General features: G+C 62.1%; 49 protein-coding genes and 4 pseudogenes (2 of these 53 cut by a window edge). 26 read left to right on the top strand and 27 right to left on the bottom strand.

The window, feature by feature from the left end; translation table 11 throughout:
* Together ACQ4MM_RS12000 and ACQ4MM_RS11995 are read left to right on the top strand one after the other, a co-directional pair.
* Positions 1-172, top strand: partial view of a response regulator gene (locus ACQ4MM_RS12000; protein WP_431477607.1) — the end only. It extends 512 nt beyond the left edge of the window; the window shows 172 of its 684 coding nt (coding positions 513-684); the start codon falls outside the window, past its left edge; the stop codon is at positions 170-172.
* 3 nt (positions 173-175) lie between these two features.
* On the top strand, positions 176-1795 hold the full coding sequence (locus tag ACQ4MM_RS11995; RefSeq protein WP_431477575.1) for an ATP-binding protein: 1620 nt from the start codon (positions 176-178) through the stop codon (positions 1793-1795).
* 3 nt (positions 1796-1798) lie between these two features.
* Here the strand turns inward: ACQ4MM_RS11995 and dcd are convergent, their stop codons facing one another.
* The 7 genes from dcd to ACQ4MM_RS11960 all read right to left on the bottom strand — a co-directional run bounded on the left by dcd (position 1799) and on the right by ACQ4MM_RS11960 (position 9784).
* A complete protein-coding gene (dcd, locus tag ACQ4MM_RS11990; protein WP_055926450.1) occupies positions 1799-2365 on the bottom strand; it encodes a dCTP deaminase in 567 nt (188 codons plus the stop codon).
* A 41-nt stretch (positions 2366-2406) separates the two neighbouring features.
* Complete coding sequence (locus ACQ4MM_RS11985; protein WP_431477574.1) at positions 2407-3246, bottom strand: alpha/beta fold hydrolase; 840 nt, start codon at positions 3244-3246, stop codon at positions 2407-2409.
* Between the two features lie 63 nt (positions 3247-3309).
* Positions 3310-5769: a DNA internalization-related competence protein ComEC/Rec2 gene (locus ACQ4MM_RS11980; protein ID WP_431477573.1), complete on the bottom strand. Its 2460-nt coding sequence runs from the start codon at positions 5767-5769 to the stop codon at positions 3310-3312.
* A 25-nt stretch (positions 5770-5794) separates the two neighbouring features.
* Positions 5795-6598, bottom strand: a complete 804-nt coding sequence (locus tag ACQ4MM_RS11975; RefSeq protein ID WP_431477572.1) for a TatD family hydrolase — start codon at positions 6596-6598, stop codon at positions 5795-5797.
* Positions 6599-6608: 10 nt separating this feature from the next.
* Entirely contained in the window at positions 6609-7286 is a 678-nt protein-coding gene (gene lolD / locus ACQ4MM_RS11970) for a lipoprotein-releasing ABC transporter ATP-binding protein LolD (RefSeq protein WP_431477571.1), read from the bottom strand.
* Entirely contained in the window at positions 7279-8541 is a 1263-nt protein-coding gene (locus ACQ4MM_RS11965) for a lipoprotein-releasing ABC transporter permease subunit (protein WP_431477570.1), read from the bottom strand. Before ACQ4MM_RS11965 ends, lolD begins: the two co-directional genes overlap by 8 nt.
* The gene (locus ACQ4MM_RS11960) at positions 8534-9784 is read right to left on the bottom strand and encodes a lipoprotein-releasing ABC transporter permease subunit (protein ID WP_431477569.1); all 1251 of its coding nucleotides are present in this window, start codon (positions 9782-9784) and stop codon (positions 8534-8536) included. The genes ACQ4MM_RS11965 and ACQ4MM_RS11960 overlap by 8 nt, the downstream gene beginning before the upstream one ends.
* Positions 9785-9849: 65 nt before the next feature.
* Here ACQ4MM_RS11960 and ACQ4MM_RS11955 point away from each other — a divergent pair, with 65 nt between their 5' ends.
* Together ACQ4MM_RS11955 and recJ are read left to right on the top strand one after the other, a co-directional pair.
* Positions 9850-10839, top strand: a complete 990-nt coding sequence (locus tag ACQ4MM_RS11955) for a hypothetical protein (protein ID WP_431477568.1) — start codon at positions 9850-9852, stop codon at positions 10837-10839.
* Entirely contained in the window at positions 10836-12530 is a 1695-nt protein-coding gene (recJ, locus tag ACQ4MM_RS11950; RefSeq protein WP_431477567.1) for a single-stranded-DNA-specific exonuclease RecJ, read from the top strand. The genes ACQ4MM_RS11955 and recJ overlap by 4 nt, the downstream gene beginning before the upstream one ends.
* Here recJ and ACQ4MM_RS11945 read toward each other — a convergent pair whose 3' ends face one another.
* From ACQ4MM_RS11945 to ACQ4MM_RS11930, 4 genes and pseudogenes are all read right to left on the bottom strand, one after another.
* Positions 12531-12983: a YybH family protein gene (locus ACQ4MM_RS11945; protein ID WP_431477566.1), complete on the bottom strand. Its 453-nt coding sequence runs from the start codon at positions 12981-12983 to the stop codon at positions 12531-12533. It abuts the gene before it with no gap.
* 32 nt (positions 12984-13015) lie between these two features.
* A complete protein-coding gene (locus ACQ4MM_RS11940; RefSeq protein WP_431477565.1) occupies positions 13016-13831 on the bottom strand; it encodes a type VI secretion system baseplate subunit TssG in 816 nt (271 codons plus the stop codon).
* The gene (locus ACQ4MM_RS11935) at positions 13795-14724 is read right to left on the bottom strand and encodes a type VI secretion system baseplate subunit TssF (protein ID WP_431477606.1); all 930 of its coding nucleotides are present in this window, start codon (positions 14722-14724) and stop codon (positions 13795-13797) included. Before ACQ4MM_RS11935 ends, ACQ4MM_RS11940 begins: the two co-directional genes overlap by 37 nt.
* Positions 14725-14954: 230 nt before the next feature.
* Positions 14955-15086: pseudogene (locus tag ACQ4MM_RS11930) on the bottom strand (type VI secretion system baseplate subunit TssF); the annotation flags it as partial.
* Between the two features lie 195 nt (positions 15087-15281).
* On the opposite strand from ACQ4MM_RS11930, the pseudogene ACQ4MM_RS11925 reads away from it, so the two are divergent.
* The 3 genes and pseudogenes from ACQ4MM_RS11925 to ACQ4MM_RS11915 all read left to right on the top strand — a co-directional run bounded on the left by ACQ4MM_RS11925 (position 15282) and on the right by ACQ4MM_RS11915 (position 16731).
* A pseudogene (locus tag ACQ4MM_RS11925) lies at positions 15282-15718 on the top strand (MbcA/ParS/Xre antitoxin family protein).
* Complete coding sequence (locus ACQ4MM_RS11920) at positions 15718-16401, top strand: RES family NAD+ phosphorylase (RefSeq protein WP_431477605.1); 684 nt, start codon at positions 15718-15720, stop codon at positions 16399-16401. Before ACQ4MM_RS11925 ends, ACQ4MM_RS11920 begins: the two are co-directional and overlap by 1 nt.
* A 9-nt stretch (positions 16402-16410) precedes the next feature.
* Positions 16411-16731, top strand: a complete 321-nt coding sequence (locus tag ACQ4MM_RS11915; protein WP_431477564.1) for a DUF2288 domain-containing protein — start codon at positions 16411-16413, stop codon at positions 16729-16731.
* On the opposite strand, the pseudogene ACQ4MM_RS11910 reads toward ACQ4MM_RS11915, so the two are convergent.
* Positions 16694-18726, bottom strand: a pseudogene (locus ACQ4MM_RS11910) (bifunctional 2',3'-cyclic-nucleotide 2'-phosphodiesterase/3'-nucleotidase). The gene ACQ4MM_RS11915 and the pseudogene ACQ4MM_RS11910 overlap by 38 nt on opposite strands.
* Before the next feature lie 230 nt (positions 18727-18956).
* Here ACQ4MM_RS11910 and ACQ4MM_RS11905 point away from each other — a divergent pair.
* From ACQ4MM_RS11905 to lysS, 9 genes are all read left to right on the top strand, one after another.
* The gene (locus tag ACQ4MM_RS11905) at positions 18957-19577 is read left to right on the top strand and encodes a PEP-CTERM sorting domain-containing protein (protein ID WP_431477563.1); all 621 of its coding nucleotides are present in this window, start codon (positions 18957-18959) and stop codon (positions 19575-19577) included.
* A 66-nt stretch (positions 19578-19643) separates the two neighbouring features.
* Positions 19644-20153 (top strand): phage tail protein, encoded by a 510-nt coding sequence (locus tag ACQ4MM_RS11900; protein WP_431477562.1) that lies wholly within the window; start codon positions 19644-19646, stop codon positions 20151-20153.
* A 20-nt stretch (positions 20154-20173) separates the two neighbouring features.
* Positions 20174-20716, top strand: a complete 543-nt coding sequence (locus tag ACQ4MM_RS11895; RefSeq protein ID WP_431477561.1) for a phage tail protein — start codon at positions 20174-20176, stop codon at positions 20714-20716.
* Positions 20717-20730: 14 nt separating this feature from the next.
* The gene (locus ACQ4MM_RS11890; protein WP_431477560.1) at positions 20731-21252 is read left to right on the top strand and encodes a phage tail protein; all 522 of its coding nucleotides are present in this window, start codon (positions 20731-20733) and stop codon (positions 21250-21252) included.
* A gap of 6 nt (positions 21253-21258) precedes the next feature.
* The gene (locus ACQ4MM_RS11885; RefSeq protein ID WP_431477559.1) at positions 21259-21735 is read left to right on the top strand and encodes a GNAT family N-acetyltransferase; all 477 of its coding nucleotides are present in this window, start codon (positions 21259-21261) and stop codon (positions 21733-21735) included.
* A gap of 3 nt (positions 21736-21738) precedes the next feature.
* Positions 21739-22125, top strand: coding sequence for a DUF6916 family protein (locus ACQ4MM_RS11880; RefSeq protein ID WP_431477558.1), 387 nt, complete (start codon positions 21739-21741; stop codon positions 22123-22125).
* Positions 22126-22195: 70 nt separating this feature from the next.
* A protein-coding gene (gene prfB / locus ACQ4MM_RS11875; protein WP_431477557.1) for a peptide chain release factor 2 occupies positions 22196-23300 on the top strand; the annotation gives its coding sequence in 2 pieces (ribosomal slippage) (positions 22196-22276 and positions 22278-23300; 1104 coding nt in all).
* A 3-nt stretch (positions 23301-23303) separates the two neighbouring features.
* Positions 23304-23966 (top strand): HAD family hydrolase, encoded by a 663-nt coding sequence (locus ACQ4MM_RS11870; RefSeq protein ID WP_431477556.1) that lies wholly within the window; start codon positions 23304-23306, stop codon positions 23964-23966.
* Positions 23967-23970: 4 nt separating this feature from the next.
* Positions 23971-25509 carry a lysine--tRNA ligase gene (lysS, locus tag ACQ4MM_RS11865; RefSeq protein WP_431477555.1) on the top strand — a complete coding sequence of 513 codons (1539 nt, stop codon included), beginning with the start codon at positions 23971-23973 and terminating at the stop codon, positions 25507-25509.
* A gap of 70 nt (positions 25510-25579) precedes the next feature.
* On the opposite strand, the pseudogene ppnN reads toward lysS, so the two are convergent.
* A pseudogene (gene ppnN, locus ACQ4MM_RS11860) lies at positions 25580-26952 on the bottom strand (nucleotide 5'-monophosphate nucleosidase PpnN).
* 181 nt (positions 26953-27133) lie between these two features.
* Between ppnN and ACQ4MM_RS11855 the strand changes: the two are divergent.
* Positions 27134-28639 (top strand): peptide MFS transporter, encoded by a 1506-nt coding sequence (locus tag ACQ4MM_RS11855; RefSeq protein ID WP_431477554.1) that lies wholly within the window; start codon positions 27134-27136, stop codon positions 28637-28639.
* A 62-nt stretch (positions 28640-28701) separates the two neighbouring features.
* On the opposite strand, the gene glpD is transcribed toward ACQ4MM_RS11855, so the two are convergent.
* Genes glpD through ACQ4MM_RS11840 form a run of 3 tightly spaced genes read right to left on the bottom strand, consistent with a single transcriptional unit; the run spans position 28702 to position 33748 of the window.
* On the bottom strand, positions 28702-30213 hold the full coding sequence (gene glpD / locus ACQ4MM_RS11850; RefSeq protein ID WP_431477553.1) for a glycerol-3-phosphate dehydrogenase: 1512 nt from the start codon (positions 30211-30213) through the stop codon (positions 28702-28704).
* Positions 30214-30224: 11 nt separating this feature from the next.
* Positions 30225-31502 carry an amidohydrolase family protein gene (locus ACQ4MM_RS11845; protein ID WP_431477552.1) on the bottom strand — a complete coding sequence of 426 codons (1278 nt, stop codon included), beginning with the start codon at positions 31500-31502 and terminating at the stop codon, positions 30225-30227.
* A 14-nt stretch (positions 31503-31516) separates the two neighbouring features.
* On the bottom strand, positions 31517-33748 hold the full coding sequence (locus ACQ4MM_RS11840; RefSeq protein WP_431477551.1) for an OPT family oligopeptide transporter: 2232 nt from the start codon (positions 33746-33748) through the stop codon (positions 31517-31519).
* Between the two features lie 108 nt (positions 33749-33856).
* On the opposite strand from ACQ4MM_RS11840, the gene ACQ4MM_RS11835 reads away from it, so the two are divergent.
* The 3 genes from ACQ4MM_RS11835 to ACQ4MM_RS11825 are packed head-to-tail and all read left to right on the top strand — an operon-like array spanning position 33857 to position 38027.
* On the top strand, positions 33857-36247 hold the full coding sequence (locus ACQ4MM_RS11835) for a penicillin-binding protein 1A (RefSeq protein ID WP_431477550.1): 2391 nt from the start codon (positions 33857-33859) through the stop codon (positions 36245-36247).
* Between the two features lie 2 nt (positions 36248-36249).
* Positions 36250-37260, top strand: coding sequence for an ABC transporter substrate-binding protein (locus ACQ4MM_RS11830; protein ID WP_431477549.1), 1011 nt, complete (start codon positions 36250-36252; stop codon positions 37258-37260).
* On the top strand, positions 37257-38027 hold the full coding sequence (locus ACQ4MM_RS11825) for a PP2C family protein-serine/threonine phosphatase (protein ID WP_431477548.1): 771 nt from the start codon (positions 37257-37259) through the stop codon (positions 38025-38027). The genes ACQ4MM_RS11830 and ACQ4MM_RS11825 overlap by 4 nt, the downstream gene beginning before the upstream one ends.
* Here the strand turns inward: ACQ4MM_RS11825 and ACQ4MM_RS11820 are convergent.
* Positions 38024-39799, bottom strand: coding sequence for a methyl-accepting chemotaxis protein (locus ACQ4MM_RS11820; RefSeq protein ID WP_431477547.1), 1776 nt, complete (start codon positions 39797-39799; stop codon positions 38024-38026). The two genes, ACQ4MM_RS11825 and ACQ4MM_RS11820, sit on opposite strands and share 4 nt — an antisense overlap.
* 247 nt (positions 39800-40046) lie before the next feature.
* Here ACQ4MM_RS11820 and ACQ4MM_RS11815 point away from each other — a divergent pair, with 247 nt between their 5' ends.
* The 4 genes from ACQ4MM_RS11815 (at position 40047) to serB (ending at position 46255) form a co-directional block, all read left to right on the top strand.
* The gene (locus ACQ4MM_RS11815; protein WP_431477546.1) at positions 40047-40955 is read left to right on the top strand and encodes an esterase/lipase family protein; all 909 of its coding nucleotides are present in this window, start codon (positions 40047-40049) and stop codon (positions 40953-40955) included.
* Positions 40952-41902 (top strand): lipase secretion chaperone, encoded by a 951-nt coding sequence (locus ACQ4MM_RS11810; RefSeq protein ID WP_431477545.1) that lies wholly within the window; start codon positions 40952-40954, stop codon positions 41900-41902. The genes ACQ4MM_RS11815 and ACQ4MM_RS11810 overlap by 4 nt, the downstream gene beginning before the upstream one ends.
* Positions 41903-41963: 61 nt before the next feature.
* Positions 41964-45395, top strand: a complete 3432-nt coding sequence (gene mfd, locus ACQ4MM_RS11805) for a transcription-repair coupling factor (protein ID WP_431477544.1) — start codon at positions 41964-41966, stop codon at positions 45393-45395.
* 14 nt (positions 45396-45409) lie between these two features.
* The gene (gene serB / locus ACQ4MM_RS11800; protein ID WP_431477604.1) at positions 45410-46255 is read left to right on the top strand and encodes a phosphoserine phosphatase SerB; all 846 of its coding nucleotides are present in this window, start codon (positions 45410-45412) and stop codon (positions 46253-46255) included.
* 35 nt (positions 46256-46290) lie between these two features.
* On the opposite strand, the gene ACQ4MM_RS11795 is transcribed toward serB, so the two are convergent.
* The 5 genes from ACQ4MM_RS11795 to ACQ4MM_RS11775 all read right to left on the bottom strand — a co-directional run bounded on the left by ACQ4MM_RS11795 (position 46291) and on the right by ACQ4MM_RS11775 (position 50495).
* Complete coding sequence (locus ACQ4MM_RS11795; protein WP_431477543.1) at positions 46291-47385, bottom strand: hypothetical protein; 1095 nt, start codon at positions 47383-47385, stop codon at positions 46291-46293.
* A gap of 14 nt (positions 47386-47399) precedes the next feature.
* Positions 47400-48197: an APH(3')-I family aminoglycoside O-phosphotransferase gene (locus ACQ4MM_RS11790; RefSeq protein ID WP_431477542.1), complete on the bottom strand. Its 798-nt coding sequence runs from the start codon at positions 48195-48197 to the stop codon at positions 47400-47402.
* A gap of 126 nt (positions 48198-48323) precedes the next feature.
* On the bottom strand, positions 48324-48776 hold the full coding sequence (locus ACQ4MM_RS11785) for a hypothetical protein (protein WP_431477541.1): 453 nt from the start codon (positions 48774-48776) through the stop codon (positions 48324-48326).
* 165 nt (positions 48777-48941) lie between these two features.
* Positions 48942-49274, bottom strand: a complete 333-nt coding sequence (locus ACQ4MM_RS11780) for a hypothetical protein (protein WP_431477540.1) — start codon at positions 49272-49274, stop codon at positions 48942-48944.
* 27 nt (positions 49275-49301) lie between these two features.
* Positions 49302-50495, bottom strand: coding sequence for a CaiB/BaiF CoA transferase family protein (locus ACQ4MM_RS11775; RefSeq protein WP_431477539.1), 1194 nt, complete (start codon positions 50493-50495; stop codon positions 49302-49304).
* 67 nt (positions 50496-50562) lie between these two features.
* On the opposite strand from ACQ4MM_RS11775, the gene ACQ4MM_RS11770 reads away from it, so the two are divergent.
* Positions 50563-50910 carry a GFA family protein gene (locus ACQ4MM_RS11770; RefSeq protein ID WP_431477538.1) on the top strand — a complete coding sequence of 116 codons (348 nt, stop codon included), beginning with the start codon at positions 50563-50565 and terminating at the stop codon, positions 50908-50910.
* A 9-nt stretch (positions 50911-50919) separates the two neighbouring features.
* Positions 50920-51285: a DUF4870 family protein gene (locus ACQ4MM_RS11765; RefSeq protein WP_431477537.1), complete on the top strand. Its 366-nt coding sequence runs from the start codon at positions 50920-50922 to the stop codon at positions 51283-51285.
* On the opposite strand, the gene ACQ4MM_RS11760 is transcribed toward ACQ4MM_RS11765, so the two are convergent.
* The 5 genes from ACQ4MM_RS11760 to phaC all read right to left on the bottom strand — a co-directional run.
* Entirely contained in the window at positions 51280-52653 is a 1374-nt protein-coding gene (locus ACQ4MM_RS11760) for a hypothetical protein (protein ID WP_431477536.1), read from the bottom strand. The genes ACQ4MM_RS11765 and ACQ4MM_RS11760 overlap by 6 nt on opposite strands.
* Before the next feature lie 103 nt (positions 52654-52756).
* Positions 52757-53920 (bottom strand): cystathionine beta-lyase, encoded by a 1164-nt coding sequence (locus ACQ4MM_RS11755; protein ID WP_431477535.1) that lies wholly within the window; start codon positions 53918-53920, stop codon positions 52757-52759.
* A gap of 148 nt (positions 53921-54068) precedes the next feature.
* The gene (gene rimO, locus ACQ4MM_RS11750) at positions 54069-55460 is read right to left on the bottom strand and encodes a 30S ribosomal protein S12 methylthiotransferase RimO (protein WP_431477534.1); all 1392 of its coding nucleotides are present in this window, start codon (positions 55458-55460) and stop codon (positions 54069-54071) included.
* 73 nt (positions 55461-55533) lie between these two features.
* Positions 55534-56088 carry a polyhydroxyalkanoate synthesis repressor PhaR gene (gene phaR / locus ACQ4MM_RS11745; protein ID WP_431477533.1) on the bottom strand — a complete coding sequence of 185 codons (555 nt, stop codon included), beginning with the start codon at positions 56086-56088 and terminating at the stop codon, positions 55534-55536.
* 97 nt (positions 56089-56185) lie between these two features.
* Positions 56186-57671: the 3' portion of a class I poly(R)-hydroxyalkanoic acid synthase gene (gene phaC / locus ACQ4MM_RS11740; RefSeq protein WP_431477532.1), read on the bottom strand. 236 nt of this gene lie beyond the right edge of the window; the window shows 1486 of its 1722 coding nt (coding positions 237-1722); the start codon falls outside the window, past its right edge — the gene reads right to left on this strand; it ends in the stop codon at positions 56186-56188.

Genomic DNA, 57671 nt, shown 5'->3' with positions numbered 1-57671 from the left:
GGTCAGCAAGAACGTGTTGTCCGAGCAGGGGTTGGGACGTCCAATGGCGCGCTTCGACCGCAATATCGATGTCCATATGAGCAGCTTGCGCCACAAGCTGGGCTCCATTTCCGACGGGCGCTCGTGCCTGCAAACCGTGTACCGCCTGGGTTACCAGCTGATCCGGGAGTAAGCCGTGGGGCGCCTGTTCTGGAAATTCTTCTTTTCGATCCTGCTCGCCCAGGTTGCTGCCACCGCTGCAATTGGCGGCGCCGTGTGGCTGAAGGCACGCGCTGCCGCCGAAGCGCGGCCCTCCGATATCGAGGCCGGGCCGCCGGCGGAAATGTCGATCGAATCCGCCGCCGCCACGCTGGCCTTTGGCGGTACCGATGGATTGCGCCAGCTATTGGAGAATATGCCGCGCCACCGTGTGTATGCGGTCGGCGATGACGGCAAGGAGCTGCTGGGTCGCATCACCACGCCGAGCATGCTATCGGAAGCGCAAAAGAAATTGGCCAGCCCGGACCCGCGCGGCGTGCGCCAGGTCACTGCGCCGAACGGCCAGCGTTACCTGCTGTTCCTGCCTTCGCGCCGCCACCAGGGCGCACTCGACGCGCCCGACCCGCGCAACCTGCTTGCAGGCTCGGGCATCCCGGGTCTCGACCCGCGCGCCTTCCGCCGCCCGGAAGGTCGCCCTCTTCCTGTACTACCGCCGGGCAGAGCGGGGAACGCGGGCGACGCCGGCGGTGAGCCCGGCGCCAGCGCGGCGGGATCGAATCCGCCCCCGCCACCGCCACGCGAAGCCGCACGCTCCGCCGCCGGCGCCGACCCAGGCCAAGCGCCCGGCCAGGGCGCCGGTCCCGGTCCTGAGCCCGGCCGTGGCGACGTAGGGGGCCCGCCGCCGCGCTTCCGCCCATTGACGCCCTTCATCCCGATTGGCGCCGCCGTGCTGGCAAGCCTGCTGTTCGCTGCCTTGCTGGCATGGTACTTCGCCCGCCCCATCCGGGCCCTGCGCCAGGCCTTTGACGCTGCGGCAAGCGGCGACCTCGCCCCACGCTTCACCGCCAAACCGCGCGCCGGCGGCGACGAACTCACCACGCTGGGACGCGATTTCGACCGCATGACTGGCCGTCTGCGCAACCTGCTGGACGGCCAGAAAAACCTGCTGCACGATGTATCGCACGAACTGCGTTCGCCGCTGGCGCGCCTGCAGGCCGCAATCGGCCTGGCCCACCAGCAGCCGGAAAAAGCAGCCGCGTCGATGGAACGCATCGAGCGCGAAAGTGTGCGCATGGACAAGCTGGTCGGCGAGTTGCTTACCCTGTCCCGCCTTGAAGCCGGCGCTTTCGACGCTCCCAAGCAGGAATTCAGCATCGGGGAACTGCTCGACGACATCGTGCAGGACGCAAAATTCGAAGCCGCCACCATCGGGCGCGAAGTTGCCTTCACCGGCATCGCGGACGCGCAGTTGAACGGACAGCCGGAACTGCTGGCGCGCGCCATCGAAAATGTGGTCCGCAACGCCATCAAACACAGCCCCGCCGGCGGCAAGGTCGAAGTGGAAACTGTGCTCGACGCGCGTTTCGTCCGCATTCGCGTCATGGATAACGGCCCTGGCGTAGCGCAGGAAGACTTGGGGAGGATTTTCGAGCCCTTCTACCGCGGCAGCAACACGGAAAAGGACGTGGACGGGCATGGACTGGGGCTTGCCATCGCCCAGCAGGTAGTGCAGCAGCACGGCGGCCGCATTGCCGCCGCCAATCGAACCGGCGGCGGACTTTGTGTGGAGCTCTCGCTCCCGCTGGTCAGAGCTTAGCGCTTAAGCCTTCGGCAGGGTCACGCCGTGCTGGCCCTGGTACTTGCCATTGCGGTCCTTGTACGAGGTTTCGCAGATTTCGTCGCTTTCGAAGAACAGCACCTGGGCGCAGCCTTCGCCAGCATAGATCTTGGCTGGCAGCGGGGTGGTGTTCGAGAATTCCAGGGTCACATAACCTTCCCACTCAGGCTCGAACGGGGTCACGTTGACGATGATGCCGCAGCGCGCATAGGTCGACTTGCCCAGGCAAACGGTCAGCACATTGCGCGGAATGCGGAAGTACTCGATGGTGCGGGCCAGTGCGAACGAATTCGGAGGAATGATGCAGACATCGCTCTTCACGTCGACGAAGGAATTCGAATCGAAGTTCTTCGGGTCGACAATGGTGCTGTTGATGTTGGTGAACACCTTGAATTCGTCGGCGCAGCGAATGTCGTAGCCGTACGACGAAGTGCCATAGGAAATCACCTTGCGGCCGTCCACGGCACGTACCTGGCCAGGCTCGTACGGCTCGATCATGCCGGTTTGTTCCGCCATGCGGCGTATCCATTTGTCGCTTTTAATCGTCATCGCAGGTGCTTTCTGGTTTAAATAATGGTGCGGATTTTACATCAGGCGCGCATGCGCTGGGGCGCTTCGCTGGCCTGGAGCTCGCTCCCCAGCATCTGGCGGATCACGTCGCGTGTCATTTCAGCCGCAACGCGCGGCATCTCCATCGGGAACAGGTGGGAGCCGCGCATCATGCGGAAATTGCGGCCCACCAGCTTGCGGGTGTGCTCGAGGCCCGCCTGGCGGTTTTCTACCGAGTTATCGCCTGCCACATAGGCGACTGGGACCGGGAACTCGCCTTTAACCAGGCTGCCGATATGGTGCGGCAGGCTGCGGTAAATCGCGGTTTCGGTTTCCCGGCTGAAGCGCAATTGCACGCCTTCCGGGTGATCCACCAGTCCGTGCTCCAGATAGTCCAGCAGGACGCCGGGCGCCCAGGCGCCGAACATTTCCTTGCTGGCGAAGTGGCGCAGCGCTTCCTTGTGGCTTGGCCAGACGTTGCGGCGCTTGACCGAGAAGCGCGCCGGAGAATAGCGGTCCGAGAAACGGGTGCCCTTGAACAGGCGCCACACGTTGGCGCGCCAGCCGGCCACCACAGGGGAATCGAGCATGACTACGCAGCGCACCAGGTCCGGGCGCTGGGCGGCGGCCATCAGGCCCAGGAGCCCGCCCAGGGAGTGGCCAACCATGATCACTGGTTCTTTCTGGTAGCGCGATTCCAGCTCGGCGATCAATTCCTCAACCAGCTTGGCCCAGCCATCTTCCACCGGGTAGCGCGGGTTATGGCCGTGCATGTCGAGCGCCTGCACTTCGAAATCCTGGCCGAGGTACTCGAAGAATTGGCGGTAGGTTCCCGCCGGATAACTGTTCGCGTGAGCGAAATGGACTTTCGGTTTCGTCATCAACTTATTCTAAAAGCAATGGCAACAAGTGTTTCGTACAAAGCTTCTAATTATCGCTCAGGATCAGCGGCCATGCCAGTACCGAGCACGCTGCTGGCGGTAGGCGCTGAGCTGTTGCTCGGCGCCGATGTCAATTGAAATCGCCCCGGATTGGTCGGTGCGCCAGATAGCCACGCCCCTTTCCACGTACCGTTGCAACACGTCGGCTCGCGGGTGGTGGTAGCGGTTGCGGTAGCCGAGCTGGAAAATGCCGTGTAGCGGCTGCACCGCGGCCAGGAACGCGGGGGTCGATGAGGTACCGCTGCCGTGATGTGGCACCAGCAGGACTCCGGCATGCAATTTTTCGGGCATGGCCGCTACCAGCGCCGCCTCCTGCGGGGCTTCGATATCGGCCGGCAGAAGCATGCTGCCGTATCTGGTCGCGATGCGGAGCGTGCAGCCGCGCGCATTGGGCTTCAGGCTTGGGTCGTCGTAGCTGGCGGCGGAGGGATGCAGCATTTCGAAGCGGATGCCGTCCCACTCCCATTTCTGGCCCGCGACGCAATGTGCGTGCTGGGGCGCTGCCTGCACGATCGGGTGGCCCGCTGGCAGCGAGGACAACACCCAGCCGGTGCGGATGTCGCGCAGGATCGCCAGTGCCCCGCCGGCATGATCGCTGTCACTATGGGTGACGATCATGCCGTCCAGCATATTGATGCCGCGCGCCCTCAGGTACGGCAGGATCACGCGGTTGCCGCCATTGGTTTCCGGCGTATAGGCGGGGCCAGTGTCGTACAGCAGGCGGTGCTGGTTGGTTTCGATCAGGATGGCCATGCCCTGCCCCACGTCGAAGGCTATGGCGCGCAAGACACCGGGCGGCGGGCTTTCCGTCCGCGCCGACAGCAGCGGCAACCAGCATGCGAGCCCGAGCCAGCGCAACGGCCAGCCGCGTGGGGCCAGCATCCAGGCGGTACCTGCCAGGGCAAAGGCGAATGTCGGCCAGCCGGGTGTGGGCGCGGACCAGACGGCCAGCGGCTGGGCCGATAGCCACTGCAACAGGTCGAGCAACGCCTCCAGCAGCCAGTGGGCGCATCGCAGCACCGGCGCGGCCAAGGGGTCTGGCAAGACGCTGCCTGCCAGCGCCAGCGGCGTCACAAGCAGGCTCACAACGGGGATGGCGATGGCATTCGCCAGCGGGCTGACGATCGATACTTGCGAAAAAAGCAGCATTGTCAGTGGTACAAGGCCGACCGTTACCGCAAGCTGCGTTACAGCGGCCAGGCGCAGGTTTTCGCGCATGCGGGTGAGCCACGGCGCGTCCCGCCAGGAGCCCAGCGAGGCATCGGCCGCTGCGACAGGAAGCGCTCCTGCGGAGGCCGCAGCGCCGGCCAGCGACATCCTGCCGACCGTTGCGTACAGGATCGCGGCGACTGCCCCGAACGACAACCAGAACCCTGGCCACATCACCGCCCAGGGATCGAGAATCACCACCACGCCTGCCGCCAGCGCCAGCACATGCGAAATCGCCGACAGCCGGTCCAGCCACACCGCCAGGGCCACAACCGCCAGCATGTACAGGGTACGCTGCGCCAGGACGCCGAACCCGGCCAACGCAACATAGCCCCAGGCGGCCAGGAAGCCGGCGCTTACCGCCAGCCGCGCTGCAGGCAACAGCAAGCGCAACTGCCATTCCGGCATGAAGAGCGACTTCCCCCACAACCAGCCCACCAGCCAGGCCACCAGGCCAGCGATCATGGTGATGTGCAGGCCCGAGATGGAAACAAGGTGGGAAATACCCGTTCGGCTGAAAACCTGCCAATCCTGCTGCGAGATGCCGCGCTGGTCGCCCATCGCCAGCGCGGCGATTACTCCGGCATAGCGCGCATCCGGCAACGCAGCGTTGATACGCTCACGGATCGCATGGCGCGCACGTTCGATGGCGTTGTGCGGGGTCGCCACAAAGCCGGACAGGCGCTCGTTGCGGCCCTCGGCGCGCACGTAGCCGGTGGCGCGGATACCCTGTTCCAGCAACCAAAGTTCGTAATCGAATCCGTAGGGATTGGCATTGCCATGCGGCCGCTGCAAGCGAACTTTCAGGCGCCAGCGCTCGCCCGGCAGCAAATCGGGGGGCGGCGCACCGCTGCCTGCCCGCGCTCCGGAATACCAGGACAGCACGATGCGCGGAGGCACATCCGACGGGGATTCGACCGCAAAATTGAAACGTATGCTGTTGTCCTGCCGGCTTGGCAGGCTATCGACCGTGCCGACGACGTCGAAGTCGCTGCCCTCTTCGGATTTCGCCAGTTCATTGGACAGGGCACCTTGCGCGATGAAGGCGGCCCAGGCGAAACCCGCCAAAGCACCCGCCGTGACGGCAAGCCCCGCGCGAAGGAAAGCCAGTGCCTGCCGTTCAACGCGTGCCCCTGCCAAAACTGCCGACGCAGCGCTCAGCGCGCAAGCTAATTGAACGCCCGCATCCGGCAAAACCGCCTGCGCCTGGAGCCAGGCTACGCCGCCGATCAGGCCGAGGATTGCGCACCGCATCTCCCCTCCCCGGCTGGCTGGCCGGTCAGGCGGCCATCAAGGCCCGCAAGCGCGGCATCACATCCAAAGCATTCCGGGTAGTCGCCACTGCGACCGCGCCCGGCTCTTCGCCGCGCAGTCCAGCCAGCGCCTCACCGATGCCTGCCACCTCGGCCGGAGTATTCACGCCCGGATGCACCCAGGAAGGGGCGATATCCGGCGCATCCGTCTCAACCACGATGGAAGACAAGGGCAATTCAGCCGCCAGGCGACGAATCTGCAGCGCCCGGGTAAATGTCAGGTTGCCGCCGAATCCGAGCTTGAAACCGGCGTCGATATAGGCCTGCGCCTGCTGGAAGCTGCCATTGAACGCATGTGCGATGCCGCCCGCTGGACCGACCTGCCGCACATGCTTCAGCACCTGGTCCTGCGACTTGCGCACATGGCATAACACCGGCAATTCGAAATCCCGTGCAATCTTGAGCTGCTCGCGCAGGAAGAACACCTGCTTTTCGCGCATCTCCGGCTCGCACAGCATGGGGATGAAGAAATCCAGCCCGATTTCTCCGATCGCCACAAAGCGCGGATCGTCCATCGCCTGCGCCACGGCCTCGCGCATGAAGGCCAGGTCGTCCTCTACCGCATGCGGCACATAGATCGGATGGATGCCCAGCCCGTAGCAGGCATTGGGAGCCCGGTGCGCCAACTCGCGCACCACGGCGAAATTGGCGCGGTCGACAGCCGGAATCACCACCATCCCCACGCCGCGTTCCTGTGCCCGCGCAGCCAGCGCCAGCGATTGCTCGCCGAATTCGTGGGCATCAAGGTGGCAATGGGTATCGATCCACATGGTGCGGGCCTCAGGCAGGTTTCAAGCCTTCGTCGGTCAGGCGCAGCATGCGGTCGCAACGCTCAGCCAAGCCGGCATCGTGGGTCACGATGATGAAGGCCGTGCCCAGGGTGCGCGACAGCTCAAGCATCAGGTCGAACACTTTTTCGGCGGTCGCGTGATCCAGGTTGCCGGTCGGTTCATCTGCCAGCACGCAAGCCGGCTGCGTCACCAGCGCCCGCGCCAGGGCTACGCGCTGGCGTTCGCCACCGGACAGTTCGCCCGGCACGTGGGTCACGCGCTGCTCAAGGCCAACGCGCGCCAGCATGTCGCGCGCCTGCTGCTCCGCTTCGGCGCGCTTGGTGCGGCGGATCAGCAGCGGCATCGCCACATTGTCCAGGGCCGAGAATTCCGGCAGCAGGTGGTGGAACTGGTAGACGAAGCCAAGTTCACGATTGCGCAGGTCTCCGCGCGCTGTCTCGCTCATCGAAGCGAAATCGCTGCCTTTCAGGACCACATTGCCATCGGACGGCGTATCCAGGCCGCCCAGCAGGTGCAGCAGCGTCGATTTGCCGGAGCCGGAGGCGCCGACGATCGCCACGCGCTCGCCGCGCGCCACCGACAGGTTGATCTTTTCCAGTACCTTGACCTTGTAATTGCCCTGGGTGAAGGTCTTGCCGAGGTCGCGGCAACTCAACACATTACTCATAGCGCAGTGCCTCCGCAGGTTTGACGTTGGCCGCCCAGCGGCTCGGGTACAAGGTCGCCGCAAACGCCAGCAGCACGGCCGCCACGCCGATCACGCCGACATCGGACCAATGCATGTCCGATGGCACGGAGCTGATTGTGTAAATATCTTTAGGCAAGAACTGCACTCCCAGGAGGTTTTCAATAAATGGAACGATGACGTCGATATTCAGCGACACGACCACGCCGCCGGCGACGCCGAGCGCCGCGCCAAGCAGGCCTACCAGCGCGCCCTGGATCACGAAGATTTTCTGGATCGAACGCGGCGAAGCGCCAATCGTGCGCAGGATCGCGATATCGGCCTGCTTGTCCGTTACGGTCATGACCAGGGTCGAAACGAGGTTGAAAGCCGCTACCGCCACGATCAGCGCCAGCACCACGAACATCATGCGTTTCTCAGTTTGCACCGCTGCGAACCAGGTCGCATTGAGTTTTGACCAATCGCGTACAGTCATTTCCTTCGGAACCAGCTTTTGCAGCTCTTCAGCCACTTGCGGGGCACGGTGCATGTCCTCCAGGCGCAAACGCAGGCCAGCAGGGCCTTCGAGCCGCAGCAGGCGCTGGGCATCCTCGATATGAATAAACGCCATGCCGCCATCGAACTCCTGGTGCCCGGCGACAAACACGCCCGCCACGGTGAAATTGCGCATGCGCGGCACGATACCGGCCGGAGTTACGGTCCCTTGCGGCAGCACCATGGTCACTTTGTCGCCCAGGTTGACTTGCAGCGCGCGTGCCAGGTCGATCCCCAGCACGATGCGGAATTCACCCGCCTGCAAATCATTGAAACTGCCGTAACGGGTAGTTTTCGCCAGGTCGGACACGTTCGGCTCCGCCTCTGGCAGGACGCCGCGCACCACGGCCGGCCGCAGTGCTTCTCCTCCGTGCGAGAGCATGGCCTGGGCCTGCACGAACGGTGCGGCGCCTTTCACTTCGGGATTGGTTTGCAGCTTCCTGGCCAAGTCTTGCCAGTTCGGCAAGCTGGTGCCGCGCTCGAACACTTCGACGTGCGCCAGCACCGACAGCATGCGGCCGGTAACGTCCTTGCGGAAGCCATTCATCACCGAGAGGATGATGATCATGGCGCCCACGCCCAGCGCAATGCCGCCGACTGAAATCAGCGAGATGAAGGAAATGAAGCTATTCCGGCTATTGCGCTTGCCCGCACGGGTATAACGCAAGCCGACAATCCATTCGAATGGCAGGTTTTTACTCATAACGCAGGGCCTCCGCAGGTTTTACGCGGGCGGCCCACCAGCTTGGATAAAGGGTTGAGACAAGTGCCAGCAGCAAGGAAGTGCCGCCGATGGAAGCAACGTCGCCCCAGCGCAGGTCGGACGGCACGGCGCTGATGAAATAGATTTGCTGGGACAGGAATTTCACGCCGAACAGGGTTTCGATGCCGCCCACGATCGTACCGACATTCAACGCCAGCAGCACTCCGCAGACAACACCGATGACCGTGCCGAACACGCCAACCAAGGCGCCCTGCACCACGAATATCTTCATGATCGAGAACGGCGAGGCACCCAATGTGCGCAGGATGGCGATATCGGCCTGCTTGTCGGTGACCGTCATCACCAGCGTGGCCACCAGGTTGAAGGCCGCCACCGCGATAATCAGGGTCAGGATAATGAACATCATGTTTTTCTGCGATTTAACCGCTGCAAACCAGGCCGAGTTGAGTTTGGTCCAGTCGCGGATCACCAGGCGGCCCGGCATGACTGTGCGCAGTTCATCCGCTACCGCCGGAGCCTTCTGCATATCGTGCAGGCGCAGGCGCAGTCCATACGGGCCGCTTACATTGATCAGTTCCTGGGCATCGCTCAGGTGCACCAGCGCCAGCCCGGCGTCGAATTCATTATGGCCTGCCTTGAAAGTGCCCGACACCGTGAAGGAACGCATGGTCGGCGCCATATTCGACATGGAATTCCCTTGCGCCAGCGCCAGCGCTACCTTGTCGCCCACTTTTACTTCGAGTTCGCGCGCCAGTTCGACACCCAGAATGATATTGAAGGCGCCGGGTTGCAGCACATCCAGCGTTCCCTCCTCCATCTGATTGCCGATATCGGAGACCTTAGGCTCCTCGCCCGGGAGCACCCCGCGGACAACGGAGGGACGCAGGAAGTCGCCGCCATGCACCAGCATGCCCTGCATCTCGACGAACGGTGCGGCGCCTTTCACCTGCGGGTTGCGGGAAGCGTCGGCAGCGACCGCGCGCCAATCGCCCAGGCCTGCCCCGCTAACTTCGTAGACCTCCACGTGGCCCAGCACCGACACCATGCGCTCGGTCACCACCGTCTGGAAGCCGTTATAAACGGACAGCACCACGATCAAGGCGGTAACGCCAAGAGCGATGCCTGCCATCGAAATCGCGGAGATAAAGGAGATGAAACTATTGCGCCCATTGCGCCTGCCTGCGCGCGTGTAGCGCAGGCCAACCAGCCATTCAAACGGCATTTTTATTAAATTGACACAGTAAAGCCCGCAGTTTGCCATATAAAGAGATTCCACTACAATGCCGCATGGCTTCCACGACCGTCGTTCTTCCCTTCGCATTGCCGCCCGCCGAACTGGCACCGGAACTTTCCCGCCACCTGCAGGCGCCCGCCCTTGCGACTTTACTCTCGCGCAATAACTTTCTAAAAAAGCACTTTATCGGCGACGAAAGCCGCATATTGCCGCATGAAGCGTGGCTGGCCAATGAGCGCGGAGCCCTCGCCGCGGCCGTCATGCACGGCTTTGGCCTGGCCCCGACGGAAGGTTTTTGGTTCGTCGTCCATCCAGTCCACATCCAGCTTGCCCGCAACCATCTGGTCCTGGCGGATTCGCGCCGACTGCGCCTGGACGAGGCTGACGCGCGCGTGCTGTTCGAGCTGGCCAAGCCATTTTTCGACGAACTGGTTTGGGGCGATGCCGAAACCTGGTTCATGCGCGCGGATGGCTGGCAGGGCCTCGATGCCGCCTCGCCGGACGCCGCCATGGGCAGCAACCTGGCCGACTGGATGCCCGTCGGGCCGACCGCCCTCGCCTTCAAGAAGCTGCAGAATGAGATCCAGATGCTGTGGCACGAGCATCCCGTCAACGAAGCCCGCCAGCAGCGCGGCCTGGCCCCCGTGAATTCGTTCTGGATGTGGGGTGGCGCCAGCGCCGGCTCGTCCGCCGCCTCCGGCGCACCGGCGCAAGCACTCGCGGTCGCCACTGGCGCGGCCCCTTCCTGGCTGGCCGCCATGGGAACACCGGGCCTCAAGGCGGCTCCTGGAGAGAACGGCACCTTCGTCCTGCCTCATTTGATCTCCAGCGGAGCCGGCAACGACTGGGGCGCCTGGATTGGCGCCATGCAGAAGCTGGAGCACGAGTGGTTCGGCCCTTTGCTGGCGTCCGTGCGCGATGGCCGCACGACCAAACTGACAATGATCCTGACCGGCCGCGATGGCTGGACCGAAATCCGCACCAGTAAATCCGCCCTGCGCAAATTCTGGCGCGCACAGAACCTGAAGAACCTCACGCAATGACCCGTATCGCCATCCGTCCCTGCCCGTCGCAGGAAGCCGAACTGCTGCGCCAGGGCGGCGTCCACCCCGTGCTGGCCCGCCTGTTTGCCGCGCGAGGCCTGAACAACCCGGCAGAACTGTCCAGCGAACTGGCCGCCCTGATGCAGCCTTCCGGCCTGCTGCATATCGACCGCGCCGCGGAATTCCTGGCCGATTCCATTGCCGCCGCCAAACGCATGGTCATCGTGGCCGACTACGACTGCGACGGCGCCACCGCCTGCGCCACCGCAATTCGCGGCCTGCGCGCGATGGGCGCCAACGTGGACTTCATCGTTCCCAACCGCTTCGAGTACGGCTACGGCCTGACGCCGGAGATCGTCGAGCTGACCGCACGTGAGAAGTCGCCCGACATCATCATCACCGTCGACAACGGCATCGCCAGCATCGAAGGCGTGGAAGAAGCCAAGCGCCGCGGCATCGACGTCGTGGTCACCGACCACCACCTGCCCGGCGACAGCCTGCCGGATGCCCGTGTCATCGTAAACCCCAACCAGCCTGCCTGTGGCTTCCCGTCCAAGCACCTGGCCGGCGTCGGCGTGGTGTTCTACGTGCTGCTGGCACTGCGCGCCGAAATGCGCCGCCGCGGCGTGTTCGACGCCCAGACCCAGCCCAAGCTGGACGCCCTGCTGGACCTGGTCGCTTTGGGCACAGTTGCCGACGTGGTGCGGCTGGACAGCAATAACCGCATCCTCGTCGCCCAAGGCCTGAAGCGCATGCGCGCCGGCCGCATGCACCCTGGCGTGGCTGCCCTGTTCCGCGTTTCCGGGCGTGCGGCACATACCGCCTCTCCCTTCGACCTCGGTTTCGCCCTCGGCCCGCGCCTGAACGCGGCCGGCCGGCTGGAAGACATGTCGCTCGGGATCGAATGCCTGCTGACGGACGATGAAACACGCGCCTGGGAACTCGCACAGCAGCTTAACGACATCAACCTGAAACGCCGCGAGATCGAGGCGGAGATGCAGGATGCCGCCCTGCTGCACCTGGACGATTTCCAGCCGGCGGACAGCACCACGATCTGCGTCTACGACGACAGCTGGCACCAGGGCGTGATCGGCATCGTGGCTTCGCGCCTGAAAGAGCGCTTCTACCGCCCGACCATCACCTTTGCCCCAGCCGGCGACGGCATGATCAAGGGCTCCGGCCGCTCGATCCCCGGCTTCCACCTGCGCGATGCGCTGGACCTGGTGTCCAAGCGCGCGCCCGGCGTGATCGACAAGTTCGGCGGTCACGCCATGGCGGCAGGCCTTAGCCTGCGCGCCGAAGCCTTTGAGCACTTCTGCGCCGCCTTCGAGGCAATCGGCCAGGCCTGGCTGACCGAATCGCAACTGGAACGCGTGGTGGAGACCGACGGCCCGTTGGAAGACGGCTGCTACACGACCCAGTTCATCGAACTGCTCGATGGCCAGGTGTGGGGACAAGGCTTCGCGCCGCCGGTGTTCTGCGATGAATTCCGCGTGCTAAGCCAGCGTATCCTGAAAGACCGCCACCTCAAGCTGATGCTGGAGAAGAAAGGCGTGCGTTACGACGCGATCTGGTTCGGCCATACCGATGCGCTGGGGGAGCGAGCCCGCGTGGCCTTCCGCCTGGATGCCAACGAATACAACGGCGTGACCCGCGTCCAACTGCTGGTGGAGCACGCCGAAACGGCCTGATTACTGCTTCTTGCAGTCGCAAACGCGTTCGCCCTTGTCGAACACTATGCGCCATTTGCCCGGAGCCTCGAGGCGCCAGACCGAATTGAAACGGGCGGTGATCTTCCCTTGCGGGTCGCGTACCGGGCCGGAAGAATGCGCCAGCGTGCCCGAATCAAGCACCTCGACCTGGTCGGGTTCCCAGCTGAACGGCGCTTCCGGCTTTTCATAAAAGGCCTTCCACTCCGCAGCAACCGTATCCTTGCCGCGCAAGGCTTTCGGTCCGCTATAGAAGATCGTCTCATCGGCCAGGAATGTCACGAAAGCCTGGTGGTCACGTTTGGCCATGGTGGCGGCAAAGGCGCGCTCTGTGTCGGCCACCTGCTGCTTCAATTCCGCATTACTCGGTGGTACAGGCAGGCTGGTGCACGCCGTCGTAGCAGCAATAGCCGCCAGCAGGATCATCTTTTTCATCTTGTCTCCGCGCTTTGTTTGGTCGCCAAATACTAGCAAAGGCGATAACACAAGTCATCCCTTTCGCCGGCCGGCCGCGCGCACAACAGCGCATCGTGCCCCAGTCGCTGCCCGCCGCCCAGCTTTGCGCCTGCGCTCGCGCCAGGGCCGAAATGCACGCGAGCTTCGGCCTGAATGCCGCTATCGCCAGCAGCCGAGCGCCATAACTGCGACAAGGCCTGTGCACCCCTCCCACCAGGCAGGAATGCCTGGGCCAATTGCCGGCCCAGCGGCCCGACATGGACCCGCACGGCGCTATCGGACCGCCACACGCGCTCACCCAGCAGCGCTCCCTCACCGCAGCGTGCATTTCCGCATCCGAGGATGGTGGTTTGCCCCTGCGGCAGCCTCTCCCAACGAGCGGCAAACTGCTCGATCCGTACCGGCACGCCCAGGGCATGCGAAAACTGCTCGCCAAGCGCCCTCGCTCTCAGAGTGCCGCGTTGGGCTGGAACTGAAGGTAACGCCGTGTATTCGGGTCGTCCTTCGCGCCACGCCGTGCAAAAGGCATCGATTGCCGGCGCCGACAACAGGTCGACAAATGCGCGCGCGGTGGCCCCGCCTGCGCGGGCGACGGCATCGGTGTAGCAGTAAGGCAGCGCACCGGCCATGCCAAGCAGTCCTATACAGCCAGGCGTCACGACGCTCCCATCGGCCGCCGCAACATCGCTCGCAGGGAACGCCAGCGACACGGCGTTACGCCATTCAGGCTCGCCAAGCAATCCTGCCAACTGAAAGATGTCGAATCCGTAGCCGTATGCGCCGGCTGCGCTCACTCCAGCAGCGTGCCGGCATTCCTCGCTTTGCATCGCATCAGCTCCTCGCCTGTGACGGCTGATGCCAGCACCAGCCGGGTAAAAGTGTTCATGTGTGCGCATTCGCCAAAGAATCGGTCCATGACCTGCCCAAACAACAGCAGGCCGCAGCCTGCGAATGCCGCTTCATCTACCTGCAGCCGGATTTCGGTACCAATCAGCGGCGCGGCGCGGCCTGGGCGCAAGGTCGCGGCTTGGGCCTTCAAGGCGTGCACTGAATTGATGATTGCGTGGCTCGCGGGAGAGTTATCGATGGCCTGGGTTGCCATCAACTCGCGCAGCGCGCACGCGTCAAGCGGCAGGTGGTCCAGTGCCAGCAGGGAGTTGAGCTGCCAGCGGCAACCGGCGCCACGTGCGGGGCGGGCCAGCACTTTATAGCGTTCGCAGCAAGTCACGTCTATCGAAGCAACCGCGCCAGGCGGCCGGGCCCGCGCGCCGTGGAATGCGATGCGCCATTCATGGCCGGGCGGGGAATGCTCGACTCGGCGCGCAACCCACCCCACGTCTTCCGCCCCGCCTATGTGAACCCGGTCGATGCTGAAGATTTCCAGTTCGGGCGGAACAGAGACCAGGTATTCGCTTTGGCGCCCGTCGATTCTGACCGGCGCCGCGGCGGCACGCTGCAGGCAAGCGCGTGCCGTCCAGCCGGCACGGAGGTGGCCGGCTTGCAGCGTTTCCAGAATGGGCAGTGCGGGCACTGGCAGCCTTAACGTGCCACGGCCGCCGCGCGCAAACGAGGAGAGCTCCAGGCGCAGGATATTGAAGCGCGCGGGAAAGCTGAAATACTCGCGCAGCAGCGCCAGCCCGGCATGCGCGCCCGGCGCACGTGGAAGCAGCGCTTCTGCCGGGTCCAGCCCAGTCGGCGCGAACGGCCAGCATGCAAGCAGGACATTGCGAAGCGCGGCACTGAACGCAGCGTCGCCGTCGATGAAGATGTCCAGGGTGTCGGCAGGCTCCGGGCCAAGATCGACCTCGAGCTCAATCGAAGCCGGCGGGCCGGGTCGATAACGGGCGGCGACGACCGCAGCCTGCCGCTCAGGGCCGATCCGGCACGCCGGAACGGGCGTAGCTGCTCGGGAAAATGCAGCTCAAGCAGATGCTCATCCTGCTGGCAGCGCGCGCGCTGCAGGGCCAATGCGGTGCGCGCGTGAAGGGTGGCGACGCCCTGCACCAAGCGGTCGACGTGGATGTCCGGCGGCCCATCCTGTGCGCCAAGCTGCATGGCGAGGCCCGGATGCCGCTCAGCCATCGCTGCGGCGTTCGCCCTGAAGCGCCGCAATTGCCCCTCCAGCGCCGGAAGAATTTTCTCCATCGCGCGACCCTGTTCGATGATTTAGTGCAATATTGGCAGCAGGCAGCTCTCCCCGTTTTGACTCCGCACAAACACATTCAACTTGAAATAGATGCGAAAATGGAGTATAAAGAATCCATAAACGGAGGATATATGAATCCCGCATTTGCCTACCCCAACAGCGAATACACCATCCCCAGCCGGTGGACCTGAGCCGCAAAGAGGAACGTGAACGCCTGTCGCACGCAGCCCTCAAGGGTTTTTTCAAACTGGTCGCCGCCTGGAAACTGCGCGACGACGACGCCCGCGAACTGTTGGGCGGACTGTCGAGCAGCGCCTTCTACGAATGGAAAAAGCACCCCGACCGCGTGCTTGAAGTCGACCGCATCACGCGCATCTCCTACCTGCTGGGCATCTACAAGTCCCTCCACATCATCTATGGCGACAAACTGGCCGACGAATGGATCAGCCTAGCCAACCGCAACAGTATTTTTGGTGGCCGCACCCCGCTCGACTACATGGAAGCGGGCGGCCTGCTCGCCATGCAAACCGTGCGCCAATTGCTCGACGCTCGTCGCGGAGGCCTGTAATTGCCGCCACTCCGCCTGCTGCGCAATTCGACACCGTGCGCCTGATCCCGTCGCGCTTTGTCTATAAAGAAGATTCCGTGCTGGCCGCCCTCGCCGATAACGACGCCGAGCTGCACCAGCTATTTGAACTCGATAACGCCACCAATGCCCGCCTGCGCGCCGAACATGGCGGCGCCATCGGCATCGGCATCGAAGAACTGGTCTATTACGTCCCCAACTACCGCAGCATCAATGCCGCGTTCACCTACGCCCGCCCGCAAGGCAGCCGTTTCAACGATGGCCAGCGCGGCGCCTGGTACTGCGCCTTCGAACATGAAACTGCCCTGGCGGAAGTCATCTTCCACAAGACCGTGGAATACGCCGAGATCGACCGCTTCGACGACAGCGTGAGCTACCAGGCCCTGCTTTCGGACTTCAGCGCCCAGTTCCACGACATCTGCGCCCAGCCGGAATACACCGACTGCGTGGACCCGGGCAGCTACGTCGCCTCGCAACGCCTGGCGCGCAGCCTGCTGGCCGAAGGCTCGACCGGCATCATTTATCCGAGCGTGCGCCGCGAAGGCGGCACCAACCTGGCCTGTTTCCGTCCCGCGCTGGTGGGCAATGTTCGCAAAGGCCCGGCGTATCGGTTAACATGGCGGGGTTCGCCGGCGGCTATCGTCGAGCAGATTCCCACGATTTAAGAGTTGAAAATGCAGCTGAAACCAGAAAAAGACGCGGAACTCCGCGCCAAAGTGAACCGCGAAACCGCACGCATCCCATGGAGCGAATTGCTCAAGCACTTCGCCCAGGGCAATGTGGTGTGGGTGGCTGATGAACTGGACCTGGTGGACGTCGCCGTGCGCATCGCCCACGACGACAAGTCCAGCATTTCAGTCTGGATGGAGGCCGGCCAGGTCGCCAAGGTCTCCGACCAGCAATGCCAGGAATGGATCGCCAGCGACGCCCACCTGTGGGCCAGCGTCGTCAGCCCGTTTATTCTCGTCCAGCAGGAGAAGCGGAAGCCTCACTGAGGCTAAGGTCGATCGCGTACAACGCGTAGCCTTTTCCGCTTCCATCATCTTCCTTCAGCACCGATACGCCGGCCAGTCCGGCTTCCCGCGCCAGCGCCAGCTTGCCCGGTGCTGAACGGAATACCACCGCCCCCTTCGTCTTTGCCGACGCAAAGCGCCAGCTACGCCCGATCCATTGGCTGCGCGGGTCAGGTTCCGCACCGACTTGATGTAGGCGATCAGCACCGCGCGGTTATTGTCCGGCGAAGCGAAAATGGTCTTGCTGCCGTCCAGCCCCGGGAAGCCGCCGCCACCGCTGGCGCGGAAGTTATTGGTTGCGACGATGAATTCCTGCTCCGCCCGTACCGGTTGGCCGCGCCATGAGAGGCCCTTGATACGCTGGCCGGGCGCTTGCGTTACGTCGATCCGGTAACGCACGTCCGGATCGGTCAGCATATCGAAATTGAAGCCGGCGAAGCCGGTATTCACCAGTTCCTGCGGTTCACTGCGCGTTGGATCGATCGTGTTGAAGCGGCCGGCAGCCTTCTCCAGCCAGGCTTTCAGCGTTGCGCCATCAACCTTCACGGCATGCAGGTCGTTCGGGTACAGGTAAAGATCGGCGGCGTTGTTCAGGGCCATTTTGCCGGGAGCGACGTCGGTGTAGTCAGCCACGCCGGCAGCGCCGGTCTTGAATGGCGCGGACATCGACAACACCGGCAACTGCGCGTATTGCGGCATATTGGCCTGGATATGGCGGCGCACGTAGTCAGCCTGGGCCTGGTTCACGACCTGGATCGCCGACACGTCGCCGACGTTGGCAAAGTAAGCCGACATGCGGAAGTCAGTGTCGCCAATCGGCGTCTTGACATAGGCGATGGTCGCCTCGTGTTCGGCCTTTACCAGCGCGGCCACTTCCGGGTCTGGTTCAACGAAGCTGCGGTCGGCGCGCTGGATACCGCGCGTTTCCACCTTCGCCGCGCCGGCATCGGCGATCCAGCGCTGGCCGTCGTGGCGCAATGCAAGCTGGATCACGCCCAGGTGCTTGCCCCACAGGCCCGGCATCACCGTCGGCACGCCATGTACGCGTCCCTGCACTTTGTCGACGCCTGGCAGGTTGAAGCCGGCCGCCTTGCTGGCAGCGTTCGGAAACACGTCGTGCGAATGCCCCAGCAGCAGCGCATCGATGCCCGGCACCTGGGCCAGGTACAGGCTGCCGTTCTCCATCGAAGGCGCGTACGCGGCGCCATCCAGCCCCGCGTGCGAGATCGCCACGATCACTTCCGCACCCTTGGCACGCATCTCCGGAATGTAACGCTGCGCGGTCTCGCGCCAGCCTTCGGTGCGCACGCGGCCCTCCAGCCAGCGCTTGTCCCAACCCATGATGGCGGGCGTAGTGAAACCGATGATGCCCACCTTGACGGTCGCCGCAAGCGGCTTGCCATCCGGCCCGGTTGCGCTCACCTGCTTCTCAATGATGCGATACGGATCAAACAGCGGGCGGCCGGTGCGCGCGTCGACGACATTCGCCAGCACCACCGGGAAAGCCGGGCCGGCACAGGGCTGGGCGCGAACGTTCGCGCCTTCCGTGCCAAAACGGCTGGCGCTGACCTGCCCCAGGAAATCCAGGCCCCAGTTGAATTCATGGTTGCCAACCGAGCCACCTTCAAAGCCCAACGCATTCATGGCCTTGTAGATAGCCAGAGCTTGGCCGCAACCAACGGGGGCCACCAGCGCCTGGTAGTCACCCAAGGCCGTGCCCTGAATGGTGTCGCCGTTATCGAGCAGCAGCGAATTCGGGAATTCCTTGCGCGCCTGGCGAATCAGGGTCGCCGTGCGCTCCAGCCCCAGCGAGGCATCCGGCGCCAGCTTGTAATAGTCGTAGCTACGGACATTGGCGTGCAAGTCCGTCGTCTCAAGGATCGCGAACGTGGCCTGCGAGCCTTGCGGCGGCATGGCGGGAATGCTGCTGCAGGCGGCCAGCAAGGCAGCAGCCGGCACGGTGAAAAGGATGCGCATTAACTATCTTTTGAATTGAAATTTACTGATGAATATTTGCCACGCGCCATTGATATCGCCCTTGCAATCCAAAGAATTGCACATTGCACTCTGGTGCGCTGGAAACCGACTTGCAAAATTATATGGAAACTTTGCAAAAGCGCCACGTTGACGCAAATAAATGTTTGAATGTCAATACCCGGACGTATGATCCATCTCAACCTTCAGCCATCCGCCAAAAGGAAAAGATCATGAAAATCCGCGCCGCGCTGACCTCGATCCTGCTCCTCACAGCATCACTTGCGCAAGCGGGTCCCAACCTGGTGTTAAACGGAGATTTCGAGAATCTCGACGTCAGCATGTGGACGCTTGCCAGCCCGGGTGGCGGCGGCCAGGCCTTCGACGTAGACGTAACGGGCTCCCCGCTGGCCGATGGCACCAACCGCGTGTTCGGCGATCTGAATACTACCGAACTCGGCTTCCTGCGCCAAACAATCAGCACGATTGCCGGCGCCACCTACCAGCTCAAGTTCGACCTGCAACGCTGGACCACCGACCCGCAATTCCCGCCGGATAACCAGGCCCAGGTCAAGTTCGGCGTCACCACCGTCTTCAACGAATCGGACCTCACCGGTGACTGGGGCACCCACACCCTGATCGTGACCGCGCTCTCGGCAAGCACGCTGCTTGAATTCGGCAACTTCAACAACGACCCCATCTATTGGAACCAGCTCGACAACATCAGCCTTGAGTTCCTGCGCGGCCCGAACGATCCGGGCGATCCGGACCTCCCTGAGCCCGCAACGCTGGCATTGCTGGCTGGCGGTCTGGTGGCCCTACGTTTCAGCCGCCGCCGCACCACCCGCTCCTGACCCTTTCCATCCACTGAAACGGCCGCAACGCCCCGGCCGGGGCGCTTGCACCTGCAAGGAGGCTGCATGTCCGAACCGTATCTCGCAGAAATCCGGATGACGGGATTTCAATTTGCACCCAAGGGCTGGGCCCTGTGCAACGGCCAGATCCTGCCCATCAACCAGAACCAGGCGCTGTTCTCCATCCTCGGCACCACCTACGGCGGCAATGGCCAGACCACCTTCGCCCTGCCCGACCTGCGCGGCCGGGTGCCGGTTCACATGGATGCCGCCTTCAACCTCGGACAACAGGCAGGCGAAGCCAGTCACACGTTGATCGCCAATGAGATGCCGGCACACAGCCACAGCCTGGGCATCTCCACGGCCATCAGCCACCAGGCCGACCCAAGCGGTCGTGTCCTGGGCAATGTGGAAGCCGGGGCGCTCAACTACTACGCGCCGCAGGACGGCACGGCCACGCTGGCGCCCAACACGGTGGGCAATGCCGGCGGCAGCCAGCCACACGAGAATATGCAGCCCTACCTGACCATCAACTTCATCATCGCGCTGCAGGGCATCTTCCCTTCGCAGAGCTGAACCAGACCGGAGCCGGCGCAATGAACAACTTCATCGGCGAGATTCGCCTGTTCGCGGGTAACTTCCCGCCACTCGGTTGGGCTTTTTGCGACGGCAGCCTGCTGTCGATCGCACAGAACACCGCCCTGTTTGCCCTGATCGGCACCACCTATGGCGGCGATGGACAAACCACCTTTGCCCTGCCCGACCTGCGCGGACGCGTGCCGCTGCACCAGGGCACCCAGCCCGGAACCAGCAACAGCTACGTCATGGGCCAGCAAGCGGGCGTCGAAACCGTGACGCTGACCAGCAACCAGATCCCGTCACACAATCACAGCGCAAGCGCCAGCACCGCGCTGCCGCCTGCCACCGGCACCGGCATCAACCTGACGGGGCCAGCGACTTATGTGCCGGCGGCGCCCTCCAAGCCCAAGTTCTATGCACCAGCCGGTTCCGCCACGGTGGCCATGTCGCCTCAGGCGATCCAGCCGGCAGGAGGCAACCAGCCTCACAACAATATGGCTCCCTTCCTGGCGCTCAGCTTCATCATCGCCATTGAAGGCATCTTCCCTTCGCAGAGCTAGTCGAGGAGTCCAGCATGGCAGAGCGTTATATTGGCGAAATCCGCATGTTCAGCGGCAATTTCGCACCCGTAGGATGGGCAATGTGCAATGGCCAGCTCCTTCCCATTGCGCAGAACACCGCACTGTTTTCCATTCTCGGCACCACCTACGGCGGCAACGGCAAAACCAATTTCGCCCTGCCGGACCTGCGCCAGCGCATTCCCATGCATGCCGGCACCGGCCCAGGGCTCAGTCCCCGCGACCTGGGCGAGCAAGGCGGCGAAGCGGCGACTACGCTGACCGCACTCCAGTTGCCGTCCCACAGCCATGGCATGACCGCCTCCAGCGCAACAGCTTCCGTGCAATCGCCGGCCAACGCACTGCTTGCCAAGCCTGTGACGATCAGCGCGCCCTATCACGAAGCGACGTCGTTGGCACCTTCGCCCCAGGGGCCGCTTGGCACGGCAGGCGGCAGCAGCGTGCATAACAATCTTCAGCCCTACCTGGTGGTCAACTTCATCATTGCCTTGAGCGGCATTTTCCCGCCCCGTAGCTGACTGACAATGAACAGCCAGGTCATTTTGCGGCCCGCTGGAACCGGCGACCAGGATTTCCTGCTGGCGCTGGTCGAGAGCACGCGCGAGGACCTGGCCATTCTCGACCACACTATCAAGGCCATGCTGGTTCGCATGCAGTACGAAGCCCAGATCAACGACTACCGTCGCCGCTTTCCCGGCATGAAGGAAAGCATCGTGCTGGTCGATGGCGCCGCAGCCGGCCGGATGTATGTTGCCCGCAGCCAGGACGAGCTTCGCCTGGTCGACATCAGCGTCCTGCGCCCATTCCGGCATCGAGGCATCGGCACCACCCTGCTGGCTCGGCTGCAGGAGGAAAGCCAGCACGCTGGTCTCCCCTTACGCTTGCATGTTTTGCAAGGCAACCCAGCCAGCGCGCTGTACCGCCGGCTTGGTTTCCAGCCGGGCGAAACGGACGGCATGTACCTGGCCATGGAATGGCACCCTATCTTATTAAAGGAATAAGTCATGGAACGTCGCAACTTCATCCTCGCCGCCGGAAGCCTGGTAGGCGCCCCGGCCGTAGCGCGCGCAGCATCGCTGGCAGCGCTGCCGCCAACGCCCACTACGCTGCGCATGGCTGGTTTCCGCAATCTGGTGGGCCAGCAATTCATCGCCTTCCAGGGCAAACGCGGCAGCTCGCTCGACCTGCTGGCGGTGCGCCCTGGCAAGGAAGTGCCGCACCAGGAGCAGTTCACCCTGCTCTTCAGCGGGTCGCCAGGCCTGGATGCCGGAATTTATGAAATCGACAACCCTCTATCAGGGCGCATGTCCATCTTCATGGAGCCGGCCGGGCGTGGCCCGGCAAGCGGCTTGGGCGCCCTCTACCGCGCCGAATTCAGCCTCCTCGTGTGAGCTGCCCGATGCGGCGGCCTCTGAGGTATAATTTCAGGTTCGATTTAACAACTATCAGACCTGAAAAACCATGGAAGCTGAACGCATCAATTCCCTCGCCAACCTGCTCGCGGACCTGACCAACCGCGAAGCCGAACTTCGGAGGTATCTTTGACTTCGATAAGAAGTCAGAGAAACTGGAACAACTGAACGCCGAACTTGAAGATCCGGCCGTTTGGAACGACCCGAAAAAAGCCCAGGACATGGGCCGCGAGAAAAAAGCCCTTGAAGGCGTGGTCCTGACCTTGCAGAAGGCAGAAAGCGACCTGCGCGACATGAACGAACTGTTCGCGATGGGTAAGGAAGAAGGCGACGACGACACGCTCGAAGCCGTGATTGCGGATACCGCCGACATCCAGAAGATCATCGAACAGATGGAATTCCGCCGGATGTTCAGCAATCCGATGGACCCGAACAACTGCTTCATCGACATCCAGGCCGGCGCCGGCGGTACCGAAGCCCAGGACTGGGCATCCATGCTGCTGCGCCAGTACCTGCGTTATTGCGACCGCAAGGGCTTCAAAGCCGAGGTGCTGGAAGAGTCCGAAGGCGAAGTTGCCGGCATCAAGACCGCCACCCTGAAAGTCGAAGGCGAATACGCTTACGGCCACCTGCGCACCGAAACCGGCGTGCACCGTCTAGTGCGCAAGTCGCCGTTCGACTCCTCGGGCGGCCGCCACACCTCCTTCGTGTCGCTGTTCGTGTACCCTGAAGTGGATGATTCGATCGAGATCGAGATCAACCCGGCGGACCTGCGCATCGATACCTACCGCGCATCGGGCGCCGGTGGCCAGCACATCAACAAGACCGACTCCGCAGTGCGTATTACCCACGGCCCGTCCGGTATTGTGGTGCAGTGCCAGAACGACCGCTCGCAGCACCGCAACAAGGCGGAAGCGATGGACATGCTGAAGGCCAAGCTGTACGAACTGGAACTGCGCAAGCGCATGAGCGAGCAGCAGTCGCTGGAAGACTCCAAGACCGACGTGGGCTGGGGCCACCAGATCCGTTCCTACGTGCTGGACCAGTCCCGTATCAAGGACTTGCGCACCGGCTTCGAGACCGGCAACACCGGCAAAGTGCTGGACGGCGACCTGGACGACTTCATCTCCGCGTCCCTGAAGCAAGGCATCTAAAGCATGACGCAGCAGCGCGCCTTCATCTTCGACATGGACGGCACCATCGTCGACAACATGGGTTTCCACACCCGCTCGTGGCTGGAGTTCTTCGGCCGCCGCGGCCAGGCTGTCGACGAAGCGGCGTTCTTTGCCGCCACCGCCGGCCGCACCGGCCACGAGATCATGCGCCAATACCTCGGCGAGGGCCTGGCGCATGACGACGTGACCGCCCTGATCGGCGAGAAGGAAGTGCTGTACCGCGAAATCTACGCTCCCCATTTGCGCGCCGTGGAAGGCTTCGGCGCCCTGGTGAGCGCAGCGCAGGCCGCCGGCATCCGCCTGGCGGTCGGCACCGCCGCCCCGCCCTGCAACGTGGACTTCACGCTGGACGGCCTGGGTGTGCGCGAACTGTTCGACACCGTCGTCGGCGCCGCCGACGTCAAACGCGGCAAGCCGGAACCCGACGTGTTCCTGCTGGCGGCCGAACGCTGCGGCGCCGATCCGGCGCACTGCATCGTGTTCGAGGACGCGCCTTTGGGCGTGGAAGCAGCGCGCCGAGCCGGCATGCGCTGCGTCGTCCTGACAACCACTTTGCCTGCTGAAGCGTTTAAGGCGTTCGACAATGTGATCTGCATTGCGCGCGACTTCAGCGAAATCGATATCAATACACTGACAAACCATTAAAACCATGACTACGGAAAACCAAGTGCAAGACCAGGCACCAGGCCAGGACGACAACAAGATCATCGCCGAGCGCCGCGCCAAGCTGGCTGCCATCCGCGAGAAACAGAGCGTCGCCTTCCCTAACGATTTCCGCCCTCAGCACAAGGCTGCCGACCTGCACGTGCAGTATGGTGAGAAGACCCGTGAAGAACTGGAAGCCGCACAGGTTCCCGTCGTCATCGCCGGGCGCATGATGCTGCGCCGCGAAGCAGGCAAGAAAGCCGCCTTCGCCACCCTGCAAGACTCCTCCGGCCAGAAGGCCGACGGCCGTATCCAGATCTACGTGACCCTGGACACTACCGGCGAAGAGGCGATGGAAGCCTTCCGCGGCTGGGACCTGGGCGACATCCTGGGCGTGACCGGCACCCTGTTCAAGACCAAGACCGACGAACTGACCGTCAAAGTCAGCGAGATCAAGCTGATCACCAAGGCCCTGCGTCCGCTGCCGGACAAGTTCCACGGCCTGGCCGACCAGGAAACCAAATATCGCCAGCGCTACGTCGACCTGATCACCAGCGAAGAAACCCGCCGCACCTTCAAGGCGCGCACCGCTGCGATCTCCTCGATCCGCCGTTTCATGGAAGCGAACGAGTTCATGGAAGTCGAAACCCCGATGCTGCACCCGATCCCGGGCGGCGCATCGGCCAAGCCTTTCATCACCCACCACAACGCGCTGGACATGCAGATGTTCATGCGTATCGCTCCTGAGCTGTACCTGAAGCGCCTGGTGGTGGGCGGCTTCGACCGCGTGTTCGAGATCAACCGCAACTTCCGTAACGAAGGCGTGTCGGTTCGTCACAACCCTGAATTCACCATGATGGAGTTCTACGCGGCGTACACCGACTACGAATGGATCATGGACTTCACCGAAAAGGTAATCCGCCAGGCAGCGGTCGACGCCAAGGGCACCGCTGTGCTGACCTACGGCGGCCGTGAACTGGACCTGTCCAAGCCGTTCCAGCGCCTGACGATCTGCGGCGCCATCAACAAGTACGCCCCTGGCTACACCGAAGCGCAGCTGAACGACATGGCCTTCCTGAAGGCCGAGCTGCTGAAATTCGGCGTCAAGCCATTCGCCACCTCGGGCCTGGGCGCGCTGCAGCTGGCGCTGTTCGAAGAAACCGCCGAAGCGCAACTGTGGGAACCGACCTTCATCATCGACTACCCGATCGAAGTGTCGCCGCTGGCCCGTGCTTCCGACACCCGCGAAGGCATCACCGAACGCTTCGAACTGTTCATGGTTGGCCGCGAAATCGCCAACGGCTTCTCCGAGCTGAACGACGCTGAAGACCAGTCGGCACGTTTCCTGGCCCAGATGAAGGCCAAGGAAGCCGGCGACGACGAAGCAATGTACTACGACGCCGACTTCATCCGCGCGCTGGAATACGGCATGCCGCCAGCCGGCGGCTGCGGTATCGGCATCGACCGCCTGATGATGTTGCTGACCGACTCGCCAAACATCCGCGACGTGCTGCTGTTCCCGCACCTGCGCAAGGAAGACTAAGGCAAGCCTTACGGACGAGCCCGTGTCACACCTTGGGGTCAGGCCCCAAGGTGTGACACGGGCTCAACTGTTACTGGATCACCCGGTAGCAAGGCGTATATGCCTTGCCCGCCAGCTTCATCCGGCTCTGCGCCACGAAGGATGCCAGCAACGCATCCATCGGCCCCATGATTTCCTTGTCGCCGTGGATCTCGAAGTGGCCGTACTTCTCGATAGTGCGGATGCCCTCTTCCTTCACATTGCCCGCCACCACCCCCGAAAACGCCCGGCGCAGGTTGGCCGCCAGCACGTGCACCGGCTGGTTCTTGTGCAAGCTCAGGTTGCGCATGTTCTCGTGCGTCGGCGAGAACGGACGCTGGAACTCGTCGTCGATCTTCAGCGCCCAGTTGAAGTAATAGGCATCCGAGCGCGATTTGCGGTATTCGCGTACTTGTTTCATCCCTTCCTGCATCTCCTGCGCCACCAGCTCCGGATCATCGACGATGATCTTGTAGCGCTGCTGCGCCTCCGTGCCCAGGGTCAAGCCGATGAACTCATTGATCTGCACGAAGTACTCGCGCGCCGTTTCGGGGCCGGTGAAGATCAGCGGGAATGGAATCTCCGCATTATCCGGATGCAGCAGGATTGCCGAGGATATACAGGATCTCTTCCGCCGTCCCTGCGCCGCCCGGGAACACGCAAATGCCATGGCCGACGCGCACGAAAGCCTCCAGGCGCTTCTCGATATCAGGCATGATCACCAGGTCGTTGACGATCGGGTTCGGCGATTCGGCGGCGATGATGCCAGGCTCCGTGATACCCAGGTAACGCCCGCCCCGTAAAGCGCTGCTTGGCGTGGCCGATGGTGGCGCCCTTCATCGGCCCCTTCATCGCGCCAGGGCCGCAGCCGGTGCAGATGTCCAGGCCGCGCAAGCCAAGCTGGTAGCCCACTTCCTTCGAATAGTTATATTCGGCGCGGTTGATCGAATGGCCGCCCCAGCACACCACCAGGTTCGGATTGAGCTGCGGCTTCAGCACATTCGCATTGCGCAGGATATGGAATACCGCATCGGTAATGCCCTCGCTGCGGGCCAGGTCGAATTTCGGATTCCCGGTCACTTCGTTACTGACGAAGACAATATCGCGCAGCACCGCAAACAAGTGTTCGTGGATACCCTTGATCATCTTGCCATCGACAAAAGCGATGGCCGGAGCCCCTTTGATTTCGAGCTTGATGCCGCGTTCACGCTGCAGGATGTTGATATCAAACGACTTGAAGCGATCCAGCAATTCCTTTCCATCGTCGATCGTGCTGCCGCAATTCAGCACCGCCAGGGCGCAGTTGCGGAACATGTTATAGAGACCGCCCTTGCCCGAGTCGAGCAGTTGGACCACCTCCGCCTTGGACAGGACTTCCAGCCTGCCCTCCGGAGCGATGAGAGTGTCGACAACGTTGCTGTCCATGATACATAAATCCTTTTATTTAACTTTTGGGGACTGCATCTCCAATATACGCTCTTGGTGTGCTGATTCACAGACACAAGCTTGGCAAACATACCACATTGCTGCTTTGCAGCACGCGAAATTGCCCTTCAACGGCGCGGGGTAGATTACAATTCGGCTTTTTTCGACCAGGAGAAACCGCATGAGCGGTCCTACCACGCAAACCACCGAGGTTAAAATTCCTGAATTCAGGCAGATCATGGGTCACCCTGCTCCGCTCTGGATGCTGTTTATGTCTGAATTCTGGGAACGCTTTGCGTTTTATGGGATTCGCTGGGCGCTGGTGCTGTACATCGTTTCGCAGTTCTACGGCGGCGATGCATCGGGCCAGGCGGCGGCCAACCTGACTTACGGTTCTTACCTGGCGCTGGTGTATGCCGGCGCACTGTTCGGCGGCTATGTCGCTGACCGCGTGCTGGGCTACCAGCGTTCCATCCTGCTCGGCGCAGGTTTCATGGCGGCCGGTCTGTTCATGATCGCCATTCCCGACCCGACGATCTTCAAGTTCGGGCTGGCGACCATCATCGTCGGTAACGGCATGTTCAAGCCGAACATCTCGACCATGGTCGGCAAGCTGTACTCGATGGGCGATACCCGCCGCGATTCCGGCTTCACCATCTTCTACATGGGCATTAACGTCGGCGGCTTCCTGGCCCCGATCTTCACCCAGTTGCTGGCACAGAAAGTGTTCGCAACCGGCGACACCCCAGCCTACAAGATCGTGTTCATCTCCGCTGGCGTTGGCATGATCATTTCGCTGTTCTGGTTCTACCTGGGCCGCCGCGGCCTGAAGGGCATCGGCGAACCGGCACCGGAAGCCAAGGATCCAAAGCGTATCGCTTACGTCGCACTGGGTGCACTGGCCGTGATCCCTGTCGTCTATGCCCTGCTGGCAGTCGGTGCAGCAGCCCTGCAAGGCGTGCTGTCCGTGCTGTTCCTGATCCTGGTGGCGATGCTGATCGTCGAAGGTGTGCGCAACGGCCCTGTGGCCCGCGACAAAACCATCGCCATGATGGTGATCTTCGCCTTCAACATCATGTTCTGGTGCTTCTTCGAACAGGCTGGCTCGTCCTTCACCTTCCTGGCCGACCAGATCGTGAACCGCGAGCTGGGCTTCATGACCTTCCCGGTCGCCTGGTTCCAGTCCGTCAACTCGCTGGCCATTATCTTCTTCGCGCCGGTTGTGGCAGCGATCTGGGTCTGGATGGGCAAGCGTGGCCAGAACCCATCGATCCCACGCAAATTCGCACTGGGCATTATCGGCAACGGCCTGGCCTTCGGCCTGCTGATGTACGCGCTGACCCACCTGGTCGACGACAAGAAAATGATCCCGTTCTGGACCCTGTTCATGGTCTACGTGATCCAGTCCATCGGTGAGCTGTGCCTGTCCCCGATCGGCCTGTCGATGGTCACCAAGCTGGCGCCGACCCGCCTGGTTGGCATGGGCATGGGCGGCTGGTTCCTGTCCACCGGCATCGGCAACAACCTGTCCGGTATCGTCGCTTCGATGATGTCCGGCGAACATGGCATGACCGTGGAATCGGCGCTGACCGGCTACACCCAGGGCTTCTGGATCCTGATCGGCGGCGGCGTGCTGCTGTTCATCCTGGCCCCGTTCATCCAGAAACTGATGCACGGCGTAAAGTAAAAAAATGGGGTACGTCCCCATTTTTCAGGCAATAGAAAAGGCAGCTTCGGCTGCCTTTTTTATTAGTTGGCGGTGAGCCAGGCGTCGAGCCTGGCTTCGGCTCCCGCCGGCAAATGCAGGCCAAGCTTGGAGCGGCGCCACAGGATGTCGGCCGCGCTCACAGCCCATTCCTTGCGGCGCAGGTAGTTCACTTCCGCTGCGTACACTCCCGGCAGGATCTCTTCTCCCATGTCGGCCAGCGATGCGCAGCCTTCCAGCAGGGTGTGCACCCGGGTGCCATATGCGCGTGCGTAGCGCTTCACCAGTTCCTGCGGCAGCCAGGCGTACTTCACCTGTAGCGCACCGGCCCAGCCGCAAAATTCCAGCACCGAACGGTTCTGCGGCACGGCCCCGAACAGGTCGCCGCCTGGCAGGCAGGCTTTCTCGGTCCAGCCTTTTTCGGGCCGGCCGAGCGCCTTGCAGAGGATGTCCACCGCGTCTTCGGCCAGCTTGCGGAAGGTCGTGATCTTGCCGCCGAAAATGTTCAGCAGCGGCGCGCCGTCCTTGTCGATTTCCAGGAAGTAGTCGCGCGTCACAGCTTTCGCATCGGTGGCGGCATCTTCCAGCAAAGGGCGCACGCCGGCGTAGGTCCATACCACGTCCGCCGGGCGCACCGGCTCGCGGAAGTAGTCGCTCGCCAGTTCGCACAGGTAGCGGATCTCGCTTTCTTCAATCGCTACGCGCTGCGGATCGCCCTTGTATTCAAGGTCGGTCGTGCCAATCAGGGTGAAGTCGCGTTCATACGGGATGGCAAACACGATGCGGCCATCCTTGTTCTGGAAAATATAGGCCTGGTCATGTTCAAAGATGCGGCGCACCACGATATGGCTGCCTTTGACCAGGCGCAGGTTGCGCGACTGCTGTTTGCCGCCGGCCGACTGGATGAAGGACTGCGCCCAGGGGCCGGCGGCGTTGACCACCGCGCGCGTGGTGATGCGTTTTTCGGTGCCGTCGGCCTTGCGCAGCGTGGCCACCCAATGGTCGGCGTGACGCTCAACGCCAACGCAACTGGTGCGGGTCAGGATGCAGGCGCCTTTGGCGCAGGCGTCCATGGCATTCAGCACTACCAGCCGGGCATCGTCGACCCAGCCATCGGAGTACTCGAAGCCGGCACTGAAGGACTCCTTCAACGGCCGCCCCGCCGGGTGGCGGCGAAGGTCGATGCCGCGCGAACCAGGCAGCAGCTCGCGCTTGGCCAGCATGTCGTAAAGGAAAAGGCCGGCGCGTATCAGCAGTGCCGGCCGCTGGCCCGCGTCATGCGGCATCACAAAACGCATTGGCCACATGATGTGCGGCGCACTGCGCAACAGCACTTCACGTTCGGCCAGCGCCTTGCGCACCAGCCGGAATTCATAGTATTCCAGGTAGCGCAAGCCACCATGAATCAACTTGGTGGAGGCGGACGAAGTGTGCGATGCCAAGTCGTCCTTCTCGCACAATACGACGCACAGACCACGGCCCGCCGCATCGCGCGCGATTCCCGCCCCATTAATCCCGCCGCCAACTACCAGTACATCGCAATCTACGTCCGCCATGCGCTCCCCGACTACTGTTTATAAACGACGCCTTCTTTCATCACGAATCCTACCTTCTGCAGCAGGGTGATGTCTTTCAATGGATCGCCCGCCACCGCCACGATGTCGGCCGCAAAACCCGGCTCCAGCGAACCAAGGCGGCTGGACTGGCCCAGCAGCGACGCGGCGCTGAGCGTGGCGGAGCGGATTGCCTCCAAGGCCGGCATGCCCGCCTCCACCATGTAGGCGAATTCCTTGGCATTCTCGCCATGCGGGAAAACGCCGGCATCGGTGCCGAAGGCGATCTTCACGCCCGCCTTGTAGGCTCGCGCAAAAGTGCCCTGGATCTGCGGTCCGATGGCAGCCGCCTTCGGACGCACCAACGGCGAATAGTAACTCGGTTCCTTGGCCTTGTCGGCGACATACCTCCCCGCGCTGATGGTCGGCACGTACCAGCCACCGGTCTTCTTGAACAGTGCAATCGTCTCGTCGTCCATGAAGGTGCCGTGCTCGATCGAGTCGACGCCGGCTTTCAGGGCGCGTTTCATGCCTTCCGCACCGTGCGCGTGCGCGGCAACCTTGAAGCCATAGTCCCTGGCGGCGGCGATCAAGGCCTTCAGTTCAGCGTCGTCGAACTGCGAGTTCATGCCGCTGCTGGCCTGGCTCAGGACGCCGCCGGTAGCCGTAATCTTGATCACGTCCGCTCCTTCCTGATAGCGCGCACGCACGGCCTGGCGGGCCTCGTCGGGGCTATTGACGACGCCTTCATCCGGGCCGGGAGTGCCGTGCAGGTGGCGCAATTCGCGCGACTGGCCGTTGCTTGGGTCGCCATGGCCGCCGGTGGTGGCGATGGCTTTGCCGGACGTGAACATGCGCGGGCCGACAATGGCGCCGGTGTTGATAGCGCGCTTCATGGCGATATTCAGGCCCTCGTTGGCGCCCAGGTCGCGCACCGTGGTGAAACCGGCCTTGAGCGTACGTTCGGCGAATGCGACCGAATCGTAGGCGCGGTCGATGGCGTCCAGGGTCATCTGGCCGCGCAGGGCTTCGACCTGGGGCTGGGTCTGGCCGGTCAGGTGCACGTGCATGTCGATAAAGCCTGGCATGCAGGACATGGCGCCAAGATCCACGTCACCCTTGCCCTTGGTCGGCTCGATCGCCTTCACGGCGCCATTCTCAATGTAGACCGTGACATTTTCGCGCCATACGCCGCCTTTTACGTCCAGCAGGCGGCCGCAGTTGACCGTTTGCGTGGCGGCATTCGCCACTCCAATTGTCAGCAGCAGGCCCGCCGCACCCAGTTTCCTCATCGCCCAGTCTCCTTTTAACGTGTGGATTTTTCTCGCGCCGCCCACAAGAGCAGCCCCATGATTACAGCATAAGGCAGCAAGGACAGCAAATCCGCCATCGGCCCGCTGAAGAATGGATTGCTGCTTTCGGCCCACGCGGTGACCGCTGCATCGAAGTTGGTCATCACGCCCGCAGTGATCGCAATCACGATGCCGGCCAAGGCGCCGCCGGCGATATAGCCGGACGCCAGCAGCACGCCCTCGCTGCGGTCGCCCGCCGCCTGCAGCTCTTCCTGGTTCATCCCGGCGTATTGCGGCAGCTTGTTGTTGCGGCGGTCGGCCAGCCAGCGCAGCACGCCGCCGACCGCAATCGGCAGCGTGGCCGACAGCGGCAGGTAAACCCCCACCGCAAACGACAGCGACTGCACGCCCGACATCTCAAGGACCACGGCGATCATCACGCCCAGCATCACCAGCGTCCACGGCAGTTGCTGGTCGAGGATGCCCTTGATGATGTAGGACACCAGCACCGCCTTCGGTGCATCGTATTTGCGCACCTCGGTGCCATCGGGGCGCTTGTGGTGCGTACCGTTGATGCCGGGATCGACGAACCAGACAGCCTTGCCATCCGGCGCGACCAGGTATTTGCCTTCCGGACCGCCCTGCGCATCCGGTTTCTGCCAGACCTTGTAGCTGGCGCTGTCGCTGGCGGCCTGCGGGCCATCGAGGCGTGCAGTGACGGTAAGCCTGGAAGCATCGGTCGCCAGGCCCGGCGCAACCTGGGCCGCGGGCACATAGACCGTGCTGGAACTATTCAGCTGCAGCAGGATCGGGCCAAGCAGCAGGGCCGACGCCAGCGAGCCAACCAGCATGGCGTACTGCTGCAGGCGCGGCGTGGAGCCGACCAGGAAGCCGGTCTTCAAGTCCTGCGATACGGTGCCCGCGTTGGCGGACGCGATGCAGACAATGGCGCCAACCGACAAGGCAGTCACGTAATACTGGCCGCCGGTCCAGCCGACCATCAGGAAGATCAGGCAGGTAAACAACAGCGTCGCCACCGCCATGCCCGAAGTCGGATTCGAGGACGAGCCGATTTCGCCGGTCAGGCGCGACGATACCGTGGAGAACAGGAAGCCGAACACCAGGATCAGCAAGGCGCCCAGCAAATTCATATGCAGCGGGGCGGAAGCGGTGATCACGGCGATCAGGGCCAGGCAACCGATCACCACCCACTTCATCGGGATATCCTGCTCGGTGCGGCGCGTAACGTCAGCCTTGCTGCCCTTGCCCACGCCGGACAAGCCGGCCGCCAGGCTGCGCCAGATCATCGGCATCGCACGCAGCAGCGCAATCAGGCCACCGGCGGCCACCGCACCGGCGCCGATATAGAGAATGTAGGCGCCGCGCACGTCGTCCGGTCCCATCTCCGAAATCAGCATGGTGGCCGGCGCCAGCACGGTGGCCAGCGGGTCGCCGAAGAACTTGATCATCGGGATCAGCAGCAGGTAGGACAAGACGCCGCCCGCAGTCATGGTCAGCGCAATGCGCGGGCCGATGATATAGCCCACGCCAAGTAGTTCGGGTGAGACTTCAGCGCCGATCGAGCCACCCTTCAGCGGCGCGCCGAGCACAACCTCGGGCGTGTCCTTCCATCCCTTGAACGAGACGTTGAGGGCCTTGTACAGCAACCCGATGCCAAAGCCGCCGAAAATCAGCCGTGCCCGGCGACGCGCATCGCGCGCCGCTTCCGATTCGCCCTGCAATGGCTCGCCGGCGGCCTGGCGCGAAGAATCGCTGGCCGCGGCCTTCAACACTTCGGCGCAGGCAGTCCCCTCCGGGAATTTCAGCTCGTGGTGCTGGTCCACGATCATGGTGCGGCGCATCGGGATCATCATCAGGATGCCCAGCAAGCCGCCCAGCACGCCCACCAGCATCACGCGCCAGATTTCCAGCTCAAAGCCCAGGATCAGGATCGCCGGCATGGTCACGCCCAGTCCGAAGGCAATCGATTCGCCGGCCGAACCGGCGGTCTGCGCGATGCTGTTCTCCAGGATGCTGGCATCCTTGCCGCCCATTTTCCTGGCCAGGCCGAAGAAAGTGATCGCAATGACCGCTACGGGAATCGATGCGCTGACAGTCAGGCCGACTTTCAGCACCAGGTACAGCGAGGAAGCGCCAAACACCATGCCCAGCAAGGTACCGAGGAACAAGGCACGGAACGTCATCTCCGGCAGCCGCGCCTCATCGGGTATATAGGGACGGAACACGTAAATCCTTTTAGACTAAAACACCTAGGACTATGGCATATCTAGCAATGAAGTAGCAACTATCGAGTAGTCTATAATGCCCTCGACTTAGCAACCGAAAGAGCTGATTTGATCAATCGTCCTTCCTGGCTGAACCGCCGTAACGTTATTCGCGCCGGTGTCGGCGCAGGCCTCACCGCCCTGGCCGGCGGCATTGCCTTGGCATGTTATGCGGCCTTTGTGATCCGCCCTAACCTGCCTACGCTGGAAGCGGTTACGGATTACCGCCCCAAGATCCCGCTGCGCATTTACACGGCGGACAAAGTGCTGATCGGCGAATTCGGCGAAGAGCACCGCGATTTCACCCCGATCGCCGAAGTGCCCGACCTGATGAAGAAGGCCGTACTGGCGATTGAAGACTCGCGTTTCTACGAGCACGGCGGCATCGACTGGGTGCGCGTGCTGGGCGCCATGCGCGCCAACCTGCGCGGCAGCTTCCGCCAGGGCGGTTCCACCATCACCATGCAGGTGGCGCGCGATTTCTACCTGAGCAAAGACAAATTCATCTCGCGCAAGCTGGCCGAGGCCATGCTCGCCTATCGCATCGAGGATGCGCTGGACAAGGACAAGATCCTTGAGCTGTACATGAACAATATCTACCTGGGCCAGCGTTCCTACGGCTTCTCCAGCGCCGCCCAGGCCTACTTCGGCAAGTCGCTGAAGGAGTTGTCGATTGCCGAAACGGCGATGCTGGCAGGCCTGCCGCAAAACCCTTCGCGCAACAACCCTGCGGTCAATCCGAAGAAAGCGCGCTCGCGCCAGCAAGTGGTGTTGCGCCGCATGTTCGAACTCGAATACATCACCGAGGCACAGTACGAAAAGGCCAAGAAGGAACAGCTTCACGTCAACCACCGCGGCCAGGAATTCGATGTCCACGCCGAATATGTGGCCGAACTGGCGCGCCAGGCCGTGTTCGCGCAGTTCAAGGAAGAGAGCTACACCAAAGGCATCAACGTCTACACCACCATCCAGTCGCGCGACCAGGACGCGGCCTACGATTCGGTGCGCCGCAACGTGGTGGCCTACGACCAGCGTCACGGCTACCGCGGTCCGGAAGCGCATATCGAACTGCCGGCCGACGAGGACGAGCGCGGCGATGCCATTGACGAAGTACTGGGCAAGCGCGTCGTCAGCGATGGCCTGATCCCGGCCGTGGTGCTGGAAGCCAGCCCAACCCTGGTCAAGGCCGAAACCTCGGACGGCGACGTGCTGTCGATCAGCGGCGACGGCCTGAAACTGGCCGCATCCGCCTTGTCCAGCAAGGCCAAGCCTGCCACTGCGATCCGTCCCGGCGCCGTGATCCGCGTCATGCAGACCGAAAAGAAAGGCTGGGCCATCACCCAGGTGCCGCAGGTCGCCGCCGCTTTCGTGGCGCTGGACGCCAACACCGGCGCCTACCAGGCCATGGTCGGCGGTTTCGACTACGGCCTGCAAAAGTTTAACCACGTGACCCAAGCCTGGCGCCAGCCGGGTTCTTCGATCAAGCCGTTCATCTACTCCGCCGCCGTCGCCAAAGGCTTCGGCCCCGGCACGGTGATCGCCGACGAACCGCTGGAACTGCCGGGCAGCTCGATCGGCCAGCCGTGGAAGCCGCAAAACGACGATGGCAAGTTCGACGGCCAGGTCACCATGCGCCGCTCGCTGGCGGCATCGAAGAACGTGCCTTCGGTGCGAATCCTGCGCGCGGCCGGCCTGGATGACACCCACGCCTACCTGGCCCGCTTCGGCTTCGACCTGCCGCGCCATCCGAAGAACTTCACCATGGCATTGGGCACCGGCGCCGTCACGCCGCTGCAACTGGCCGGCGCTTACGCGGTCTTCGCCAACGGCGGCTACAAGGCCACGCCATACCTGATTTCGCGCGTCACCGACTCCAAGGGCGTGCCGATCATGGACATCCAGCCGCCTGCCCCGGCCACTTCCGGCGAACGCGTGCTCGATGAACGCAACGTCTTCATCACGGACAGCATGATGCGCGATGTGGCGCGCAGCGGTACCGGCGCCGCAGCTGGCCGCCTTGGCCGCCCGGACCTGGCAGGCAAGACCGGCACCACCAGCGATTCCTTCGACGGCTGGTTCGCCGGCTATGGCGGCGGCGTGGTGGCCGTGGCCTGGATGGGTTACGACGATCCCAAGTCGCTTGGCGGCCGCGAGTTCGGCGCCACGCTGTCGCTGCCGATCTGGATGGACTATATGCGCTCGGCACTGCCGAAGCATCCGCCGATCGACCGTCCGGCGCCGGAAGGCGTGGTGCAGTTGAACGGAGACTGGATCCTGGAAGAATACGCCAACGACCCGACGGTGCTGGCAATCGACATGGGCGAAATACCGGTCGAAGGCGAAGAGCCGGTGCCTGCCGACGGCACCCAGCAGCCCCCGGCAACGCCGGCATCGCCAACCCAGCCGGCCCAGCCAGCGCTCCAGCAGGTCCCGCCACAGCAAGCCCCGGTGGGTGCCTGAACATGCCGGGCCAACGGGCTCCATCGTTCCGGCGCCGGCGCCTGCTCGGCGCCGCCGCGGTGTTCGCGCCGCTCGCGGCCATCGCGCCTGCCGCGGGCGCCCACAGCGCCAGCCCCCATATCCCGCGCGTCTACATGATCCTGTTTCGCGGCGAAACCGACGTCGAAGCCGGCTTCCATCAATGGTTCAAGGACAAGCGGCTGCACGCGGAATTCACGGTGCGCAGCGTGGATATGGACGCCCAGCGCGTGCCGGCCTTGCTGGAAGAGGCCCGTGCCTGGCGCGCGGACCTGATCTACACCTGGGGCACGCCGGTCACCATGGCCGTGGCGGCGCGGGAGTTTGACATCCCCATCGTGTTCACGATGGTGTCCGCGCCGATTGCGGCCGGGCTGGTACAAAGCCTGGCCTCGTCCCGTCGCAACCTGACGGGCGTCAGCCATGTAGTGCCGGCGCGCCAGCAAATGAGCGCCATTCTCAGCTACCGCCGCGTCAACCGCATCGGCGCGATCTTCAATCCGAACGAAGTCAACGCGAGAGTCGCCATGCGCGAAATGCGCGCGGAGGCTGGGCGCGTGGGCGCGGAATTCGCCGCCCATCCGGTCCCGCTCGACGCAGCGGGACAACCGCGCGCCGACGCCATCCCTGGCATGCTGACCGCGTTCGCCGAAAACAAGGCGCAGCTGATCTATATTGGCCCCGACAGTTTCATCGCCTCCCAGCGCATCCTGGTCACGGAAACCGCGCTGGCGCTTGGCCTGCCGGTGTTTTCCGCCGCCGAAGTCGCACTGCGCGACGGCAGCGCCCTGTTCGGCCTGGTGGCTGGCTATACGAATGTCGGTCGGCTGACGGCCCATAAAGCCGCCCAGATCCTGTACCATCGCGTCAAGCCCGCCGCGCTTCCCATTGAAACGCCGGGCACTTACTCTTACCTCGTCAACATGGACGTGGCACGCCAGCTCGGCATGATGCCGCCGGCCCGCGTGCTGCAGTTTGCGGAGCAAATCAAATGATCCCGTTGTCGCCGCCGGTATTGCAGCACATGACCATGGGCCTGGCCTATGGATTGACTGACGTCGGCACGGTACGCCCCAGCAACCAGGACAACTTGCTGCTGCTGCCGGAATTGAACCTGGTCGCGGTGGCCGACGGCATGGGCGGCCACGTCGGCGGCGATATCGCCAGTACCGAAGCCTTAACGCTGGTATGGAAGCACCTGCGCGTCCAGCATCTGCCGGGCAGCGATGCCGAGGCGCTGCGCCAGTTGCACGAAGCGGTCTTGTTCGCCAACAGCACCCTGTTCCGCAACAACGCGGCGGCGGGCCTGGCCGATGGCTATGGCATGGGCACGACGCTGACCGGCATGTGGCAGCCGCATGCCGACGGCCCGTGTTTCATCTTCCACGTCGGCGACAGCCGCATCTATCGCTACCGCGACGGGCTTCTGGCGCAGCTGACCCACGACCAGACGCTGTACCAGCAGGCGCTGGAAGCAGGCATGAAAGGCATCCTGCCACCGCGCAACCTGCTGCTGCAGGCCATCGGGCCGGCCGAGGAAGTGCGGCCGGACGTGTTCTCCCACCAGCCGGCGCCCGGCGATCTTTACCTGTTGTGCAGTGACGGTTTATACGGCGCTTCGACGCCGGAAGACTTGTCCGCGCTGCTGGCGGACGCCGCTCCGGATAACCTGCCCGAGACTTGTGCGGCACTGGTGGAGAAAGCCATGCAGGATGGTAGCCGCGATAACATCACGGCCATCCTGCTGCTCTGCTCCGCCTAAAACTCTTCCCAGTCGTCCGCCTTGCCTGCGACTGCATGGCGTGGTGCAGCGCCTGCCGCAGCCGGCTTTTCGCTGCGCCGCTCCGCGCGCTGTTCGCTGCCGCGCGCCGGCCTCACCACTGCCAGCGCCCTCGCCTGCGTTGACGGCCGACGCGCCGGCGACTCTGCCCCCAGCGCCGCCATCGCCGCCGGATCCAGCTTGAACACGCTCACCACCTCCAGCAGGCGCGCGGCCTGCTCTTCGAGCGCCGCCGACGCCGCAGCAGCCTCCTCTACCAGCGCCGCGTTCTGCTGCGTCACATGATCCATCTGGCTGATGGCGGTATTGATCTGGTCAATGCCCGCGCTTTGCTCCTGCGTCGCCAGGCTAATTTCGGAGATGATGTCAGTCACCCGCTGCACGCTGGTGACCACCTCACCGATGGTCGTCCCCGCCTCGCCAACCAGCCTGCTGCCGGCGCCGACCTTTTCCACCGAATCGCCAATGAGCTGCTTGATCTCCTTTGCAGCGGCAGCCGAACGTTGCGCCAGGTTGCGCACCTCGGATGCCACCACCGCAAAGCCACGTCCCTGCTCACCGGCCCGCGCCGCCTCCACCGCGGCATTCAGCGCCAGGATATTGGTCTGGAAGGCGATGCCATCGATCACGCTGATGATGTCCACGATCTTGCTGGACGACTCGTTGATCGAATCCATGGTTTCCACCACCCGCGCCACCACTTCGCCGCCCTTGGCTGCCACCGTCGACGCCGTCTTGGCTAGCTGGTTCGCCTGCAGCGCATTGTCGGAATTGTGCCGCACGGTGGAGGTCAGTTCCTCCATCGACGACGCGGTTTCCTCCAGCGAGCTGGCCTGCTCCTCGGTGCGGCTCGACAAATCCATATTGCCGGTCGCGATTTCCGAGGTGGAGCTGGCAATCGTGCCGGTCCCCTTGCGCACCTGGCCCACCACGCGGATCAGGCTGTCGTTCATGTCCTTCAGCGCCTGCAGCAACTGGCCAGTTTCTTCCTTCGTCTCGACCGAGATATCGCTGGTCAGGTCGCCCGCGGCGACCGTCTGCGCCACCTTCACGGCAGACTCGATCGGCCGCGTGATCGCCATGGCGATATACCAGGCAATCGCAACCGCCAGTGCCATCGACACCACGGCGGTGACTACCATCACGCGCTCCGCCGACACGACAGCCTCGCTGCCGTCCCGGATAGAATCTTTCGCAATATTGTCGTTCAGATTAATGATCTTGTTCAGGCTCTGCTCCGCTTTGCTGAACAAGGGTCCCGATGCCTGGTATTGCTGGTAGAACTGAGCAAACAGCTCCTTCTGTTTCGCTTCGTCCTTGTTACCGGCCAGGGCAGACACGGTCCCGCCAAGCTGTGCGTCGGCCGCCTTCCAGGCATCCCATTCGCCTACAAACTGCTTCCACATCACGGCTTCTTCAGCGGTTTGAGGCAGCGGCTCATACTTCTTCCAGCCCACAGTTGCTCTCGCCCAGGCCGCGTCGCGCGCCTTCGCTACATCGGCGAACTTGGCCTGCGCCTGGTAATCGTTCTCGTAAATGGCGGTCTGCAAGGTCGCCTTGTCGACTGCGGTCTGACCTTCACTCAGGACCAGCAAGCCGTGGATCGAAGGCAGCCGCACGACGCCAATCTCATTGACCGAATCGCCGACCGTGGCAATCCCGCGGTAGCCGGCGATGCCCAGGACCGCCAACGCCAGCATCATCACCGCCACCAGCACGGCCAATTTCCATTTGATCAGAAGGTTCTTGAACATGGCTTCGCCCTTTCTCATGAGGCAACATTATTAATTGAGTGATATTTGGTTAGATTGTGCCCCTTCCAAACGACTATCGGACTTTAATTCCCGTGCGTCAACGGAATCGCGCCCGGGCGCACCATCCGTGCAACAAAGTGATTCGGCACTGAAAGAACCCACCGTGCTTATTCAGCAATCTTGTTGCGTGCCGCATTGCCGGTGCTAGATTGGACTCTCCCCACAACCAATCAGCACAGGAGGCTTTATGAAGAAGTTCGTCTGGCAGCTGCTATCGGTCCTGTTCATCGCCATCACCTCACTCCCCGCTTCCGCAACCGGCTACACGCAAACCCGTTACCCCATCGTCCTGGTCCACGGCCTGTTCGGCTTTGACAGCCTTGGCCCGCTCGAATACTTCTACGGCGTTCCCGGCGCCCTGCGCAGCGGCGGGGCCAGGGTTTATGTAACCTCGGTTTCGGCGGCCAACAGCACGGAAGTGCGCGGGGAACAGCTGCTGTTCCAGATCCGCCAGATACTTGCCGCCACCGGCGCGGAAAAGGTCAACCTGATCGGCCATAGCCACGGCGGCCCGACTTCGCGCTACGTCGCCTCGGTGCGGCCGGACCTGGTGGCCTCGGTGACCAGTATTGGCGGGGTGAATAAAGGCTCCAAAGTGGCGGATGTGCTGGTCGGCGCCGCGCCGGACCTGGTCTACAGCATTGGCAACGCGCTGGGCGGCTTCCTCGGCCTGATTTCCGGCAGCCCTTCGCTGCCGCAGAACGCCTATGCGGCAGCGCAGTCGCTCAGCACCACCGGCACCGCCACCTTTAACGCCCGCCATCCCGCAGGCTTGCCCTCGACTGCCTGCGGCGAAGGTGCGCACCAGGCCAATGGCGTGTATTACTTCTCCTGGAGCGGCGCAACACCGTATACCAACATCTTCGACCCCGCCGATCCCTTCCTCGCCGTCACCTCGATCGCATTTGGCGGCGCCAAGAACGATGGCCTGGTAGCGAGTTGCTCGTCCCACCTTGGCCGCGTGATCCGCGACGACTACTGGATGAACCACCTCGATGAAGTCAACCAGATGGTCGGCATCACCCACCTGTTCGAAACCAGTCCGGTGACGCTGTTCCGCCAGCACGCCAACCGCCTGCAGGGTATCGGCCTGTGAGCGCCCGGGGACGGCAGGGATTGGCGGCATGCGTCCTGGCGGCAGCCGGCGCGTTCGCTCTCTGGATCTTTGGCGCCGGAGCGCCGCCTGAGCTGCCGCCCGGCGCAAGCGCCCAGCCGGCGCCACCCGCGAGCTCGCCGGCTCCGGTTCCCTTCGTCCCCTCCATGGCCGGCACCCGGCCCGACGGCCGGCTCGGTGCCGCATCCGGCGAGGTGCTGAAAGTCGATGCCGAACTACGCCACCTGTTCGACTACTACCTGTCCGCGCTGGGCGAAGCCGAGCTGCCCGCCATCCGTGCCGGCATCGAGCGGGAATTGGAACGGCGCCTGCAACCCGCCGCCGCAGCCGAAGCCAAGCGCCTTCTCGCTCAGTACCTGGCCTACAAACGGTCCTTGGCCGAGGCTGAGCAAAGTTTGGGCGCGCCAGCATCCGGCAGCACATTCGCCGCAGCCGCCCGCAAGCGATTGCTCGCCATGCAGGAACTGCGCAAACGTTATTTCAGCCCCGCCGAAGCCGCAGGACTGTTCGGCGACACCGACGCGCGCGACCAGGATGCCATCGCCCGGCTGGCGCTGGTGGACGACAAAACACTGACGCCCGCCCAGCGCTTGCAAAAGATGGCGGACCTTGACCGCAGCCTGCCCGCCGGGCTGCAGGAGGAGCGGGCCGCCCCGCAGCGCGTCCTGGCCGTCGAACAGCAGGTTGAAGCCGCCCGCAACGGCGGCGCCAGCGACGACGATGTTTTCCGCCTGCGCGCGGCGGCATTCGACCCGCAAGCCGCCAACCGGCTGGCCCAACTCGACCGCGAACAGGCCGAGTGGCTGCGCCGGGTTGCCGCCTACCGCTCTGCAAGTGCCGGTTTGCAGGGCAACCCGGCCGCAACCCAGCATCTGCGCGATAGTCTTTTTACATCGTGGGAACAAAAACGGCTGGGCGCCTACGAATAGATGCTTGCACTATAATGTGGGGCCAGCATATTAGTGCCTCCTCAGTTAGCGCCACGTTTGCATGCCTTTCGACTTCAAAAAAGCACTTCCCAAACCCGGCAATCGCTTTGCGTTGCCCAATCTGTTCGGCTCCGGTGACGCCTACGCGCTGGCGAAAACGGCCCTCGAATTGAAGGCACGCGGCCAGATGCTGGCCGTGGTCGTGGCCCACGCCAGCGACGGCCAGCGGCTGCTGGCCGAAATCCCATGGTTTGCCAGCGGCGGCCTGCGCTGCCACCTGCTGCCAGACTGGGAAACCCTGCCCTATGATGCATTCTCGCCGCACCAGGACCTGGTGTCCGAGCGACTGGCAACCCTGCACGAGATCCACACCGGCCAGTGCGACGTTGCCATCATCCCGGCCACGACCGCGCTGGTGCGCATGGCGCCGCCCTCCTTCCTGGCCGCCTACACCTTCTTCTTCAAGCAAGGCGAGTCACTGGACGAGTCCAGGCTCAAGTCGCAATTGACCCTGGCGGGCTACACCCACGTCACCCAGGTGATGTCGCCCGGCGAATATTCGGTGCGCGGAGGCCTGATCGACCTGTTCCCGATGGGTTCCGCCCTGCCGTACCGCCTGGACCTGTTTGGCGACACCATCGAAACCATCCGCACCTTCGACGCCGACACCCAGCGCTCGCTGTACCCGGTCAAGGAAGTGCGCTTGCTGCCGGGCCGTGAATTCCCGATGGACGAAGCTTCGCGCACCGCCTTCCGCAGCCGCTGGCGCGAAACTTTTGAAGGCGACCCATCGCGCTCGGTGGTATACAAGGACATCAGCAGCGGCATCGCCTCGGCCGGCATCGAGTACTACCTGCCGCTATTCTTCGAAGAAACCGCAACCTTCTTCAACTACCTGCCGCCGGAAGCCAGCGTGGCCATGGTCGGCGACATCGACGCCGCCATCAAGCGCTTCTGGGCCGACACCGAATCGCGCTACAAATTCCTGAAGGCCGACCGCGAGCGCCCGATCCTGCCGCCGCAGGACATCTTCCTTGGCGATGAACAGTTCTTCGTGCTGGCCAAACCGCACCCGCGCATCGCCATCTCGCGCGACATGTCGCTGCCATCGTCCGAGCTGTCGGCGCCGATCCCGAATATCGCGGTCAACCGCCACCTGGACGACCCGCTGACCAACCTGCGCGCCTACCTGATGCTGTCCGGCCGCCGCGTGATGATCTGCGCCGAATCCAACGGCCGCCGCGAGACCCTGCAGCAGTATTTCGCCGAGTTCGAGCTGTCGCCGGCCCTGATCGAAGGCTTCGAAGGCTTCCTCGCCAGCGACGCCAAGGTGGTACTGGGTGTCTCGCCGCTGCACGCCGGCTTCGAGCTCGATGACGGCCTGGCCTTCATCACCGAGACCGAACTGTATGCCGGCACCGGCCGCCGCGCCAGCCGCAAGAAACAGGAAGCGGTCACGCAAGTCGAATCGATGGTACGCGACCTGTCCGAACTCAAGATCGGCGACCCGGTGGTGCACATCAACCATGGCATCGGCCGCTATATGGGCCTGGTCAGCATGGACCTGGGCGAAGGCGAGACCGAATTCCTGCATCTGGAATACGCCAAGGAGAGCAAGCTGTATGTGCCGGTATCGCAGCTGCACGTGATCTCGCGCTACTCCGGCGCCTCGCCGGACGACGCACCGCTGCACACCCTCGGCTCCGGCCAATGGGACAAAGCCAAGCGCAAGGCCGCCGAACAAGTACGCGACACCGCCGCCGAGCTGCTCAACCTGTACGCCCGCCGTGCCGCCCGCCAGGGCCACTCCTTCGAATACTCCTCGCACGATTACGAGCGCTTCGCCGACAGCTTCGGCTTCGACGAGACGCCCGACCAGGCCGCCGCGATCATGAACGTGATCAAGGATATGACCTCAGGCAAACCAATGGACCGACTGGTGTGCGGCGACGTCGGTTTCGGCAAGACCGAAGTCGCGCTACGCGCCGCCTTCATCGCCGTCATGGGCGGCAAGCAGGTCGCCATCCTGGCGCCAACCACCCTGCTGGCCGAACAGCACGCGCAGACCTTCGCCGACCGCTTCGCCGACTGGCCAGTGCGCATTGCCGAAATGTCGCGCTTCCGTACCGGAAAAGAGATCGCCACTGCCATGAAAGGCATGCAGGACGGCACACTGGACATCGTGATCGGCACCCACAAGCTGCTGTCGGACGACGTCAAATTCGACCGCCTCGGCCTGGTTATCATCGACGAAGAGCACCGATTCGGCGTGCGCCAGAAAGAAGCGCTGAAGTCCCTGCGCGCGGAAGTCGACGTGCTGACCCTGACCGCAACGCCGATTCCGCGTACCCTCGGCATGGCGCTGGAAGGCTTGCGCGACTTCTCCGTCATCGCCACCGCACCGCAAAAGCGCCTGGCCATCAAGACTTTCGTGCGCAGTGAAAACGACTCCATCATCCGCGAAGCCGTGCTGCGTGAACTGAAGCGCGGCGGCCAGGTCTACTTCCTGCACAACGAAGTCGAGACCATCCAGAACCGCCTGGCCAAGCTGACCGAAATGCTGCCGGAAGCGCGCATCGCCGTCGCCCACGGCCAGATGCACGAACGCGACCTGGAAAAGGTGATGCGCGACTTCGTGGCACAGCGCTACAACATCCTGCTGTGCACAACGATTATCGAAACCGGTATCGACGTACCGACCGCGAACACCATCATCATGCACCGCGCCGACAAGTTCGGCCTGGCCCAGTTGCACCAGTTGCGCGGCCGCGTCGGCCGCTCGCACCACCAGGCTTACGCCTACCTGCTGGTGACCGACGTGCAAGGCCTGACCAAACAAGCGCAGCGCCGCCTGGACGCCATCCAGCAGATGGAAGAACTGGGTTCCGGCTTCTACCTCGCGATGCACGACCTGGAAATCCGCGGCGCCGGCGAAGTACTGGGCGAAAACCAGTCCGGCGAAATGCTGGAAGTAGGCTTCCAGCTCTACACCGACATGCTGAACGAAGCCGTGCGCTCGCTGAAAGCCGGCAAAGAGCCCGACCTGGCCGCCCCGCTGGCCACCACCACCGAAATCAACCTGCACACACCGGCCCTGCTACCAGCGGACTTCTGCGGCGATGTGCACGAACGCCTGTCGATCTACAAACGCCTGGCCAATTGCGAAATCCAGAACGCAATCGACGACCTCCAAGAGGAACTGATCGACCGCTTCGGCAAGCTGCCCGACCCGGCCAAGGCCTTGGTGGAAACCCATCGCCTGCGCATTGCCGCCAAGACCGTCGGCATCATCAAGATCGATGCCCACTCGGAAGCGGTCAACCTGCAGTTCATGCCGCAGCCTCCGATCGACCCGATGCGCATCATCCACCTGATCCAGAACCAGCGCCACATCAAGCTGAATGGACAGGACAAGCTCAAGATCACAGCGAATATGCCTGACCTGGCGGCCCGCGTGAACCAGATCAAGACCGCCATCAAACAACTGACATGAACCACGACATGACCATGAATCTTGTGCTGCAAGGCGTCGGCGAATGCACCGCCCGCCTGCAGCGCATCGCCGCCCTGACCGCGCCTAAGAACGTGGTGGCCATTTCCGACAACGCCCTGCGCTGCGAAGGAATCAGCTTCACGCCAGCCCTGCGCCAGACCATCGAGATCGCCGCCCAGGCAGCCCAACTCGACGCAACCTACATGATGGGCGTGCGTCGCCTGGACGAATTCAAGCTGGTCACGATGGATATGGATTCGACCCTGATCACGATTGAGTGCATCGACGAAATCGCCGACATGCAAGGCCTGAAGCCGCAAGTAGCCGAAATCACCGAAGCCGCCATGCGCGGCGAGCTTGATTTCTCCGAAAGCCTGAAACGCCGGGTAGCGCTGCTGGAGGGCCTGGACGCCTCGGCCCTGGAACGCGTCTACGAAGAACGCCTGCGCCTGTCGATGGGCGCCGAAGACATGCTGAAAGCGGTTCAGGCCGCCGGCCTGAAAACCCTGCTGGTATCGGGCGGCTTCACCTTCTTCACCGACCGCCTGAAAACCCGTCTCGGCCTCGACTTCACCCGCGCCAACGAACTGGAAATCGTTGACGGCAAGCTGACCGGCAAGGTCATCGGCGAGATCGTCGACGCCACCGTCAAGCGCAACACCGTCGAACACGTATGCGCCGCCATCGGCATCCTGCCCGAGCAAGCCATCGTCATGGGCGACGGCGCCAACGACCTGAAGATGATGAGCATCTCCGGCATGTCAGTCGCCTTCCGCGCCAAGCCGGTCGTGCGCGAGCAAGCCAACGTCGCCCTCAACTTCGTCGGCCTGGATGGCATCCTGAACCTGCTGGCACACTAATCGCCGCGGCCTGGCAGTTCACGCCAGGCCCTTTCCTACCTCGCGAGCCAAGGAAGCGAAAGCTCGGTCACGGTGTTCTCGCCAAACGCGACAAGCGTTTCTCGACCAGCGTCATGCAGATGCGCCGAAAAATTGGACAGGCCGGCAATTCTTGAACGAGACGCTATATCCCAAACAGAGAATCCCCTTTCATCGACGACGAAAAGCCGTTTCCCGTCACTGAATAGCTCTCGAGGTACCTGATCCTCCTCCATCGGCCACTGCTGATCCGACGATCGATCGTTCGATGTCGCATCAGAGATTTGTACGCCAGGTCGTTTGCCGCTTTTCTCAGGGTCGTCCGAATCCACCAAGCCCCAAATCGCAACATGGCGCTCGCTAATCCAGCAAGCGGGAGTATTCCAATCGTCCCGAAATACGAGATCGACAACGGATGCACCGTCTTCGCTCTCCCACGGATTGAGGCGAATCCAATCTGTGGCTGACCAGACGCGCGGAACAGAAACCGGATGCCAGACCCACCCATCATCAAGAATGCGGCTTCCATCGGGGCTCGGCCATAGCCGGCCATGGAAGTAGTCAAGATAATGTGCAGGCCTTGGGCCCGCTTCTTCATAGGGCGCAATATGTCTGTCGGTAAGCGACTTCCCACTTGCAGGATCGGCAGCATCGAGACGATTCCACGCACTGCGGTAGACAAAGACGTCCTGGTCTGCGACACGAAGAAAGCAAGCGCTGAAAGGCACCGTCTCTTCGTAGTAATCTCCACCATCGAGGACCATGGTTATCGCACCGGATGACGTATCGACGAGAATTCCTTTTCGCCCCTGGTCAACGACAATGGCACAATAAGTTCCGCTGGTGTTTGAGTGCAGCCGCAACGCGGGTGCACCGAAATTGCCATGTCCTTCTTCGCTTGGTAAGTCGGGCAGTTCGACCAAGCACAGTCGCGTAATCACCCCGCTGTCCAAGTTCATACCGCATATCTCGCCATCAGTCCTCAGCACCAGCAAATGGCCGTAACTCGCCTGAACCGCGCACACATCAAGGATCCAGGCGCCCGGCATTTCCAAGGAGCGAATTTGGCACTCAAGGTTTTCAGGGGTAAGCAAACGGCTCTCGTTAATCATTCATCCTCTTACGTTTAGAACAACTCATCCAACATCAAATGGAACTCTAACTTTCTTCGGTCCAGTTCGTGGACGCCGTACCGCATCAGGAATCGTTCCTGGTACGAAGCACCGAACTCGCCGAGGCAATTCCAGGCTATCGCGAGATCCTGATAACGGTCAGCGATGCCGACCCGGCCGGCATCAATGCAGCCGACCACTTTCCCGCCACGGATAAGAAGATTGTCCAGTGAGAAGTCACCATGGGTAACCACTGGATCGACCACATGCGGCAGCAAGCCTTGCATGGCATCCCAAATCTGCTCCGCATTCCAACCTTCGCGGTCCTCATCAAAGTCATCCTCGTCAACCAAGCCTGCATCGATCCTCGCTCGCGCACGAAGCAACCGGTACTCGTGACTACTCGTGAAAGGACAATCGCCAGTTGGAATGGCGTGAATCCGACGCAGAAACATTGCAACAGCATCGACGATATCGGCACGGCGGTCCGGACACGTCTTCATAATCTGGTACGCGGTTTCTCCAGGCACTTCCGTCATCAGCAACCACGCTGCGTTAGAGGTGCAGGCGAATTGCACAATTGTGGGCATTGGCACATGTCCGCCCAACCAACGCAGCTTCGCCGCCTCATCGCCTATGTCGTCAACCAGCTTACCTTCACCATATTTCAAAAACAGGTCGGGAGCACCTGTCTTGCCATATAGCCGATAAACCGCGCATCCCGATTGGCCAACAGTATTACGCACCCATCTATATCCGAGCAGTTCAACCGCCATATTTGGCGGCAGTAGATCTATCCTAAGGCTTTTCATGACTCTTATTGATCGAAGCGATAACGTAACGCCTCACTGGGTGCCGGCACGCATTGAGTCTCATCTGCCGAAGGAAGCGCCACAGACATGACTGGAAATTCAGAGTCGCATAGGCGACTCGCGATCTTACCTTTCAGAAGTGCCGCGAGTCGAAAGATAATCTTCGAGATCCGGACGAAATCCTTGCTGCACTCGTTTGTACCTTAACTCACTATCAACAACCAAGAACTCGTCAATGTAGTCTTCCTCGTCAGCGACAAAAAACTGTGCATTCTCAAGCATCGGGGACAACATCTGCATGTGGGCTACAAAATTCTCATACCCGCACCACATTTTCCCTCCACTCTGGATGACCACGGATTCGCGATCGGATGCATCTTCGTGAATACTGCATGCTGAGTCCAAGTTCGGAATTTCAATTGTCTCCCCGGCCGGAACGAAGTACGTATAGAACCTCGCTTTCTGATTTTGGCCGTCAACTACATGCTTCGCTTGAGGACCTCGACCAACGCGCACCCGCAAGACAACGCCAAGTCCCTTGCGAGGCGAGGTTTGCCTGATTTCTCGCTGATTTCCCATCGAACTGCTTCCTAAACTCGGCGTCTATCGCGAATGTGGGGGATTGCCAGCTTCCGACCAACTTTCCAGAGCAACTCTAAATCACGGTCGACGAATCCAATGGCGATGGCATCTGCCCGTTTTTTGCTCCAGTCAGTACGCGCAGGTCAAAGTATAGTTGCCCGCCTAAAAACCAATTTGTCGATCATGACGGCGGGGATCCCTGCCTTCGGATTGCCGAGTCGACATTGCTGCTATCAAACCAAGCACTCCGGCGTACGCTAGCAACGTAGATAGAAGCGCCAAAACGATAATCGCGAACAAGAACAATCCGGGTTCGTATGCGATCAAAATGGTCGTCGTTTGGCCCGATTTTGACTTTAAAATCAATGCCCCTTCGGCGATGCTGTCAACCATATACCTTCCACAGAGGAAACCCATAAGAAGTGCACCCAGGCCAAACAGTATAAGTTTCCCGTCAGTATATTGTGCCTGCAGTCTTTTGATCGATACCTTCATTTTCTTTTTCCCAGCGTTGGCTCGATATCAGGCGATCACGCCGCGCTCCCGAAGCGCGGCGATCTCCGCTACTGGCACGCCCATGGCTGACAAGACACCGTCGGTGTGCTCGCCCAACGTCGGCCCTTGCCAGCGCACCTCGCCCGGTGTTTCCGACAGCTTCGGCACGATGCCCGGCATCTTCACATGCACACCATCCGGCAACTCCGTATCCAGCAGCATGTCGCGCGCCTGGTAATGCGGGTCGGCCACGATATCCTTGACAGAATAGATCCGGCCAGCGGGCACCTCCGCGCGTTCCAGCACCGCCAGCGCTTCGTCGATAGTGTGCGCCGAAGTCCATCCGGCGATTGCGGCGTCGATCAGCTTCTCCTGCGCGGCGCGGCCGTCGTTCTGTGCGAACTGCGGGTCTTCAGCCATGTCGGGGCGGCCGATTGCGTGCATCAGGCGTTTGTAAATCGGGTTGCTGTTGCCGGCGATGACTACATACGAACCGTCACGCGTCGGATAGGTGTTGGAAGGAGCGATCCCTGGCAGCGCGCCGCCGCTGCGTTCGCGCACATGGCCCAACAAATCATACTCAGGCACCAGCGATTCCATCAGGTTGAACACGCTTTCAACCAGCGATACGTCGACCACCTGGCCATCGCCATTGCCCATCTTCACGCGCAGCACCGACATCAGCGCGCCCATCACCGCATGCAGCGACGCCAGGGAATCGCCAAGGCTGACGCCGACGCGCGCCGGCACGCCTCCTGCCTCGCCAGTGGTGTAGCGAATGCCGCCCATTGCTTCGCCGATGGCGCCAAAGCCTGGGCGGTCTTTGTACGGGCCGGTCTGGCCGTAGCCGGAAATGCGCACCATGGTCAACTTGGGGTTCAGCGCATGCAGTACATCCCATCCAAGGCCCAGCTTTTCCAGCGCGCCCGGTTTCATGTTCTCGATCAGCACATCGGCGTCCGCACACAACTGCTTGACCAGCGCGATGCCCTCCGGCGCCTTCAGGTTAATGGAGATGGACTTCTTGTTACGCGACTGCAGGTACCACCACAACGAAGTCCCCTTGTGCAGCTTGCGCCATTTGCGGATTGGGTCGCCCTCGCCCGGTGCTTCGATCTTGATGACCTCCGCCCCGAATTCCGCCATCAACCGCGCTGCGAACGGCGCCGCGATCAGCGTCCCAATTTCGATAACTTTAATTTCCTGCAACGGACCCGCCATTTGCCCACTCCTCTTGCAATTACATTATCATTAGCGCCAAGCCAATCATTCTAACCGGAGGCGAAAAATGCTGTACAAGGGAAGCTGCCATTGCGGCAATGTGAAATTCGAAGCAGAAGGCAATATCGAAGGCCTGGTAGCCTGTAATTGCTCCATCTGTCAGCGCAAAGGCGCGCTGATGTGGTTCATCCCGCGCACCAGTCTGAAACTGCTGACACCCGAAGAAGACCAGGCAACCTACGAGTTCAATAAGCACGTGATCAAGCACCGCTTCTGCCCGAAGTGCGGCATCCACACGTATGGCGAAGGAATTGCGCCGGGTGGCGGCATGATGGCCGCCATCAATGCCCGCGTGCTGGAAGACATTGAATTGGACAGCTACCCCGTCCAGCATTACGACGGACGCAAACTGTAAGGAGCCGACATGGCACAAGAACTCGTATTCGACAACCAGACCCGTTCCGCCAAAGACTGGGCATTCTGGCTTTACCTCGGCCACGGCCTGAGCGTGTTCTTCACGCTCGGCGCCGCGTCCTTCATCCCGCTGATCCTGAATTACATCAAACGCGACGACAGCGCGGGCACCTTCGTCCACAGCCACCACGGTTGGATGATCCGTTCGTTCTGGTGGTACCTGGTGTGGATTGCCGTCGGCTGGATGCTGTTCATTACCATTTTCGGTATTCCGCTTGCGTGGTTGGTCTGGGTCGGTGCATGGCTGTGGAAGATCTACCGCCTGATTCGCGGGGTTACTGCGCTCAACAGCAACGTCCCGGTCGGCAACTCATAACGTGCGCAGGAAGGCCACCAGGTCGGCCTTCTCTCCCGCTGTCAGTTTCGTCTCGAGGACCAGGTTGAAGAACTCGACCGTATCCTCGAGCGTCAACAGCCGCCCATCGTGCAGGTAAGGTGGCGATTCCTTGATGCCCCTTAGCGGGAAAGTCTTGATCGGGCCATCACCCACCATCATTGCGCCCTTGACTTCGTGCGGCTTGAAGAAGCGCTCCGTGTGCAGGTTGTGCATCAGGTTGTCACTGAAATGCGGCGGCGTGTGGCACGTCACGCATTGGGCCTTGCCAAAAAAGAGGGCCTGGCCGCGCAGCTCGTGCTCATTGGCCTTGCGCGGATCGAGCTTACCGGTGACGCCCAGCTTCGGCGCTGGCGGGAAGTCCAGGATGTTCTGGAACTCGCCCATGAAATGAACCTGGCTGCCACGCTCCAATACGTTGACGCCCTTCTTGGTCGCAATCACAGGGTCACCGTCGAAGTATGCGGCACGTTGCTCGAACTCGGTGAAGTCTTCCACCGATTTCAATGCGCGCTGCGAACCGAATAGCCGCTGCAAGTTCACGCCGCGCAGCGATGGGGTATCAATGCGGTGCCGGAATGCCTGCGGCCGCGCATCTCCGGCCAAGTGGGTTGATGCGTTGGTGTGGCCGTTGGCGTGGCAATCAAAGCAGCTTACGCCACGGCTTGGCCGTTCCGAACGACGGTCCTCGGTCTGGTTGAATTGCTGCTGAGGAAAAGGTGTCAGCAACAGGCGCAAGCCTTCGAGCTGCTTGGGGTTCAGGATGCCGTTGAACATCCGGTGGAAATTATCGATGGTCAGCAGTTTTCCATTCGAGACGTCGCCCAGGTCTGGGCGCGTGGTCAGGAAAATCGGTGCAGGAAATTCCGGCAACAGGTGGTCAGGGAAGTCGAAGGCCAGATCAAAGCGATTGAGGTCGCGCTGTTCCTGCTTCTTGATTTCGTCGATATGGAACTGCGGGAACAGCATGCCGCCTTCCGGATGATTCGGGTGCGGCAGCGGCAGGAAGCCTTGCGGATACAGGCCCTTCTCGCGGATTTCATCCGGGCTCATTGCGCCCAGTTTATCCCACGTCGTGCCGCGCGGCAGCTTGACCCGTATGCCTTCCTGCACAGGTTTGCCCCGAAACATGGTGACGCCGCTCGCAGGCCGATTCGCCAGGTCATACCGGCTATCCAGGAAGGCCGCCTGCTCGCGCATCAGTCCCGCACGCGCCGCCTTCATCCGCTCGAACGTGGCCTGGAAATCCTCCTTTGCCACCACGGGCATATAGCTTGTCGGCGGCGCCGCAGAAATCAAACAAGTAGCGCCGCACAGCATGGCGCCTGCTGCAATTTTTTGAATTCGCATGACGGTCTCCCCTGCTTGATGTCCGACCAATGTAAGCAAGTGGGGAAGATCGATCAATACGCGCACGCCATTGTATTGATCTATCGCATAGATAGCTAACTAGCTACATGGTTGCCAACGCGCGTTCGATGTCGGCGATCAGGTCGTCGGGGTCCTCCAGGCCGATGTTGAAGCGGACCAGGGTGCCCTTCTCTTGCCAGTTCTTGCGCATGGCCTGCATGCGGTATGGAATGCACAGGCTGTGCGCGCCACCCCAGCTATAGCCGATACCGAACAGCTTGAGCGAATCGACGAAGCGGTCAGTTTGCTCTTCAGTGAATTTTTCGTCGAACAGCACGGAGAACAGGCCACCGGCGCCGGTGAAATCGCGCTTCCAGTTCTCGTGTCCGGGACAATCTTCGAAGGCAGGGTGCAGGACTTTGCGGATTTCCGGACGGGCCTTCAGCCAGCTCGCCACTTTGCGTGCAGAAGCGTCGTGGGTTTCGAAGCGGATCTTGAGCGTAGGCAGGTTGCGCAGCACGAGGTAAGTGTCGTCGGCGCTCACGCCCATGCCCAGCCGCATGTGGGCCATGCTGAGGCGTTCATGCAGCAGTGGGTCGCGCGTGACCAGGGCGCCCATCAGCACGTCGGAACCGCCCGATTGGTACTTGGTCAGCGCCTGCATCACGATATCGACACCGAGGTCAAAGCCGCGCAGGGCCAGGCCGGCGGACCAGGTGTTGTCGAGGGCGACCAGCACGCCTTTCTGTTGCGCTGCGTCGCAAATTGCGCGAAGGTCGGGGACTTCCATCGAGACCGAGCCGGGGGCTTCGGTCCAGATCAGGCGTGTGTTGGGCTGGATCAGCTCTGAGATGCCGGCGCCGATCATTGGATCGTACAGGCGTGCAGTGATGCCGAAATCGGCGGTCAGCCATTTGCCGAGGTCGCGGTTTGGGCTGTAGACGTTATCGGGCAGCAGGACGTCGTCGCCGGATTTCAGCAGTGCGAAGTCGCACATGGCGATGGCCGCGAGGCCGCTGGGGGCTAGCAGGCAGTGGTTGCCGCCTTCGATTTCGGCCAGGCGGGCTTCGAGGGTGAAGGTAGTAGGCGTGCCGTGCAGGCCGTAGGTATAGGCGTTCTTTTCTTTCCAGTCGCCAGAGCGCATGGCGGCGACGTTCTTGAACAGGACGGTGGACGCGTGGTGAATCGCGCTTGGGAAGGCGGCGAAGCCTTCGGGCGGCACGTAGTCCGTGTGGATGATTTGGGTTTGGAGGTGCTTTTTGGTCATGGGGGCTATTCTAACCAAAACCGGTAAACCTGGGTCTGACCCGCAGGGTCAGACCCCCAACGGTATAACGGCCGCGGGTTCAACTAGAACCCGCGGCCGTGGAGCAGACGGTGTCAGACCCTTGGGTCTGACACCGGTTTACCGGTTCTTACTGAGCCTCGCCCCAAAGGTCGTGAGCATCAGCAGTGGTGATCTCAACCTCATAGAACTGCCCCACAGCCAGCTTCTTCTTCGGATCGAACGGACGCTTGACGTGAACCACACCGTCAATCTCTGGCGCATCCGCAGCCGAGCGGCCGATTGCGCCGCTTGGCGTCAGCTCATCGATCAGCACCTTCACAGTCGTGCCGACTTTCGCCTTCAGGCGATTACGCGAAATCTCTTCCTGCAGCAACATCACGCGGCCACGGCGCTCTTCGCGCACTTCTTCCGGCACCGGATCAGCCAGTTCATTGGCAGTTGCGCCTTCCACCGGCGAATAGGCGAAGCAACCCAGGCGGTCAATCTGCGCTTCCTTCAGGAAGTCCAGCAGGTATTCAAACTCCGCCTCGGTCTCACCTGGGAAGCCGGCGATAAAGGTCGAACGGATCGTCAGGTTCGGGTTCATCTCGCGCCATTTCAGGATGCGCTCCAGGTTCTTCTCGCCGGAAGCCGGGCGCTTCATGCGCTTCAGCACATCCGGGTGCGCATGCTGCATCGGGATGTCCAGGTAAGGCAGGACATGGCCGTCACCCATCATCGGGATGATTTCATCCACGTGCGGGTAAGGATAAACATAGTGCAGACGCACCCATGCGCCATACTGCTTGGCCAGCTCGCCCAGGGCTTGCGTCAGTTGGGTCATATGGGTCTTCACCGGACGGCCGTTCCAGAAACCGGAACGGAACTTCACGTCCACGCCGTAAGCGGAAGTATCCTGCGAAATCACCAGCAGTTCCTTCACGCCGGCCTTGAACAGGTTCTCGGCTTCCAGCATCAGTTCAGCGATCGGGCGCGACACCAGGTCGCCACGCATCGAAGGAATGATGCAGAACGAGCAGCGGTGATTGCAGCCTTCGGAAATCTTCAGGTAAGCGTAGTGCTTAGGGGTCAGCTTGATGCCCTGCGGCGGCAGCAGGTCGATGAACGGCTCGTGCGGCTTTGGCAGGTGGGTGTGCACCTGGGCCATCACCTCGCCTACGGCATGCGGGCCAGTCACGGCCAGCACCTTGGGGTGCACCTTCTGGATAATGTCGTCGCCGTCTTTATCTTTCTTGGCGCCCAGGCAACCGGTCACAATGACCTTGCCGTTTTCGGCCAGCGCTTCGCCAATGGCGTCCAGCGATTCCTGCACCGCAGCATCGATGAAACCGCAGGTGTTCACGATCACGAGATCGGCGCCGGCGTAGGACTTGGCGGTTTCGTAGCCTTCAGCGCGAAGCTGGGTCAGGATCTGTTCGGAGTCAACCAGCGCTTTCGGGCAGCCGAGGGAGACAAAACCAACTTTGGGGGCGGGAGTGCCGTCGGCGGGAGTGAGGCGAATGATTTGCTTGGATTGCATGGCAGGGAGCTGATGATTCAGGGCAATCCACCATTATAGCAAAAACGGGGGCCGAAGCCCCCGTTTTAAACCATCACTTTTTATCGGCCGGAGGAGGCGCGAACGGGAAGGTGCCGAAGATATTCTTGCTCTGATTCTGCATTTGCTCCTGCATTTGCACAAACAGGCTCTTCGACTGGTCGATGTAATTATTCATCATGCCCTGCATGATAGGCGCTTGCACATTCATAAACTGGGTCCACATTTCCGGGCTAAAGGAGTTGCCGTCGAAAGTTGCGGTGCCCTGCGTAAATTTGCGCTGGATATCGGTAAATGCCTGGATATTCTTTTCCAGGTAAGAACCCATCATGCCCTGCATGGCGTGGCCATAGAAACGGATGATTTGTGCCAGAACGTCGGTAGAGAACATCGGTACGCCACTCGCTTCCTCTTCCAGGATGATCTGGAGCAGGATGCTGCGAGTCAGGTCTTCATTGGATTTGGCGTCGACCACGGTAAACTCCTCGGCATCGAGCACGAGTTGTTTCACGTCCGTCAGGGTAATGTAGGAACTGGTCTGGGTATCGTAAAGACGGCGATTTGGGTATTTCTTAATCAAACGTTCAGTACTTTTCTTTGCACTACTCATCGCTGTGTCCCGTTGATAATATTTGCAACCCCATTATAGGGCGAAAAAAAAGCTTTTGGCACGACAATATTGCATTGCAACTTAACGTTGCTAAAAATCAATCTGCCTTAGCCTTAACATAACGCCCAGGTGCCGCTTCGATCGGTTCGTATTTGGCGTTGCCGAGCTTGCTTCGCGCCTTTACATCCTTGCCGCCATGCGCCGCCAGGAACTCCGACCACTCGCCCCACCAGCTTCCCGGATGCTCGGCCGCGCCGCTGAACCACTCGTCATGCGCGGCCGGGCGTGCATCATTGGTCCAGTAGCTGCGTTTCTTCTTGGATGCCGGATTGATCACGCCGGCGATGTGGCCCGAGGCGCCCAGGACGAACTTGTTCAGTTCAGGATTCTTGTTGTTCAGAAGTTTGGTCGACTGGTAGGCCGCATTCCAAGGCACGATGTGGTCTTCACGCGAAGCGTAGATGAAGGCCGGCGCCTGGATCTTCGACAAATCGACTTTTTCACCCGCCACCGTCAGCTTGCCCGGTACTTTCAGGCTGTTTTCCAGGTAGGTGTTGCGCAGGTACCAGCAAAACATTGGGCCTGGCAGGTTGGTCGAGTCGGAATTCCAGTACAGCAGGTCGAATGGCGGCGGCTCGTTACCCTTCAGGTAGTTCGACTGCACATAATTCCACACCAGGTCGTTCGGACGCAGGCTGGAGAAAGTGCTGGCCAGGTCGCGCCCCGGCATCAGGCCGCCGGATTTCAGGGTCTGCTCGCGCAACTGAACCTGCGGCTCGTCGACAAACACGTCCAGCACGCCGGTATCGCTGAAGTCCAGGAAGGTGGTCAGCAGCGTGATGCCGGCTGCCGGCTGCTCGCCGCGTGCGGCCAGCACGGCCAGCGCGGTCGACAGCAAGGTGCCGCCGACGCAAAAACCCAGCACATTCAGCTTATCCTGCTTGGTGATCTCGCGGGCGATGCTGATCGCGGTGATCGCGCCCTTCTCGATATAGTCGTCCCAGGTGGTGCCGGCCAGCGACTGGTCCGGATTGCGCCAGGAAACCAGGAACACGGTATTGCCCTGCTCCACCGCATAGCGCACCAGCGAGTTCTCAGGCTGCAGGTCGAGAATGTAGTATTTGTTGATGCATGGCGGCACCATCAACAGCGGGCGCTCGTGCACGGTCTTGGTCAGCGGCGTGTACTGGATCAGCTGGAACAGCTCGTTCTCATACACCACCTGGCCTTCGGTCGTAGCCAGGTTACGGCCCACTTCGAATGCCTTTTCATCGGACAGGGAAATATGCCCCTTCTGGATATCGCCCAGCAGGTTGGCCAGCCCCTTGGTCAGGCTTTCGCCCTTGGTTTCGATCAGTTTCTGGTGCGCTTCCGGGTTCGTAGCCAGGAAGTTGGCGGGCGACATGGCGTCGACCACCTGCTGCACGGCAAAGCGGATCTTCTGTTTCTGGTGAGGGCTGGCATCAACGGCTTCCGCCATTTGCATGAGGAATTTGCTGTTTAGCAGGTATGATGCCGCATTGAACGCGGACACCGGATTGCCCTGCCAGGCTTCGGACGAAAAGCGGCGGTCCTTCAGGGAC

The sequence above is a fragment of the Massilia eburnea genome (assembly GCF_050709955.1).
Taxonomy (GTDB): Bacteria; Pseudomonadota; Gammaproteobacteria; order Burkholderiales; family Burkholderiaceae_D; genus Rugamonas; species Rugamonas eburnea_A.
This window is presented reverse-complemented; position numbering and strand designations above follow the sequence as displayed.

Coding starts and splice junctions, on each gene's coding strand:
- ACQ4MM_RS11980 (WP_431477573.1), bottom strand. CDS start 5,769: ATGCGGTGCGCAATCCTCGGCCTGATCGGCGGCGTAGCCTGGCTCCAG.
- glpD (WP_431477553.1), bottom strand. CDS start 30,213: ATGGCGGACGTAGATTGCGATGTACTGGTAGTTGGCGGCGGGATTAAT.
- ACQ4MM_RS11895 (WP_431477561.1), top strand. CDS start 20,174: ATGAACAACTTCATCGGCGAGATTCGCCTGTTCGCGGGTAACTTCCCG.
- ACQ4MM_RS11780 (WP_431477540.1), bottom strand. CDS start 49,274: ATGAAGGTATCGATCAAAAGACTGCAGGCACAATATACTGACGGGAAA.
- ACQ4MM_RS11915 (WP_431477564.1), top strand. CDS start 16,411: ATGCAGCTGAAACCAGAAAAAGACGCGGAACTCCGCGCCAAAGTGAAC.
- ACQ4MM_RS11975 (WP_431477572.1), bottom strand. CDS start 6,598: ATGTGGATCGATACCCATTGCCACCTTGATGCCCACGAATTCGGCGAG.
- ACQ4MM_RS11905 (WP_431477563.1), top strand. CDS start 18,957: ATGAAAATCCGCGCCGCGCTGACCTCGATCCTGCTCCTCACAGCATCA.
- phaR (WP_431477533.1), bottom strand. CDS start 56,088: ATGAGTAGTGCAAAGAAAAGTACTGAACGTTTGATTAAGAAATACCCA.
- ACQ4MM_RS11960 (WP_431477569.1), bottom strand. CDS start 9,784: ATGCCGTTTGAATGGCTGGTTGGCCTGCGCTACACGCGCGCAGGCAGG.
- ACQ4MM_RS11830 (WP_431477549.1), top strand. CDS start 36,250: ATGCCGGGCCAACGGGCTCCATCGTTCCGGCGCCGGCGCCTGCTCGGC.
- mfd (WP_431477544.1), top strand. CDS start 41,964: ATGCCTTTCGACTTCAAAAAAGCACTTCCCAAACCCGGCAATCGCTTT.
- ACQ4MM_RS11775 (WP_431477539.1), bottom strand. CDS start 50,495: ATGGCGGGTCCGTTGCAGGAAATTAAAGTTATCGAAATTGGGACGCTG.
- ACQ4MM_RS11755 (WP_431477535.1), bottom strand. CDS start 53,920: ATGACCAAAAAGCACCTCCAAACCCAAATCATCCACACGGACTACGTG.
- ACQ4MM_RS11985 (WP_431477574.1), bottom strand. CDS start 3,246: ATGACGAAACCGAAAGTCCATTTCGCTCACGCGAACAGTTATCCGGCG.
- ACQ4MM_RS11795 (WP_431477543.1), bottom strand. CDS start 47,385: ATGATTAACGAGAGCCGTTTGCTTACCCCTGAAAACCTTGAGTGCCAA.
- rimO (WP_431477534.1), bottom strand. CDS start 55,460: ATGCAATCCAAGCAAATCATTCGCCTCACTCCCGCCGACGGCACTCCC.
- ACQ4MM_RS11955 (WP_431477568.1), top strand. CDS start 9,850: ATGGCTTCCACGACCGTCGTTCTTCCCTTCGCATTGCCGCCCGCCGAA.
- lolD (WP_431477571.1), bottom strand. CDS start 7,286: ATGAGTAATGTGTTGAGTTGCCGCGACCTCGGCAAGACCTTCACCCAG.
- ACQ4MM_RS11870 (WP_431477556.1), top strand. CDS start 23,304: ATGACGCAGCAGCGCGCCTTCATCTTCGACATGGACGGCACCATCGTC.
- ACQ4MM_RS11815 (WP_431477546.1), top strand. CDS start 40,047: ATGAAGAAGTTCGTCTGGCAGCTGCTATCGGTCCTGTTCATCGCCATC.
- ACQ4MM_RS11820 (WP_431477547.1), bottom strand. CDS start 39,799: ATGTTCAAGAACCTTCTGATCAAATGGAAATTGGCCGTGCTGGTGGCG.
- ACQ4MM_RS11825 (WP_431477548.1), top strand. CDS start 37,257: ATGATCCCGTTGTCGCCGCCGGTATTGCAGCACATGACCATGGGCCTG.
- dcd (WP_055926450.1), bottom strand. CDS start 2,365: ATGACGATTAAAAGCGACAAATGGATACGCCGCATGGCGGAACAAACC.
- serB (WP_431477604.1), top strand. CDS start 45,410: ATGAATCTTGTGCTGCAAGGCGTCGGCGAATGCACCGCCCGCCTGCAG.
- ACQ4MM_RS11770 (WP_431477538.1), top strand. CDS start 50,563: ATGCTGTACAAGGGAAGCTGCCATTGCGGCAATGTGAAATTCGAAGCA.
- ACQ4MM_RS11765 (WP_431477537.1), top strand. CDS start 50,920: ATGGCACAAGAACTCGTATTCGACAACCAGACCCGTTCCGCCAAAGAC.
- ACQ4MM_RS11945 (WP_431477566.1), bottom strand. CDS start 12,983: ATGAAAAAGATGATCCTGCTGGCGGCTATTGCTGCTACGACGGCGTGC.
- ACQ4MM_RS11885 (WP_431477559.1), top strand. CDS start 21,259: ATGAACAGCCAGGTCATTTTGCGGCCCGCTGGAACCGGCGACCAGGAT.
- ACQ4MM_RS11855 (WP_431477554.1), top strand. CDS start 27,134: ATGAGCGGTCCTACCACGCAAACCACCGAGGTTAAAATTCCTGAATTC.
- ACQ4MM_RS11900 (WP_431477562.1), top strand. CDS start 19,644: ATGTCCGAACCGTATCTCGCAGAAATCCGGATGACGGGATTTCAATTT.
- ACQ4MM_RS11845 (WP_431477552.1), bottom strand. CDS start 31,502: ATGAGGAAACTGGGTGCGGCGGGCCTGCTGCTGACAATTGGAGTGGCG.
- ACQ4MM_RS11760 (WP_431477536.1), bottom strand. CDS start 52,653: ATGCGAATTCAAAAAATTGCAGCAGGCGCCATGCTGTGCGGCGCTACT.
- ACQ4MM_RS11785 (WP_431477541.1), bottom strand. CDS start 48,776: ATGGGAAATCAGCGAGAAATCAGGCAAACCTCGCCTCGCAAGGGACTT.
- ACQ4MM_RS11880 (WP_431477558.1), top strand. CDS start 21,739: ATGGAACGTCGCAACTTCATCCTCGCCGCCGGAAGCCTGGTAGGCGCC.
- ACQ4MM_RS11940 (WP_431477565.1), bottom strand. CDS start 13,831: ATGCAAAGCGAGGAATGCCGGCACGCTGCTGGAGTGAGCGCAGCCGGC.
- ACQ4MM_RS11890 (WP_431477560.1), top strand. CDS start 20,731: ATGGCAGAGCGTTATATTGGCGAAATCCGCATGTTCAGCGGCAATTTC.
- ACQ4MM_RS11790 (WP_431477542.1), bottom strand. CDS start 48,197: ATGAAAAGCCTTAGGATAGATCTACTGCCGCCAAATATGGCGGTTGAA.
- ACQ4MM_RS11965 (WP_431477570.1), bottom strand. CDS start 8,541: ATGAGTAAAAACCTGCCATTCGAATGGATTGTCGGCTTGCGTTATACC.
- recJ (WP_431477567.1), top strand. CDS start 10,836: ATGACCCGTATCGCCATCCGTCCCTGCCCGTCGCAGGAAGCCGAACTG.
- lysS (WP_431477555.1), top strand. CDS start 23,971: ATGACTACGGAAAACCAAGTGCAAGACCAGGCACCAGGCCAGGACGAC.